This is a genomic window from Rapidithrix thailandica, assembly GCF_039710355.1.
GTDB lineage: Bacteria > Bacteroidota > Bacteroidia > Cytophagales > Flammeovirgaceae > Rapidithrix > Rapidithrix thailandica.
The window spans coordinates 115,344-173,014 of the sequence record NZ_JBDKWZ010000003.1 but is presented as its reverse complement, the minus strand read 5'-3'; the positions used below and the strand labels follow the sequence as shown (position 1 = coordinate 173,014).

Here is a 57,671-nt window from a genome sequence, read left to right as displayed (position 1 = left end):
TGCGTGGGATGCTCAAAAGAAAATACTATATATCTGTGGTAGACAAACCGAAACTCCCGATAAAATTACCCTTAAAAAGATTCAATATTAAATTTGATTTATATCCGAAACAAAAACTCCCGCTTGCCTTACTAGGTCCAGCGGGAGTTTTTGTTTGCCATACATATTGACTTTAGCCTTTTTTCTTCCCATTCATTTCATACAGGGCGGCCAGTTTGGTTTGTAGCTCTTCCTGGTTCAGTTCATGAAGTGGTGTGAGAGATTGCTTCTCGGGAAAATTTTCCACATGCAAGGTGCTGGTTGGGAAGGCAAAGCGCACTTCCAAGGTCTCGGCCAAATGGATAATCTGCAACATCACTTCATGTCTTGCATTGAGTTCTTTGCCCCAGTCGGGCACATTGAAGAAAATATAAAACAGGATGTTCAAAGAACTGTTTCCAAAGGAGTTCAGGTAAATATGAAAATTGTCTTTCAAGGTATCCGGGTGGTTTTTGACCAGTTGACGAAGCCCTTCAATAAAGATTTCTATTTTTTCAGGAGGGGTATCGTAGGTAATGGAAAGCTGTGTGCTAAACCTGCGGTAGCTCCGCAAACCCATATTGTCGATAGTCATGTCTGCCAAGTGGCCATTGGGTACCGAAACCACGGAGTTGTGAAAGGTACGGATACGGGTAGAGCGAAAACCTACCTCTTCTACCGACCCGTCAATATTAGAACCAATTACCCAATCGCCTACCTGGAATGGGCGGTCTATAAAAATCATTAAAGACCCAAAGAGGTTTTTGATCGTATCTTGAGCGGCCAAAGCAAAAGCCAAACCACCAATGGAAAGCCCGGCAATAAGCCCGGTAATGTTGAAGTTCAGGTTTTGCAAAATAAAAACCACACCGGCAATGATCACGAAAATCTTCAGCGATTTGCGAATGATGGGAACCAACTGGTCATCCAGGGTACTGTCTGTTTTTTGTGCGGCTTTTTCCAAATAAAAGGACAGCACATCGATAAGCCGGTAGACCACCATGACCACAAAGAAGGGTACCAACACATTGACCAAGGTAATGACATAACGGCCTGCTACAATGGGAATTTGGATGAGAGGAATGGTAAGTTTGAGTAATTGGGCAATGAGTAGTAAACTTAAGGGCCGGGCTACCGGGGTTAATACCTGGTCGGCTAATTTACTTTGTCCGAAGCGTATCAGTATCCGGTTGAGTACTCTGCTAAAGAAAAACGTAAAAACTTTATGCGCCAGAAAACTGGCAAAAACCAAAAGCATCAGCGCTATATGCTGCCAGAGTTTGAGTCCCAGGTACTCTTTAGCCCATACACTTTGGCCAAAAGAATTTTCTAATTCGAGGAACTTATGGGTGAAAAAAGGATAAACCTCTTGGTGGATCTGATTGATCTGAGCCACACTTTTTTGAGAATATTTCCATTGATTACCAACCTTCTGCAAGTACAACTGTGGGTAGCGGCTTACAACAACGTATTGTTGTTGTTGCGTGGTTGAATCGGTAAAGTTAGGGTTGTCGGGAATTGCATCCACATTGATGTATTGTCCGATGCCATCATAAATTTGCTTGATTTTCATGGCTAACTTTTCCGCCTCCCGTGGGCTCAAACCTTCTGTATCCAGCGCTTGTGCAGAAACAGAAGGATGGTAGGTCTCTTCCTGTAAATATTTTAGGTGAGTAATCACTGCCTGCTTGGGCGAACGCAAGTTGGCGATAGGCTTTTGCTCTTCTTGTCCGAATGCATTTGTGATAAACACAAGTACAAGAAAGAGGCATGTTATACTTTGGGTTACGAATCGGTTATTCATTACTCTTATATCATTTGGTGGGCGATGAACAGTAAACAAAGAATCAATAAACCGTGGAATGGTAGCTAACATCCAGGTCATTGATAAGAAGTAATAGGGGTTTTGGGGAGTATCTCCTCTTGGTTTTTTAGGGTCTTGCCTGGAAGAGGATAAAAAATAATAAAGCTCCGGCCAGGCAAGACGAGTGTTTGGCAGGGGGTTATTTACCCCAATCAGCAGGATTGGTCTGCCAGTTATTCAGCGATTGCAAAGTGTCTTTACGGATCCGGTTTTGCTCCACAGCCACATCCAACAAAGTAGGATAGTCAGACAGGGTATGGAATTCGATGCCGGCTTTTACAAAGTTCTCTGACGCTACATCAAAGCCGTAGGTAAAGATCGCCAGCAAGCCTAATACTTCATAACCTGCTTTTTGCAAAGCTTGCGCAGCTTTTATAGAACTCCCTCCGGTGGAAATCAAATCTTCGATCACCACTACTTTGGAACCTTCGGGAAGTTTTCCTTCTATCAGGTTTTCCATGCCGTGGCCTTTGGGCTTGGAACGAACATACACAAAAGGCAAATCCAATTGATCGGCAACGAGTGCTCCTTGCGGAATTCCGGCAGTAGCTACTCCGGCTATCCCGGCTGCTTCCGGATAGGTGCTTTTGATCAAATCCGACAGCTTTTCTTTTACATAGCTGCGTACCTCCGGGTGAGAGAGAGACAAACGGTTATCACAATAGATCGGTGACTTCCAGCCTGAGGCCCAGGTAAAAGGCTGATCGGGTTGGATTTTAATAGCCCCGATTTCCAACAACTTTGAGGCGATGGGTTTACTTACATTTTCCATACCCGCAAAAATACAAAAGATCAGGCTCTCCCGGATATAAATTCTATTACATTACTGGCATCCTGCCCGTAAAATTTGTATTTTAAGTTCTCTTAAAGAGATGTACGCCTTATTCAGGGTTTATGAAAATTCTTTCCTCCAAAGTGCATTTTTAGAAATTAAAAAACTTCCATTCTATTTCCTGATCCGTGACAGCTCTTTTCTCCTTGCTTAAACCGATATCCTTTCCGGTAATACAATTTTAGCTTTGAAAAAAAGTATTACTCCACTTCAATTTATTTTAAAATAAATGATTTAAAAACAGGAAATGCAAGTGCTTTGGCTTCTGGTGGGAGTGCTGTTTATGAGTACACCTGCCTTTTCGCAATGTGAGTACCCAGGGGATAATTTGGTGCTAAATGGAAGCTTTGAATTGGGCTATTATGGTTTTGCATCCGAGTATGTCTATTCCTCCAGCCGGACACGTCAGGGAAATTTTACGGTTCATTATAGTGCGGCTTTTGCCAATCCAATGAATTTTCATGCCGAAGGAGACGGAAATTTTATGATTGTAGACGGAGGCAAAGACTGGGTAGTATGGGAACAAGCCATTGCCGTCTTGCCTGACCGGAACTATGAATTCAGCTTGCAAGTTGCTACACTGGATATGCTTTTGGGACCTCCGGCTACCTTAACATTGATTTTGAATCAAAATATAGAAACCCTCAAAGCACCTATGGATATAGACCGTTGGCAAACCTATCGTTTTGCTTGGTTTTCAGGAAAACAAACGGAATTATTTGTACAAATAGAATGTGGTAAAGCTCAGTTTCAGGGACATGATTTTGCTTTGGATAATGTAACACTAACCGAATGCCTGCCTGGCGGCTTGCAAAAAGGAACGGCAGAGTTGGTTGAGCATCCTCCACACACTCCTCCCCGGATAAAAAAGAAAGCGTTGAAAGAAAGAGAACCGGAGCCATTCATAAAAAGAAACCCTCCTGGAACCATGGAAACATTTGAAAAGCTTGAGGTAGGCACAACCGTGATTTTGGAAAATATTTTCTTTGATCAGAGCCGGGCAGATTTGCGTGAAGCTTCTCTTACTGAACTGAATAAACTGGCGAATACCTTGAAAAAATACCCTGAGCTGAGAATTGCCATTATTGGCCATACGGATAATGTGGGACATGCTTTGCTCAACTGGCGCTTGTCAGTGAAACGGGCCCAAGCCGTAATGAATTTCTTGATCGGAGAGGGGATTTCAAGAACACGCCTGAAATACAAAGGAATGGGAGACCGCATGCCATTGGCCGACAATGACACGGAAACCGGCCGTAAACAAAACCGCCGGGTGGAATTTAAAGTGGAGGCGCGTAATTAAAGCTATGAAAGGTGAATGTGTAACCTAAAGCTTATTCTTCACTTTCCTTTTCTTCCTCTTCGATAAACTTACCACTGAGTACATATTGTTCCAGCCATTTCCGTTGGTTGGATTGGATTTCCCGTTTGATATATTTCTCAATCATCAGGCTGGCAATCGGAGCGGCCCATGTACCCCCAAACCCCGCATTTTCCACATATACGGCAATGGCTATTTTAGGATTGTACAAAGGCGCAAAGGCCATAAATACAGAGTGGTCTTCTCCATGAGGGTTTTGAGCGGTTCCTGTTTTTCCGCATACTACTATGTCTTCGATGAAAGCCCTGCGAGCGGTTCCCGCTTTGACTACGTCTGCCATAGCCCTTGCCACATAGTCAAAATACGGGGCGTCTACCCCTGTATCATTTTTGGCGGTGTACTCTTCGGGAAGGTATAAACTATCGCCAATTCCTTTGATCATATGGGGGGTAATATACCAACCACGGTTGGCGATGGTGGCAGCAAGGTTAGCCATTTGGAGAGGCACTACCCCTACTTCTCCCTGTCCAATGGAAATAGAATAAATATTCCCTAGCTTCCAGTTTTTGGTGTAATAGTTCTCATCATAATATTTGGTGGAAGGGACTCTTCCGGAATGCTCATAGGGAAGATCAAGGCCCAACCTTCTGCCAAGTCCGAATTTAAGCAACTTGTCATGCAGGCTGTCCAAGCCCACACGGGTATCCTCCCTGGGGTCACTTCTTCTTCCTTGGTTGACTACTTGCCGTAAGGCTTTTACATACCAGGGGTTACAAGAGTGTTGAATCGAGCCGTGCACATTGAGAGGAGACGGGTGCCCGTGGCAGCCCACGATACTTTTATCGCAACTGAAATAGGTATGTACCGTGTCCAAAGCCTTGTCTTGCAGGCCAACCAGCGCCATTACGGTTTTATAAGTGGAGCCAGGAGGGTAGGGCGATTGAATCGCGCGATTGTAAAGAGGTTTGTTGGGGTTATTTAGAAGCTTTACATAATTTTTGGATACTTGTTTTCCCTTTCCTGTCAGTAAGTTTGGGTCATAGGAGGGTGCTGAAATCATCGTGAGAATTTCACCTGTAGATGGTTCAATGGCTACGATTGCTCCTTTTTTATGTTGCATTAATTTCTCTCCGTACTGTTGCAAGTCCAAGTCAATGGAAGAAATCAAATCTTCTCCTACAACCGGCAAGGTATCCAGTTTCCCATTTTTATAAGAACCTTTCACCATTCCCCTTACATTGGTCATTACATATTTTACTCCTTGTTTCCCTCTGAGGTAATTTTCATAGTAGCGTTCAATACCGCTTTTTCCAATCAGGTCCCCTTGGCGGTAATAGTTCGTAGTATCCTTTTTTAAGTCCGATTTATCGACCTCTTTGACGTATCCCAGGATATTTGCCATACTGTTGCTGGGGTATTCCCGGACGGTGCGGGCTACAACCGTGATTCCTGGAATATCCGATAAACGGTCCTGGATTTTAGCAAAATCCTGCATCGACAGATGCTTGATAAAAGGATAGGACTTGTATTTTCTTTTGGCTTTTGCGAGTTGTTCGTGAAGGTAGGATTTTTCTATGGAGAAAAACTCACAGAATTCGGCTGTATCTTTAATGAAGAGTTGCTTGGGGATAAAATACAAATCAAAAGTAGGCTTGTTGTTTACGATGAGTTGCCCATGCCTGTCGTAGATCATCCCCCGCAAGGGGTACTCGACCACCCGGCTAAGCATATTTTTATCCGCTTTTCCTTTGTACTGTGAGTCAATGAGTTGGATATCCAACAGTTTCATCAAAAAGACGAATCCCACAAATAGTACCGCTATTTGAATATAAATCTTTCTCTCGATCAAAGGTAAAAAAAGTTAAAAAGTAACTAAATAAAGAACCGTTTCAGAAGAAAGCACTCGGTAAAAAAGAGTAGATAGTTAAAAAAACGAGGTGGCTTTTCCCAGTGAGAACCGCCTAAAGCTTCTCAAAATTAATGAATTAGAAGCAATTCTGTACATATAACAGAAATATTGTCAAGAGGTTTGAAGAAGAAAAAATCCTGTGGCTTTAAACATTGGCCACAGGATCCGTATTTTTTTTTTTACAAATGGCCTGAGTGATTAAAAACAGTCCATCGTCATTTCTTTATTTGGATTCGGTTTCTTCCACATTGGCATCGGGAAGGGCATTGGATGCTTGGAATTCTTCTTCGTAGAGTTGCTCCTCTCTGGCCAACTTCCGGATGACCATGCCGGAAATTTGAATACTTACTTCATACAACAAGAAGATAGGCAAGGCAACAAATATCTGGGTGACCGGATCGGGAGGGGTGATAATCGCACTGACAATCAAAATAATAACCAAGGCATGTTTGCGGTATTGGCGCATCAGAGGCGGATTGACCAAGCCGACCTTGGATAAGAAAAAGACCACGATGGGTAATTGAAACATCAACCCGCAAGCCAGTACAATCATGGCCAGTGTGGAAATATAGGAGGTAATGTCAATTTCATTTTTGATACTGGGGTCAATCTGGTAATTGGATAAGAAATTGACCGCCAATGGAGAAACAATAAAGTAACCAAAGCTCACCCCGGTTAAAAACAACAGAGACACAAAGAAGGTAGCGCCCCGAGATACTTTTTGTTCTGTATCATACAAACCGGGCTTCACAAAGCGCCATATTTCCCAAAAGGCATAGGGAAAGGCACAAACCAAACCTACCACTATCGAAGCCAGAATATGCATGGTAAACTGACCGGTCATGGTACGGTTTTGAAGTATAAAAGGTAGTTGTTCGATACATAAGACCTGGCTGCCTATCAGGCCGGATAATTTGCAAAGCATTTTGTACGTGACAAAGTCCACATTTGCAGGCCCGAATACAACCACTCCAAACACAAAGCTTTTGGCCAAAAAGGCAATGATGGTAAATACTAAGATCGACCCGATGGCCCGGATCAAATGCCATCTCAACTCTTCAAGATGGTCTAAAAATGACATTTCCTTCTCTTCACTCATACTTTGTTTCTGTTTGATGTCTTTGTATCAGAATGGATCGTAGCATGCTTTTAGATAGAGGAGACCTTTGCCAAAGCGAAGGGTATATCCAAATGCATTGTACCTTGGAGGTTTTTTACCTGCGGCGATTCCCACTTCGAATCAAAGATAGTGATCCGCCTCCACAAAAAACCTCCAAGGGGAAGGATTAAAGATTAAATATTCTCATTGAATAGAGGGAATTGCCCCATCCAATTGTTGATTTCTTCTTTAATCTCGGCAATTTTAGTAGCATCGTCTTTGTGCGTCAATACCGTGTCAATCAGGTCCACCACTTTCAACATATCATTTTCTTTCAGGCCTCGGGTGGTTATTGCTGCTGCTCCCAGTCGCATACCGGAGGTCACGAAAGGCGACTTGGTATCAAACGGCACCATGTTTTTATTGATGGTGATATCGGCTTTGATCAAGGATTCTTCAGCAATTTTACCGGTAAGTCCTTTAGCACTCAAGTCGATCAACATTAAGTGGTTGTCAGTTCCTCCTGAAATGACTTGGTAGCCTCTGTTGACAAACTCATTGGCCATGACATCGGCATTTTTCTCTACTTGCAAGATGTATTTCATATAGTCGTCAGACAAGGCTTCTCCAAATGCAACGGCTTTGGCCGCAATCACATGCTCTAACGGGCCTCCCTGGGTTCCGGGGAATACGCCCGAATCCAACAAAGACGACATTTTGCGAACAATTCCTTTAGGGGTTTTGATACCATAGGGATTCTCAAAATCTTCTCCCATCATGATGACTCCACCACGAGGACCTCTCAAGGTTTTGTGAGTCGTAGTGGTTACGGCATGGCAATATTTTAATGGATCGTTTAACAATCCCCTTGCGATCAATCCGGCAGGGTGAGAAATATCGGCTAATAAGAATGCTCCGATTTCATCAGCTACTTCACGCAGCGATTTGTAATCCCAATCTCTGGAATAAGCCGAAGCGCCACAGATGATCATTTTCGGCTTTTCTTTCCGGGCTTGCTCCACTACTTTCTGAAAGTCGATCAAACCGGTCTCTTGCTCCACGCCATAGAAAATAGGTTCGTAAAGCTTACCGGAATAGTTCACCGGTGAGCCGTGGGTCAAGTGGCCACCGTGAGAGAGGTCAAAACCTAAAATTTTATCCCCTGGATTTAATACCGCTAACATCACAGCCGCATTGGCTTGTGCTCCGGAGTGAGGTTGAACATTTGCCCATTTCGCACCAAACAATTCTTTCAACCGCTCAATTGCCAAGCTTTCTACCTCATCCACTACTTCGCAACCACCGTAATAGCGTTTTCCGGGGAGCCCTTCCGCATATTTGTTGGTCAGTTCACTGCCCATTGCTTCCATCACCTGTTGGGATACGAAGTTTTCCGAGGCAATCAGCTCGATACCGAACTGCTGTCTTGTTTTCTCTTTTTGGATTAAATCAAATACGGTGGTATCTCTTTTCATGAGTATTTACTTTATATTGATTTGCGAAATGATTGATAACCAAGTGATTTTTCAAGAATTCTTGTGCAATGCCTGTGGTAAGGCCGGGATTTCGTGTTCCTGGCCTGGCTTCTAACCTGTTCAGAATACGGCAGTGCTCCATTCACAGAGGAGCTTGTGTTATTCGTCTAATAAACAAACCCTTAAGAAATGGCAAATTTAAGGCTCTCCTCTGGAAAAATAAGCACCGGAGAGATAAATTTTATAGGTATATTTATACTATCAAGTTATGTTCACAGAACTAACCGGACAGAATAACACAGGTAAGTTTGTTTATCCTTCAGATTTACCACTAATGATTGCTATGTGACTATTGGTATAAATCCGGCTTCCCTTATTAGGGCTTTTTCGTATACTTGAAATGGAAAGCAGGAATAACTGCCAATGGATTCTGAACAACCGAGTTGTAAAAGATATGCTCACAAAATAATATGTGGCGACTAACAGTGCTAGATTGCTTAATCCCATTGTCTCCTCTAAAAGTTAAACCATACAAATATCCATTCATTAATTTTAGGTAACTGAGAAAGAAAGATGAATAAACGTAGACTCACCATTTTGGCTGTGGCGCTGGGAATTATTGTGGGTGCCTATTTTTTAATGGGTTTATTAGCTTCCATGAAAGAAGAGCCTCCTAAGAAGGTGCAAGTAGAACCGAAAAAATTTGTCAAAACCCAACCTGTTCAGTATTCGGATACTCAAACGGAAATTGTGGCCTTTGGCCGGGTAGAATCCGCCCAACAACTGGATCTTGTCAGCGAAGTGAGCGGAAGAATTATTTCATCTAAAGTGCCGATCAAAGTGGGGCAAAATTTCCGGAAAGGGGCATTGTTATTTACCATTGACGATCCGGAAGAACGTTTGAAATTAAAGTCTTCCAAAAGTAACTTTTTGAAGTTACTGGCTTCCATCTTGCCGGATTTTAAAATTGATTATCCGCAAAGTTATAATCAATGGTATGAGTATTTCAAATCCGTAGAACTGGATCAACCCTTGCCCGATTTGCCTCAAGTCAATTCGGATGCTGAAAAAACCTATTTGGCTACCCGGGATGTATTCAGTACGTATTATACCATCAAAAGTACGGAGGCCCGGCATCAAAAATTTAATCTCTACGCGCCTTACAATGGCTCTATTACGGAAGTATTTCAAGAGGTAGGATCTGTGGTGAGCAATGGAATGCGGATAGCCCGGATCATCAAAACCGATCATCTGGAACTGAAAGTGCCGGTAGAAGCCAACAATATCAAATGGGTCCGAACAGGTAGTAAGGCATTTATTAGCACGGAAGATGCTTCACAACAATGGGAAGGCCGGATTGTACGGATTGGCGATGTGGTGAATCAAAATACGCAGTCTATCGATGTGTTTATTGCCATTATTTCTGGAAAGTACCCGATTTTTGACGGATTGTATCTGAAAGCAACAGTTCCGGGAAGTACGGTGAAGGAATCCATGGTGATGCCCCGGAATGCCGTATTTAATGGCAACCAAGTATATGTTATTGAACAGGACAGTATCCTCAAAGTAAAAGAGGTTGATATTCATAAAATCAATCAGGAAACCATTGTGTTTTCGGGCTTGGAACCCGGAGCCGATTTGGTATGGGAGCCCTTGATCAATGCCTATAACAATATGAAGGCCTTTAAGTTGTTGGATGCGGAAAAGAATGAGAGCATGCAAACAGTAAACCTGAAGGAAGAAGAAAACGAACAGGCAATGAAGTAAAAGCCAAATCTCATAGTCTGGTTAACAGGGCAGTGGAAACTAGAAAAGTCCCCTGCCTTTTCCATTCATTTTTTGCAAGATAAGAAAAAAATTACAGGCCAAAATTTCATTGATAAAACCTCCTGCTTGGGGAAATGTTGGACCTTTATATAAACTCAATCCATTTCATGAAGCGATTTATCATTTTTTCCCTTCTGTTTGTCACTTGTATCAATCTATCTGCTTGGGCACAGGAACCTCTGTCCTTGTCAGATGCAGTGCAAAGAGGGCTGGTTAATAATTATGATATTTTAATTGAAGATGAAAATATTAAGATCAGCCAAAGAAATAATAATTGGGGAGAAGCCGGGCGGTACCCTACGATAACCTTTGATGTCCAAGGAAATTATTCTTTGAGGGATGTTGACGACCCTGCTGCCTTTGTTTCTGGTAAAACGATAGGCAATAGTATTACACCTTCTCTAAATCTTAATTGGGTGCTTTTTGATGGGTTCCGGGTACGAACCACCAAAAGTCGATTGGAAAAATTGGAACAAGAAACCCGGGGGAATGCGGAAGTTGTAGTGCAAAACACCTTGCAAGGAATCATCCTGGCGTATTATACGGCGGTGTTGGAAAAGGAAAGAGCCCAAGTATTACAAAGGTCCTTGGAAATTTCCAGAGAAAAATACCAGTATGTGCAGTTGAAAAAAGAATTGGGTTCTACAGTCACCACGGAAGTGTTATTGGAGGAAGGTGCCTACCTGACCGATTCAATCAATGTAATCAACCAAGAGTACGTTTATAATGAAGCCATTCGCAATTTGAATATTTTCTTGGCAGAAGAAAACGTTGATCGGGATTACCTGTTGACCGACTCGCTGAATTTTGATATCGAAGATTACAGGTACGAAGTGTTGGCTGAAAAAATGAATAGCAATAATATTAACCTGAAAACCCAATATATAACCCAATCCATTTTACAAGAAAATATTCATTTGGCCCAGGCAGACCGGTATCCAAAAGTTACATTGGACGGTATGGCTTCATATGATTTGAGTCGCCAGGATTTGTCTAAGGCTGATTTTACCTTTGAAGATCCCACCCGTCCTTCCATTACCAAACCTAAAACGTTAACCTTGTCAGGAAATTTAACCGTTTCTTTCACGCTTTTCCGTGGAGGACAAATCAAACGAGCCATCCGGAATGCCACGACAAATTTTGAAGTGGGTACATATCAGGTCGATAAATTAAAACAATCCCTCAATAGAGATTTGGCCCAAGCCCTGGATTTGTACAACAACCGCAAGCAGTTGAAAGGGATTGCTTCCCGGAGAAAAGATGCCGCCGAGTTAAACCTGACCTTAAGCGAAGAGCAGTATAGAACCGGTACGATTAACTCTTTTGATTACCGGCAAGTTCAGTTGAATTACTTAGAGGCAGCATTGCAAGATTTGGAAGCCATTTATAACCTGATGGAGTCCAATACCAATTTGATGCGTCTTACCGGGGGGCTTGTGGTAAAGGAAGAATAATATTTTTACAATTAACCTCTTTGTTAAGAGAAATATAAGAGCATGTTTAAATTTCAACCTTTGGGTCAAAACCCCCATTTCAGGAACCTCTGCGCAGCCTTTTGAGAATCCTTAACTGAAAATTTTTACCGCCAAAGGCGCGTGCCTGCAACGAATTTTAAACATGCTCTAAGGAAAATGCTTTGCAGCAAAGTAGAAAAAGCATTCCTTTTTAGGTAAAACATGATGTGTCATTTCTCAAAGAACCTTTCTTAACTACAACTTAAAAAAAGGAAGTTTTCAGGCTGAAATCCCTTGACCATTCATCCGTTTATATTACCATTTGAGATAAAATCCACTCCCATTGTGTATAAAGTACACTCCAAAAAGAGAAGTAATTTTTTTGAGAATTTCAGATAATTCCCTAATATTAGGCAAGATTAATCTGAAAGTATACTTTATTAGCCAACCAATATTTTACATCTAACTACCCCAATAGTATTACAAACTAACCCAATCAGTAGAACTTTCCTTAGGAAGGGCTGTTGCGTATTTTCAAATATGTAATAAGTCTGTCAATGGGTGATATATACTCCCCCATAGGTGGGATGTATTAGCCTGATTTTTTATAATGGTTTGTTCTAATATTCTTAATAGTAGTGTTACTTGAAGCCCACACATAACAACGACTTTGCACATTTAATTTTACGAGCTAAAAGCACCAGTAAACAAACACAATGCTAATACATAATAACATATGCCATTAACATACATGTTTAATTGCAAACTTTTCTATAAACAAATTTTACAATGATGTATGAATTAAAGGTGCTTTTTTCGAAACGGGGCCAAGCTTTGTTGAGGTGGATTCAACAGCTTTTGGTTTAAAGACTGTTGTTCATCGTATTTTTCTAATCGAAGTGAATTAAACTTTTTCTTTTTTTTGAAATGTTTCGAAAACGCCTCCTCTGTGTTACTTTTTTCAACAATAGCTTTGGCTATTCTTTTCAAAAAGTGCTTTGATGAGCCGGTTTTGATTCCATGTTCGGTCAAAAACTATAAGTTTAAACCACTTCATCTACAAAAAGGGATCCATCAGTCATAGGCCTGTGCTTTAACTCCGGTTGAAGTGCCCTGGGAGAGGTCTGTCTAATGCAATCCCGCTATTCCAAATTTTTAATTCAGTAAATATGAAAATGAAGCTTTTTTACTTTTTTCAAAAAGCTTTGCTAGGGATTTTTTTGCTCTTTAGCGGAGTCGCATACGCTCAGTCGTATGTTGTATCGGGTACGGTCAAAGATGTCATGGATCAGAGTCCATTGCCCGGAGTAAGTATATTGGTGAAGGGGACCACTGCCGGAACCACCACGGATTTTGAAGGGAAGTTTACCATTAGTGTGGACAGCAAAGAAAGTGTATTGATATTCTCCTTTGTGGGATACCGCTCTCAAGAAGTTGTGGTAGGAGATCAATCCAATATAGAGGTGACACTGACAGAAGATACAAAATCATTGGAAGAAGTAGTAGTAGTAGGGTATACTACTCAGCAAAAGAAGGATATCATCGGGTCGGTTTCCATTGTGGAAACCAAAGACTTGTTGGCGGTACCCGCCGGAAACGTCCAACAACAGCTACAAGGACGTACTTCAGGGGTGACGATTAGTGGTAGTGGTGCACCTGGTACAGGGGCGAAAGTGCGTATCCGGGGGTTCGGTTCTTTTGGAAGCAGTGACCCTTTGTATGTAATAGATGGAGTACCTACTACGGATGTCAATTACTTAAACCCTCAGGATATTCAATCCATGCAAATACTGAAAGATGCGACAGCCGCATCTATTTACGGTTCGAGAGCAGCTAACGGGGTAGTAATCATCACCACCAAGCAAGGAAAAGCCGGAAAATCTAAAATCTCCGTTGACTCGTATTATGGTTGGCAACAAGTAACCAAAACTTATGACTTGCTCAATACCGAAGAGTATGGGGATCTTTTGTGGAGAGGGTATCAAAACGCAGGGCAGACGCCTAATCACGGACAGTATGGAAGTGGGGCCTCTCCCGTTATTCCGGACTATATTTTGGCTGGTAGCAAATCAGGAGTATTTGAGGGAGACCCTGCATTGGATTTGTCTAAATATAATGTCGATCCCGATAACGGAGATTTGTACCAAATTACCCGGGCTAACAAGTCGGGTACGGATTGGTATGATGCGATCTTCCGGGTGGCACCTATTCAAAGTCATCAACTCACCGCTACCGGAGGATCGGAGAAGGGGATTTATGCATTGGGCTTAAACTATTTTAACCAAGAGGGTACCTTGGAGTATACCGGGTATAAACGATATTCGGTCAGAGCAAACAGCTCTTTTCATATCAAAGATGCCATACGGGTTGGTGAAAATTTACAATTGTCTTATGAAGACCGGCAAAACGGAGAAAACCTGGGGGAAGAAGGGGCGATTGCGATGGCTTACCGGATGCAGCCTATTATCCCCGTATACGATGTGATGGGAAATTTTGCCGGATCAAACGGAAGCAATTTGGGAAATGCCTATAACCCCTTGGCAGACCTTTACCGGGGAAAAGATAATAAAGATAAAACCTATCGTGCTTTTGGTAATATTTACGGAGAGGTGGATTTCCTAAAGGCCTTTACGTTTCGTAGTTCATTTGGTATTGACTATACCACACGCTACCGCGAAGGATTTACTTACCGTACCTATGAGCGCTCCGAAAATGTAGGAAGTAACACTTATGAAGAACGTAATGATTGGGGACTGAATTGGACGTTTACCAATACCTTGCAGTTTCATAAAAATATCAATAACCAGCATGATGTAAAAGTCTTGTTGGGTTCTGAAGCAATCAAATTTGAAGGAAGAGGAGTTGGCGGAAGTCGTAACAATTTTACCTTTATCGATCCGGACCGGTGGATTCTTGACCGGGGAGAGCCTCGTTTGGCAGAGTCTTTTAGTTATGGAAACCGCTCGGCTTTGTTCTCTTTGTTTGGGCGCTTAGAGTATATGTTCAAAGGAAAATACCTGTTGAATGCGACTTTCCGGAGAGATGGTTCTTCTAAGTTCGGAGAAAATAACCGCTATGCCAATTTCCCTGCAGTGGGTGTTGGTTGGCGAATTTCCGAAGAGCCTTTTATGGCCAGTGTCGGATGGGTTTCCGATTTGAAGTTGCGTGCCGGTTGGGGTAAAATGGGGAACCAGGCCGTTGTACCTAGTGTAAACCAATACTTACTCTACCGTTCTACACCTGGAAATTCCGGATATGACATTGACGGAACCAATACTTCCGTATACCCAGGGTATGATTTAGACCGGATGGGGAACGTAGAAACCAAGTGGGAGAGTTCTACGACTACCAACATTGGTGTGGATGCTTCATTGTTTCAAGGTGCATTGGATGTGAGTGTGGAGTGGTATAACCGCGAAACGGAAGGGCTGTTGGTAACCCGGCAAGCCCCATTGACAGCCCCGCATGCAGAACAACCCAAGATCAATGTAGGAACAATGCGTAACCGGGGGGTAGATTTGATGTTGACCTATCGAGGGGATGTGAATCCGGATTTGAGATATGAGGCTACGGTGAGTTTCTCTCATTACAAAAACGAAGCGCTAAAATTACAAGAATCGGATGATGCCTTTTTTACCGGAGGAGAAAGCCGTTTTGGAGATTTGACCCGCACGGTTAAAGGTCAACCCGTTTCTTCTTTTTACGGATATGTGATAGACGGATTTTTCAATAGTCAAGAAGAAATCAACAATTATCCGGATCAATTACCCATTCAGAAGAAAATCGGAGGTTGGAGAATTAAAGATCTCAATGGGGATAATGTCATTGACTCAAAAGACCAAACCTTTATCGGAAGCCCTCATCCTGATTTTCAAACAGGGTTAAATTTAAGTGTCAGTTATAAGAACTTTGACTTGTCCGCCTTCTTGTTTTGGAATTATGGTAACGAGATCTATCACTACAACCGTTGGTGGATGGACTTTAACTCTTTTCAAGGAAACCGGAGTGAGCGCATGTTGTACGATTCCTGGACTCCTGATAACCCCAATGCCAAGTTGCCTATCCTGGATGCAACCGATAACCAAAGTGGTAATATTTCCAGCACATATTATATCGAATCAGGCTCTTACTTAAGATTGAAAAACCTGCAAATTGGCTATAACCTTCCCGAAACCCTGTTGAACAAGTTGGGAATGGAGAAGATGCGTGTATATGTGCAAGGGGTGAATTTGTTTACCGCAACTCCTTATACAGGGTTGGATCCTGATATTTCCATTCAAAATACGGATAAAGAGGATGATGACGCTATCCAATCTGGCGATTTGAGTATGGGTGTGGATCGGGGGGTGTACCCGAACTCCCGTCAAATTCTGTTAGGGCTTTCTTTAACTTTTTAATTCATTCTTCAACCAAAAGATATATAATATATGAAAACGATATTTCGTGCTTCTATCCTGGTGTTGCTGATAGTGAGTGCTACTACCTATTCTTGTGACGATAGTTTTTTGGATCAGCCCCCTATTGGTGCTGTTGGCCCGGATTTGATCAAAGATAAAAGAGGTGTGGAAGGCCTATTAATCGGAGCTTATTCATTGCTAGACGGGGCTGGTGGTTCCGGAGGATGGGGAGCATCCGGCACCAATTGGGTATACGGTAGTATTTGTAGCGGGGAAGCTTATAAGGGAACCGATGCCGGTGACCAATCGGATATTAATCCTATTGAACGTTACGAATCCTTGCCTAACAACCCCTATTTTGAGCAAAAATGGCGTGCCTTGTACGATGGTGTAGGGCGTTCCAACGATGTATTAGTTTTTTTGGAACAAGTGGAAGATATTACTGAAGCAGACATTACCCGTATCACTGCCGAAACCCGGTTTTTAAGGGGGCATTACCACTTTGAAGCCAAAAAAATCTGGGGAAATATCCCATATATCGATGAAGCAATTGCCAAACAGGCTTTGGAACAGAATAGCCTGGATCCTTATAAAGTCCCGAATACCAGTAATGACGTTTGGCAAAAAATTGAAGCGGATTTTAAATATGCTTATGACAATTTGCCGGAAACTATGTCAGAAAAAGGACGGGCCAATAAATGGGCAGCCGGAGCTTACTTGGCAAAGGCGTATATGTTCCAGCAAAAGTATACAGAGGCTAAGCCCTTGTTGGAAGAAATTATTATGAATGGAACAACCGCTGCCGGAGTGCCATATGGCTTGAATGCATTGTATCATGATAACTTCCGGACCGCTACCAATAATAGTCAGGAAGGTGTTTTTGAAATTCAGTTTTCTGTAAATGATGGCGGGGGAGGTGATAATGGAGCTTCTTTGGATATCTTGAACTTCCCGTATAGCTCTGCAGCTCCGGGGGGATGTTGTGGCTTTTTCCAGCCTACGCAAAACTTGGTGAATTCCTTTAAAACGGATGGCGATGGTTTGCCTTTGTTGGAAACATATAATAATGAGGATGTGAAAAGTGACCAAGGGGTAGCCTCTGACGAACCGTTTGAGCCGTATGCCGACAACCTGGACCCTCGTTTAGACTGGACTGTAGGCCGTAGAGGTTTGCCGTATTTGGATTGGGGAGAGCATGACGGACAATCCTGGATTCGCGACCAGGCATATGCCGGACCTTACAGCCCTAAAAAGAACGTGTACTACAAAGAAGAAGAATTTAGCCTGACACAACCGGGAAATTGGACCAAAGGGTATGTCGCAAATAATTATCGTTTGATCCGTTTTGCGGATGTGCTTTTATGGGCAGCCGAATGTGAAGTGGAAATCGGGAGTTTGGATAAAGCAAGGGAATATGTGAACCAGATCCGGGCAAGAGCTGCCAATCCTGATGGTTGGGTGAAAGACGATGCAGGCGATCCTGCTGCCAACTATGTGATCAATACCTATCCTGGTGGAGGTGCTTATCCTTTTGATAACCAGGATAATGCCCGGAGTGCCATCTATTTTGAGCGGAAGTTGGAGTTTGCAATGGAAGGCCATCGCTTTTTTGACCTGGTACGATGGGGCATTGCCGAACAAGAAATAAACTCTTACTTAACTGCTGAGCAGAATAAGCGGCAATATTTAAACGGTGCTAGTTTTGATGCCACAGATGTTTACTTTCCTATTCCCGAAAAGGCTATTGTAAATAGTCAAGTCAACGGGGAGCCAACATTACAACAGAACGATGGTTATTAATTGACCCAAGTTGTGAGAAGGATATTCCTAGTAGGTGAATGAGTGGTTGAGTGAAATTATGAGTCGGTTAAATTGTTTCGATGTATTTTGTCACCCTAAACTCATTCATTATCCGCTCGTAATAATGTTTGACAACTTGAATTAATTAATCTACTATTTGCCATTGTTCGTCATTGAAAACTCAAGGACTACCATTGGTACCAAAAATACAAAAGCGGAAGTAATACACTTCCGCTTTTGTATTTGACCTCTTCCAAATGCAATTCCATAACTTTCAATCCGACAGTTCTTTAACTCTTCAGCTTTTAACAGCCTTGGCTTCCAATAGCATTCGTGTCATCTCTTTTTCCTTGCGTCTCATTTCTTCTTGCGTTGCTTCCAATTCTTCCAGGTTTTGCCGTAGTTCCTCCTCTTTACTTCTCATTTCTTCGGCTTGCATTTGGGAGAGTTCCAAAAGCTTTTTGGTTCTTTCATTGGTTTGTAAACTGATCATTGTAGAAGCAATGATTTCACAAGCTTTTTCTAAAAAGGCAATATCATGTTGGTCATATATCTTGAAAGAAGCTATTTCCAGAATCCCCTGAGTGACTTCGTTATAGTTCAGAGGTATCAATAGTAGTGTGCAAGGAGTTGCTTCTCCTAAACCCGAAGTAATAGTGGTATAGCCATTAGGAATTTCCTGTAAGTGTAGGGTTTCTTGTTCCAGAAAGGTTTGTCCCACTAGGCCTTCCCCTATTTCTATGTTTTTTTGAAGGTGCTTTTTGCGACCATAAGCATAGCAACCCCTTAATTCTAAAAATTTCTTTGCTTCGTCTTGCGTATTCAGTAAAAACAAACCTCCTTGGTTGGCTTCCATATAGTTCACCATAAAAGCGACAACCTGATCACCCAATTCTTCCAAGTTCGTTTGATGCTTGCGTAAAATTTCCGTGATTTTGTTCAATCCTTCATTTTCCCAATGGCGTTTTTGATCTTGTTCTTTCACCTTGATCATCTGTTCGCGCATTTTCACCAATGCCCCGGCCAGGTTATTTTCATTAAGAGCGGCATTTTCCTCATTAAGTCCTTCCCAATTTACTTCGTAGTTTCCACTGGTAATGTTTTGAATGAAATGTGCTGCTTTTTTTAAATTATGAATGATTTTTTGTACTACATCCTCCGCATTTCTTAAATCTTCTTCTGTGTTATTATTAAAAATAAGAGTATTATTTTGAGTGGAAAGTTCATTGAAGAGCCTTTCCCGGTGTTTAGTATTTTTGTTGAGTAAATAGATGATAAAAAGAAGTGTAGGAATCCCAATGACTGCCATTAAGATTTGATAAATAATAGTTGTTTGCAATAAAGAATCATAGCTATCCTGAGAGTTTTGCTGCATTGTAGTTAGGTAGGAGTCAAAGTCTTCTCCGAAATCTACATAGGTATACCATAGCTCTGTGCCTTTGTCAGCTTTGATGATGGCCAAGGCTTCTTCCCGTTTCCCTGTGCTATCCAAGTGAATGACTTGATGCATAAGATCATAGTATGCATTTACCTGTGACTTTAAAGGACGTAGTTTTGCTACATCATATTGGATGACAGGAAGCAGGGAGTCCAATGTATGAAACTCCCGGGTTTGAATGCCGGTAGTCCCTTCAATGGTGCCCAAGAAGGCTTCATTATGAACGAGCAAATACCCCCGGACACTCATATCCAGGTTGTTAAGATTCACCATGATCGCCTCTTTTTTGGCTTTTACCACATCGTAAAGCGCTTGATTGGAGGTGTTGGTTTTTAACGCGTTTTGTAATCCAAAGGTCAGGGCTAAGCCTGTAAGAATTAAAAAAAGTACAATGCTTAGTAATACATAGGGGTTGCTTATGGTGCTTCTACGAAGCAGCTTTTGTTTTGTGTCCATGATCAAGTATCATTTTCAAGGAATTAAAAAATTAGGAGTATGGGTCTGACCGCATGTGGTAGAACCTGTTATCTTAGTACCTGGGAGGCATTCATGTATGAATTACTAGTAAAACGAAAGAGAGGTCTTCAAATTATTGAAACCATTTGCTAAAATCACAAAGTACAGCCCTAGCCTCTCCCTGAAATGTTGCTATTGAAATCAGCTTTTATTATAATTTTGAAAGAAAGTACATTTAAAGAGCTTATGCAGTGTTAACGAGCAAAGGGTCTTTTTATGGATAGCTTGATCTGGGTACAAAAAAATAAACTTACTGGGCTTTATTGGATAGTATGCAACAATCTTTGTAAAAAAGCTTTGAAACTATCGAAAAAATTAATTTTTTGTTAAAGTTCGCTATAAATAAGTATCTTTATTGAGTGGTACCTTTGGCTTTATTTTTTTGAAAGGTATTTTTTTCTGGGCCCGGGGAAATATTGGATCAAAACATACATTAGTTTTATACCTACTATTTTTTATAAATATTTTCTTTAAAGTCACTAAACATTTTTACGTATGAATGAAAGTATAGGCATACTCGGATCGATCTTGTATCTAGCCATTATTGTTCTTGTGATTGCTTCCATGTGGAAGGTCTATGAAAAAGCAGGCAAACCCGGTTGGGCTGCTATTATTCCAATTTACAATATTATTGTATTACTGGAAATTGTAGGAAAACCGACTTGGTGGGTTGTATTACTTTTTATTCCTGTTGCCAATTTTGTCATTTTAATTTGGATTACGAATCTATTGTCCAAAAGTTTTGGGCAAAGTGAGGGCTTCACAGTAGGGCTGGTATTGTTAGGATTTGTGTTTTATCCTATGTTAGCCTTTGGAGATTACCAATACCAAGGGCCAGCAGGAGATTACGCACCTACTACCTACTAAAAAAACAAACCTGAGGATGACCTCTTCAGGTTTATTTTTTTGCATTCAATGCCATGGCTAATCGTTTCCCTTCTTTATAACCTATTTCATATAGCTCTTTTGCTTTGCTGAAATCCATCAAATCGTTGATCTTTTCAAAGGTAGGAGCGATAATTTCATCGCATTTTTTCAAATTGGGCTGCATGTTTTGTTTGATCACCAGGTTGAACACTTGAGCGAGAACTGTTCGTGTATGTAGATAAGTCATTTGCCCGGAATAGTTAACCGCATTCACTCCAATCAATACATTACAATCATTAAGCGGTTGGGCGGGCAGGTTATTTAGCAGGCCTCCGTCCACATGATAATCTGTATGAATTTTGACCGGTTTAAAGAGTACCGGTATGGAGGCCGAGGCGATTACCGGTTTGCATATTTCTCCTTCGGAAAATACCTCATAGCATTCTTTTGAAAGGTTGGTTGTACAGATATATAGTTTTTTTGCTAACTGTGAAAAGGTGTTATGCGGAATTTTTTCTTTGAGTAGCTTTTCTAAAAAACGATGTTGTAATATTCCACCACCTTTCCAATGAAAATTAAAAAAATTGATAAAGCTTTTGGTACTGGCAATTTCCAGCATTTCTTCCGGCGAAATCCCCGCTGCGTATAGAGCTCCTACAATGGCTCCCATGCTGGAACCGGAGATATGTGTGGGCGATATATCATATACTTCCAAAGCTTTCAGTACTCCGATATGCAACAGTCCTCTGGCGGCTCCTCCGCTCAACACAATACCAATTGAAGGTTTGTCTCCCATGTTTTTGAAAATTTAGTAGCGGTTTTGAAATGATCATTCCGCAAAGCCTTGAAACGCTATGCTCCCCCATGATATCAACGGGAAATTCTATAGAAAATAAAAGGACGTATTCAAATATAGAGATCATGAGCCGTATTTGTTAAAAACTATGGAATGAAGTGCCCAAATCCTCTTATCTTGTCCAATATTGTATGGAAGTTTAATGGAGTCGCTTTCCGATTGAAAAAGAATTTGTCCGTTTTCTTGATGTTTCACTCAATCCCTTCCGAAATTTACCTTTGGGTTCAATAAGGAATCCATAATTTTTTTAGGTTGCGTAATTTATGAATGCATATAGATCCACACGTTCGACTCGTATACACCGGGCTTGGGAGGTATTGAAGTATATTTTGCTTTGGGGGCTAGGTTTGGCCTTGCTTTATTTGGCTTTTGCTAATCAGGATTTTAGTGATATTCAAGCCATTTTGTGGAATGCCGATTACTCCTGGATGTCCATAATCTTGGTTATTACCGTAGCCAATCATATCATTCGGGCTTATCGTTGGAAAATGTTGCTCAAGCCTCTGGGTCATCATCTCAGTCTGTTCAATGCATTTGTAGCCTTGATGTTTGGTTATCTGGTACATTATGCCGTTCCCCGGCTTGGGGAAATATCCCGTTGTGCAGCACTCAATAAATCTGAAGACATTCCTTTCCAACAGTCATTTGGTACCGTCTTGACCGAGCGGGTGATTGATGTAATCTGTTTGTTATTATTGATCTGTCTGGCTTTCGTGTTGGAATACCAGGTAATCTCCGAGTTTTTTATAGAGAATATGCTTTTGCCTATTTTTTCGGGTTTGCAAAAGGTACTTCATACAAGTAAGTTGGTAATAGGCTTGGCGGCTTTTCTCTTTTTGGGAGGACTAGGAGTTTTGGTGTATTATGGTAAGCGAATTACGGCTACCGATCGTATGGATAGTCTTATTGAGTTTCTCAGAAAGATGTGGCAAGGAATGATCAGCATATGGTATATCAAATCCAAGGGCCTGTTTATCCTCTATACCATTATCATTTGGGTATTTTATGTACTAATGACTTACCTCTGGTTTTTTTCTTTTACACAAACCCTCCATTTGAGTATACGGGCCGGGATTGTCATGAGTGTGATTGGGAGCTTGGGCAGGTTAGTTCCGGTACAGGGAGGGGGCATGGGAGCTTACCATTTTTTATTTGCTCATGGTTTGTTGCTATATGGGGTTTCGCAAGAGTACGGAGGCGCCATGGCTATTTTAGTACACGGCTTCCAAACGGTCTATTACCTGGCGATAGGTGGGATGGCCACGCTGGTGGTAATGTTTCAAAAAAAGCAAGGCACCAGTGCAAAAAGCTGGAAAAACCTCTGGCATATGAAGTAAAAAACTATTTGGATACACTCTTAGACATTGGAGCTAACTTTCCCTTTGCCACTGATTTTTAAATTACATTTTTCGCCATTCCGTGGTGTTAATCATATGCATCATATCTTCTTTCACCCAATTGATTACCGGGGCCAAAGAATCATTCTTTGTAGAAGTAGGAAAATATAAAGCTGCTCTTAAAAAGTTTTCAGTAGAGTCAGTTAAAAAGTATTGAAACTGGCTGGGTACTTCACCTTCCAACTCAAACAATACAGCGGTATAGCCTTTTTTACTTTTCATCACATATTCATCAATGGCCGTTGCCCGGATATTGTGCTTATTGGTCAACCGGTGCGAATCATTGAAAAATCCTGCTAAGGAATCCGCATTGTTGTTAACCTTTTTATAGGAGATGCTGATAGAAGCTGTTAACTCCGGATATTTCACTTCAATCCAATAAGGCTCAGCTCGATGAGACGTATCCGGAAGAATGATAGCATGTTTGGACATTTCAAAAGAATAAGGATATTCCTCTGGTAAAGCTTCATAGGCGTGCTTAGGTAAGTCAATCCGGTGAAAGCCTTTAGGCTTAGGAAGGTAAGCCGGTGAGTTGTCCGAACAAGCAACTGAAAAAAATATACTTATTGCACAAATAATCACACTCAGGTGCTTCATAATAGAGGATATGTTTGATTTTTGAACTGTTTTGAAGAAAACAGCTTATTTTAATTTTTTATTTTCACTTCGGAAATGGACTTTATGGCATTGGTTTTTGCGGCTTTAATCCGGTCGGTCAACAATACCCGTACACTTTTGATGCGTTTTTTATCTGCAGAGACGACTGTGAAAAAAAAGTTTTTATACTCAATTTGTTCTCCTGAGATAGGTAATTTGCCAAAGAGTTCTAACAACAAACCACCAAGAGACTCGCTGTCTCCTTTGGCATCGTGAAATTCCTCTTGTTCCACTTTAATGATTTTACAAAAGTCGTTCAATGAGGTTTTTCCTTCAAAAGTAAAGGTAGCGTCATCTATCCTGCGGTAGATAAGGTCATCGTTGTCGAATTCATCATTGATTTCACCCACAATTTCTTCAATGATATCTTCCATGGTTATCAGCCCGGAGGTCCCACCGTATTCATCCACTACAATGGCCATATGTACCCGTTTTTGTTGGAAATCTCTGAGTAATTCGTCAATCTTTTTGTTTTCCGGAACGAAGAATGTTTCTCTTCGGATCAGTTTTGTCCATTCAAATGCCTCTGTTTCATCCAGGTAAGGAAGGAGGTCTTTGCAGTATAGGATGCCATCAATTTTATCAATGGTTTCCACATATACGGGAATTCTGGAAAATCCACAAGCATTAATAATATCAATGACCTCTTTGTAATTGGATTCTATATCAATAGCCGTGATATCAATCCGGGATTTCATTACTTGTTTGGCCGATTTGGTACCAAACTTTACAATACTTTTTAAGATCTCTTTTTCTTCTACCGTACCTTCATGTACCGTAGCCATTTCTACGGCTTGGTCCAATTCATTTACCGATACTTGATAGCCTTTTACTTTTAACCTTTTTTCCAACAATTCACCCATACTCATTAGCAAGCTGGAGAAGGGTTTCAGAAGGTTACTGGAAAGTGTAAGCATACCACTGGTAAGTTTGGCAAAGGCGATGTTCATTTGGTTGGCAAAAACCTTTGGCACTATTTCACCAAAAAACACAATGGCCATCGTCACTACCAGGGACAAGATAAACAGGGCCGATTCGTCATCCCGGCCAAAGAGTTGCCAGGTGGCGTAAGTGGAAAGGGTGACGATTCCTACATTGATCAGGTTGTTAAGAATCAGGATAGTGGATAATAATTGCTTAGGCTTGGACAGTAGATGCAAGATCTGCTTGTCAGATTTGCGGCCATTGCTTTTACAAATATCCAATTGGGCCGGACTCAAAGAAAAAAATGCTACTTCAGAGCCAGAAATTAATGCTGACAATAGTAGCAGTATTATAATGATAAAAAAGATCGGGTAAACCGAGGTCATTTCGTTAGAAAACAATTGAGCCCACAAATTACCCGAATCAGGATCGATACTTTCTATCAAAACTTTAACAATTTAGTGAAAGATTAGAAGGGCAAATCGTCAATCTCTTGCCCTGAAGAAGCATTGCCTAATGGATCTTCATTGACTTGAGAAGAGGATTGATTGCCTGATTGCATACCACCACCTTGATTTCCTTGGTGGCCACCACCAGTATTTCCACCTTTGGGCAACATGGTCATTTGTAAGGCGCGGATACGGATGGTCTTCCGGTTATTGCCTTGATCATCTTGCCAAGTATCTGACTTTATTTTACCTTCTACATAGATAGAATCTCCTTTTTTCAAATATTGTTCGGCTACTCTGGCTAAGCCATCCCACATCTCAACGTCATGCCATTCTGTGACATCTACCCGTTGGCCGGTTTTATCTTTATAGGATTCGGTAGTGGCTAAGCGAATACGGGCTACAGCCGAACCACTTTCCAAATGTCTTATTTCAGGGTCTGCTCCTAAATTTCCTAGTAAGATGACTTTATTAACTCCTGCCATGTTTAATAGTGTTTGAGGGTTAAAGTTACGATTAAATTAATGAATTAACAGCTTCTTTCAAATACTTATCAATCAAAACTGGCTTAGGAAGTTGCTGTACTTCTTCCTTGCCATACCACCGGGCTTTCAGTTCCTTGGCGACCTGCTTGGCTGTGGGATTCTGATTAACTTTTACACGGACAAACCGCGCATGAATTCTTTGGTGGCTCAAGACATGCTTGTAGTGTTTGGCCTCCAAATCACATAAAAAATCCGTGTTTTTGATTTTACCAATAGTTAAGCCAGTTTGTAGGATTTTCTCTAAATCGGAAAAATTGTCGCTTTCTACCAATGGAAAGTCATACAATCCCTGCCACACATCTCCGGACTGTCGCTCCTTCATTAACAATTGCTCCTGATGCTCCACAATGAAATAGGTAAAATAACGGTCTTTTACTTTTACCTTTTTGAGTTTTACGGGCAGTTTGGCCTGTAACCCTTTTTGTTGAGCCTCACACTCTACCGCAAACGTACAAAACATACAATCGGGATTGGCCGGTTTACAATGAATGGCCCCAAATTCCATGATGGCTTGATTGTAAAGGTCCGGGCGCTTTGAAGAAACCAAAGAACCGGCCAGTTTGGCAAAGTACCGTTGTCCCTCAGATGAAGCAATATCTTTTTCCACACCGAAAATCCTTGCCAAAACCCGGTAAACATTGCCATCTACTACTGCCACGGTTTCATTGAATGAAAAGGAGGCGATGGCAGCGGCTGTGTATTTACCCACTCCTTTCAATGCGAGAAGGTCTTTATAATTATCCGGAAATTGTTCCTCTAACTCCTCGGTAATGTATTTGGCTGCAGCGTGCATGTTACGGGCTCTGCTATAGTAACCTAAGCCTTGCCACAAACGCAATACCTCTTGCTCACTGGCTTCGGCCAAAGTCTTAACAGTAGGATAAGTTGCTACAAATTTCAAATAATAGGGCATTCCCTGTTTTACCCGGGTTTGTTGCAATATGACTTCCGAAAGCCAGATTTTGTACGGGTCACGGGTATGCCGCCAGGGAAGGTCACGCTTGTTTTCCGTGTACCACTGGATTAGCCGTTCTGCAAAATTGGAAAGGGACATGAATGTTTGGTCTCAAGTTATCCTGCAAAATAAAGGATTCTCAAGGGATTTTTTTACTGTTTGGCCTACTCAGTAATTTACAGATGGCTTTTGAAAGAGGAAAAGCATGTTATCGCTCGATTCTTTTGATAATTTTTAATGAATTATACTACTTGTTAGATATTTATTTAAAAAATGAGAAAAAAATTGCCAAATTTGTATGTGAATAAAGACTGATCTATGAAAATTTTAAAATTCGGAGGAACTTCGGTAGGGTCATGTGCAGCCATCAAACAAGTAGGCTGTATTTTGAAAGACTATGTGGAAAAAGAACCCGCTATGGCTGTAGTCGTATCAGCGATGCGGGGGGTGACCAATATGCTGATTCAAGTAGGTACATTGGCCGCTTCGAACGATGAAGGCTACAAAGAATTGTTGAGGGATTTGGAAGAAACCCACTTCCAAACGGTGCGTGATCTGATCAGAGTACAGGAACAAAGCAGGGTGATTGCCAAGGTAAAAATGTTGTTAAACGAAGTTGAAGAACTTTTACATGGGGTATTTCTCTTGAAAGAATTGAGCCCTCGTTCTTTGGACTTGTTACAAAGCTTTGGCGAACGGCTTTCGGCTTTAATTATCACCCAATATTTACAACAAGAGGGGATTGATGTGAAAATGTTGGATGCACGGGAAGTAATCCGGACCGATGCCTCCTTTGGTTCGGCAAAAATAGATTTTGAGTATACGAATCAAGCCATTACAGAGGCTTTTAACGCTTACAAGGGCTTGTATATCATCACCGGGTTTATTGCGTCTACAGCCAAGTGTGAAACCACTACCCTAGGCCGGGGAGGCTCTGACTATACGGCTTCGGTAATAGGAGCTGCCTTGAATGCGGAGGTAATTGAAATATGGACAGATGTGGACGGTGTAATGACGGCCGACCCTAAAGAGGTGAAAACGGCATTTTCCCTGGATATCATTACCTATGAAGAAGCCATGGAGCTGTCGCATTTTGGGGCAAAAGTAATCTACCCGCCTACTTTACAACCGGCTTTAAAACGGGACATTCCTTTAAGAATTAAAAATACCTTTCACCCGGAGTTTAACGGGACATTGGTGAGCAGTAAGTCTCAAGAGAGCCAATATCCGGTAAAGGGAATTTCTTCTATCAAAGATATTGCATTTGTAAGCGTGTCGGGTAGTGGAATGATTGGCGTTCCCGGGGTTTCTTCCCGCTTATTCGGCGCCTTGGCCCGGAAACAAATCAATGTGATTCTGATTACACAGGCCTCTTCGGAGCACTCTATTTGTTTTGCCGTGATGCCTGAACAGGCTGCTTTGGCAAAAGAGGCAATTGAAGAAGAATTTGCCTATGAAATTGCCTCTGAAAAAATCAACCGGGTGCATATAGATGAACACTTGGCTATAGTGGCAATTATCGGAGAAAATATGAAAAGTACTCCGGGCATTTCAGGAACTTTATTTACCGCCTTGGGAGTGAATGGGATCAATGTGGTGGCTATTGCCCAAGGATCATCGGAGTTAAATGTGTCGGTAGTAGTAGCCCAAAAAGATTTGGGCAAAGCCTTAAATGCCTTACATGAAGGGTTTTTCTTATCGGATAAGGTAACCGTAAACCTGTATATGCTAGGAGTAGGCTTAATTGGGGGAACTTTGTTAGACCAGATGCGCAAGCAACTCAGCTATTTGGAGCAAGAACATGCCCTGAAATTGAATGTGGTAGCCATGGCCAACACCAAAAAAATGGTGTTTGATGCAAATGGATTAGATATTTCTCAGACTAAAGTAGATTTGTTGGAAGATGGAGCCCTTTCGGACCTGAACCACTTTGTGGAGAGAATGAAAGAAATGAACCTGCCCAACAGTGTATTGGTCGATTGTACTTCCAGTGAGGAGGCTATTGTACATTATGAAGAGGTTTTACAATCAAGTATCTCCATTGTAACACCTAATAAACTGGCCAATTCGGGAAGTTATGCCGATTATCAAAAATTACAAAAAACAGCCCGTGAACATGGGGTGCACTTTTTGTATGAAACCAATGTAGGCGCTGGCTTGCCGGTAATCAGTCCTTTGCAGGATTTGAAGAAAAGCGGTGACCGGATTTTGAAAATCGAAGGTATTTTGTCCGGTACTTTATCATATATCTTTAATACTTTCCGTCCGGGAGTAAAATTTAGTGAAGTTGTGCGGGAAGCTAAAGCGAAAGGGTATACCGAACCGGACCCACGGGATGATTTAAATGGAATGGATGTAGCCCGTAAGATTTTGATATTGTCCAGGGAAGCGGGGTTTGAATTGGAGCCTGCGGATGTTCAAGTGGAAAATATTTTGCCCGAAGCCTGTATCAATGCGGCTACAGTAGAAGAATTCTTGGTAGAATTGGACAAAGCCAATGATCAATTTGAACAAATGATTATTGAAGCTCATGAACAGCGTCAGGCTTTGCGGTTTATTGCCAGCCTGGAAGGAAACAAAGCAACAGTAGGTTTACGGGTGGTGGATACATCGCATCCGTTTTACTTCCTTTCGGGAAGTGATAACATTATTGCGTTTACTACCGACCGTTATAAAGAGTGTCCTTTAGTGATCAAAGGGCCAGGGGCAGGGGCTGAAGTAACGGCTGCCGGAGTATTTGCAGAAATCATCAGTATTGGAAAATATATGACGAGTAGGTGGAGGTAGGTACCGGCTATCTCGACATAAAGAGTAGCTCATGAATATTGAAATGCGTTGGAAGCCGGATGAACCGGTGGAAAACGCATTTCTTTTTTCTATTTGTTGAGTCCGAAAATCAACATTTCTCCATTGTTGACCGTGCAAAAAATCCTTTTCCCTTTTGTGGTATTGACGATTTGCATGTCCTTTACATCCGCAGGAGCATAAAAGCCCGATGTATAGGGGGAAATGCTTTTCCATTGTCCCTTCCCGTCTCCCAGTAAAAGTAAACCTACACTGGCATCGTTTCTGGGTGTTTCAACTTCTGACACGAACAAGTTGCCCGCCAGTAAGACATCCAAGTGCCCGTCATGGTTAAAATCCTCAATCAGAAAAGAATTAATGCTGGATAATTGTGCAGGGGAGGGAAGAGGCTTACGTTGAAATTTTCCGTTGCCTTTATTTTCCAGGTAGGAATTGGCAAAGGTATACACTTGATAATGTAGAGCCGCATCCAGGTTGCTCGCCCCATAGATAGCTTCCAGATCTGCGGAAGCAAATAGTTCGTAAGATTTAAATTTTTTGCGAATACTGGGAATTTGTTGAGAGGAACAAGATTTACCTCTCACCGGAAATTGATTGCCAAAGTTGTAATAGCTCAATACGATATCTTTACTGCCATTTTGATCGAAATCCCGGTAATACACCTCAAAGGGTTCTTGTACACTGGCTTTGTACTTGTAATTTTCCCCAAGGTTTCCGGCAAAATAATCCAAGTCCCCGTCTCCATCCATATCTGCCTGAGCCAGCGAATACCACCAACCATTTGTGTGTTGTAAGTTAGTTGTTTCGGATATGTCTTTAAATTTTCCTTTATCATTTTCTAAAAAAAGAAGAGGCATCCATTCTCCTGTAATCAATAAGTCAAGGTCCTGGTCATTGTCAAAGTCAGTCCAAAGTGCTGCGGTGACCATACCCAATGATTGAAGTCCGGGAGCAATTTCTTTCGTCACATCTGTAAATGTTCCTCCTTCGTTTCTTAGGATAAAACCGGACTCCGGTTCGGGATAGTGGTGGGGGCGGTGCCTTCCTCCTACGAATAGATCTAAATCCCCGTCCAGATCATAATCGGCAGCCTTCACCACTGAGCCACTGACAAAGAAAGCCGGTAAACTTCCTTCCTTTTTGTGAAAAAGGCCTTGGCCGTCATTAAAATATAAGCGGTCTTGGTATAGCGGATGGCCGGGAGCATGGGCGTTGCCTCCCGATACTGCATAAAGATCTTGATCCCCGTCTTGGTCCGCATCAAACAGTAATAAACCCAAGTCTTCAAAGTCTTTGTCCTCTTGCCAGCAAGCTTGTAGAGGGCCTGCTTCAAAAGTGCCGTTTTCTTGTTGTAGAAACAATGCTAATTCACTGCCGGCAGCACCGCCTACGAGGATATCCTGCCGTTGGTCGCCATTCACATCTGCTACAGCAATGGAAGGACCGAACTGCGACATTTTATGAGGAAGCAATACTTGTTTTTCGAAATCATCAAAATCGTTTTCATGGTGTTGATAAGGGATGTTAATAACTTTTGTGAGTTCTTCAAACAATGGTCCGGAATCGGTGTTTTTGCTTTTATGAGGTTTTTTAGCGGTATTTCTTTCGATGGTGATCAGTTGATTTCCGGATATATTATGTTGATAAGTTTTTTTGCCGTCGGGCCAGGTAACTTCTATTTCGTTTATATGTGGATTCGTACCTAACCCGAAATGCACAATGAACTCGGAAGAAGAAAACATTCCCCGCACCCTGTTTATTTGTCCGAATTGCAGCGTGCCGTTGTGTTCAATCTGGATTTTGCTGCCTATGAGTGATCTGTTCTTCTTATCCGTAAGCAAAATTCTTAAATAATGATTGTTGTACAGGGTATTGGCATTGTTTCGAAAAATATGCGCTTTTTCGTTGAGGTTATTGATTATTAAATCCAAATCTCCGTCATTGTCCAAATCGGCATAAGCCGATCCGTTAGAAAAGGTTTTCTGATCCAGTCCCCATTCTTTGGCTTTTTTACTGAAGGTGAGATCTCCATGATTTTGATAGGCATAATTGTGTAGTTTTTCAGAGGGGAAAAGTTGTAAAATTTGTTCGGCTCTCACCATATCAAACACTGATTCGGACACAATGCCAGGGTATTTTTTCAAAGAATCCAACATGGCGGTTTTCACTAAGTTGGATAAGGACAAAAAAGCATCGGTATTGCGAATTTCCCGCAAAATGCCATTGGTGACGTGAAGGTCTTTCCATCCGTCATTGTCCAAATCGGCCAATAAGACCGACCAACTCCAATCGGTATTGGAGGTACCGCTGAGTTGGGCAATATCACTGAATTGTAAATTGCCTTGATTGAGTTGAAATGTGTTGAACATATACTGAAAATGCCCGCCTTCCTTTACCACCTGCCAGAAGGCCTGGGGGTTCATACCACTCATATTGGCTTTCATCCGGAAGTTATCTTCGGCGGCCATGTCCAATACAAAAATATCCGGCCAGCCATCGTGGTTGATATCGTCAACATCCATCCCCATACTAAAATTAGAAATATGCCGGGTGGCTGTGGAGAGCTTGTCGGTAAAGGTGCCGTTTCCATTGTTGATATATAAAAAATCGGGAGCTCTAAAATCATTGGCGACATATACATCCAGCCATCCGTCATTGTTAAAATCACCCACACTGGCACTGTTGGGAACTCCGGTTTTTAATACCCCGGCCGATTGTGTAACATCTGTAAAGTGTTGATGGTGATTTTGATAAAGTCTTGGGCTAAAACCAGGATCGTTGAGAAGGTCCCAGGAAAGGTTGGAGAGTTTTCCGGGAACAGGAGGGGCATTCATCAGAAAAAGATCCGGATCACCGTCTTTGTCGTAATCGAAGAAAAGCGCTTGTCTTGAGCGTCCGGAGTCTGCCAGGCCATATTCCTTCGCCTTTTCAGTAAAGGTGAGATCCCCATTATTAATATAAAGTTGATTGGTTCGCAGGTTGGGAGCATTGTCATACATTTCTTTACAGATATAAATATCGTCCCATCCGTCTTGATTGAGGTCTACAATGCTTACTCCGGATGACCAACTCCCGTTGTCCAAAATTCCGGCTGCGAGCGTAATGTCTTTGAATTGAAAATTGCCTTGATTGATATACAATTTGTCACCTGTTTGATTACCCGTAAAGTAGAGGTCAGCCAGTCCGTCCCGGTTGAAGTCTCCGATACCGACACCACCTCCACTATAAAAGTTTTCATATAGAAGAATATTGGCCGTATCATTTTCCTCTAATGTATTTTCAAAATCCACATATGTATGCTCTGGAGAGAGTAAAGTGAATAATTTGGATGAAGTTTGTGCAAAAAGCACTGTAGGAGCAATCAGCAAAATGAAAAGGATGAGGATATTGAAAAGTGAGGCGAAGGCTCTTTGGTGGATAAGGGTTTTCATGGTATGGTTATCGGTGTTTCGGTAAAAAAGATAGCGCTTGAATAAAAACTCCGGCGGCAATATGAATTGCCTGCCGGAGTGTTATAAGCGTTATTCTACATCCCACCATACTCTGGCGGACTGATTGAAGTCGTTTTGACCATTGTAATTGGACAAAGCCCGGGTAACTTCTGTGGTATTGACATCTAGCTCACGCCTTGGGTACGGAAGCTTCCGCGGAATGCGCCCGGGAGAGTCACTAGCTCCGGTTAAAGTGTTGGGGTTAGGTGTCAAATCAGGGTAACCGGTTCTGCGCCAATTGGACCAGACTTCATCTGCATCGAATAGAAATCCGGCCACCCAGAATTCGGTGGCGATGGCTTCTACCATTTCATCCAATGATCCCGTTGGGAGCGGGTTGTTTGCCAAATAGCTATCAATTTCTGCCTCGGGGATTGTGGGGTTGGTGGTAAAGGTAGAGAGCGATTGCATATGTGCCCGGATGCCCTTGGCAAAGTGGTCAGCTGCATCGGAGGCGATAATACCCCGTGCAGCTGCCTCTGCCAAAAGGAGTTCTACTTGAGTATAATGAAAATGAAAAAAGGGATTCGTGGCCGGGCGGAAAATAGGAAAACTTACTTGTACGGTCGCCGCCGGGTCAGTTCCGTCAAAACTGTACCCTTCATAAGTGGATGTGTCGGTAGAAATAATTTGCTGATCCATATGGATGGCTCCGTAAATGCGCAACCGGGGATCTCCGGTGGTTTTCATATGATCTACCAGAGTTTTATGCAGTTGGAACTGTTGATCACCCAGGTTAAAATTATATCCGGAAGGACGGTCTTCGTTGTGTAACAGAATCGGACTCTCACCCATGTTTCTCATTACTCCACCGTTAAATGCTTCTTGTATCAAGGAGTTTGCTTGAGTAGCATCTACCTTTAGTAAACGCAAGCCTATTCGCAGTAACAGGGAGTTGGCCAACCGGGTCCATTTGTCTACATCCCCTCCATAAAATTGGTCTCCTTCCACGGCTCTGGCTCCGGTATCAAAAGCGGCTTTGGCTTCCCTGAGCTCGTTGATCAAATCGGTGTATATTGCCTGTTGAGAGTCGAAAACAGGGGTGAATTCCCGGGTCAAAAAAGTTTTGCCCGCTTCACTATAAGGAATATCACCGTATACATCGGTGAGTTTTTGGTACAGAAAAACCCGCCAGATCCGGGCGGCAGAAAGCGTGTTGACTAATTCGGGCTCGCCTTCTAACTGATTGATGGCGAATTCGATGGTTTTGACGGGGTTTTGATAAAAGTTGTTCCAATAGCGCTGGACAATTCCATCGGAAATATTGTAATTGGTTCCGGACCAAAAACCGGAAAATCCATATTGCATAAATGCGTGGAAATAATTGGTTCGGGGCTCCATGTCCATAGCCGATGTACTTACCATGGCATCGGAAAATAACAATTTGGAATCCACTTGAGTGACGGCATCGGGGTTCAGGTTAAAATCTCCGAAGTCTTTATCGCAAGAGAAGAGGAATGCCAACAAGATGAATCCCAACAGCCTTTGATTTATCCTTATATTCATAATGTAAATCCGTTTAAATGAGACGATACTTAAAGTTGGATGTTGATGTTAAATCCATAAGTCCTGCTGGAGGGTAAGGAGTTGGTTTCCACTCCATATCCGTTACCAATGCTGTCACTGGAATTCGGATCAAACAATGGGGCATCTTTCCGTAAATAGGCCAGGTTGCGACCGACTAGTGAAACCGTAACAGAGCGGAAAGGAGTTTTACTCAGCCAGGTTTGCGGAAATTGATACCCTAAGGTGACTTGGCGGAGACTGACAAAGGTATTGTCGAAGGTGTATAGCTCTTCCGGGAAGCTCAGGCTACCATCCAGATAGGTATCTTCCGGGCTAAAGGGCAAAGTATTGGTTTCGAATTGAGGAGCTTCTTCGGTGCCTGTATTAATGACTCCCTGAGGAATAAATTGCCGGTCTCTTCCAACAGCAGTAACGGCCGTCATACCCAAAGCAGAGGCTAGGCGGTAACTGAAGGAAGTCACCTCGGAGCCGTATTGAGCATCCAACAGAACGCTTAACGTGATTCCTTTATAGGATACCGTGTTGGTAAGGCCTGCGGTCCAATCGGGATTGCCATTGCCTAAGAATACATTGTCATTGACAATAGTCGCTCCGTTTTCATCCTTGATAGGTTGGCCGTTAGCATCGTACTTGACTTGTCCGTCCACATATGTAACGGCATCAGAGGTTCCGTCTCCATCCGTATCGATGGGCTGATATACGATTCTACCCTGAGGATCTCTACGCAAAGGGGTGCCGAATAATGAGGCAAATGGGTAGCCGATTTGGGCTTGTACCGGACCAGCCAGTGCAATTCCGGTTTCCCGTAATTCTTCACTCAATTCGTCTACCTCATTGATGTTGCGCGACCAGTTGAGAGAAACGTCCCAACTAAATCCCGATACATTTTGTAGAGGAGTACCTCTTAGTAATACTTCAAAGCCCCGGTTGATCATAGAACCGGCATTGAGAAATACTTGTGAAAATCCTGTGGTAACCGATACGTTGGAGGGAAGTAGGAAGTCTTCGGTTTTTTTCCGGTACCAAGCAAAGTCAATTCCAGCACGATCGTTGAAAAACCGTAAGTCCGCACCGATTTCTACTTCCGTAGTGGTTTCCGGTTTGATATTGGCCGGAGGAAGCACCGATCCGGAAATAGAAGCCCCAGGGAGGCTGTTGACCGATGGGGTGATATTAAAGGTCAAATCTGTCCGGTGGGGGAGGACATCACTACCCACTTGCCCCCAAGAAGCTCTCAGTTTTCCAAAAGAAAGAATATCGGGAAAAAGGTCGAATAGTTCTGTGACTATAAAGCTAAAATTCACCGATGGGTAAAACAGGCTGTTGTCAAAAGCACCTTCCCGGATAGAGCTTAAAGAAGAGGACCAATCATTGCGACCGGTTAATTCTAAAAATAAATAGTCGCGAAAGCCAATTTGAGCAGAACCGAAAACAGAGTTGGTTTCACTTTGTTCATTCGGAGCAAATGTACTGCGAACGGTGACGTTGGAAGGATCCAATAAATCCTCCGTGACAAATTGATCTCCCGAAAAGCCTAAACGCGCCCGTTTATATTGTCTGTGTTGGACACCACCGGTAATGGATAAGTCAAACTCACTGCCGATGTCCTTGTTAAAAGAAAGCAAACCGATAAGGTTGTCCTCTTCAATTTCGTCCCGGGTATTGGAGATCTGCCCTGTGGTATTGATAACATTGTTCGGGAAGACCACAAACAAATCGTCTATGTAGGATTTATCGATCCCGCCTGTTAATTGTACATACAACCAGTCAGTGAAATCGTATTTAAGACTCAAGGATCCGATAATCCGGTCACGGGTATCATCGGCTTTTACTTTTTCAATGGCGACATAGGGATTGTTCAAACCAAAAGAACCTATGAACAAAAAGTCTCCATTTTCATCTTTTTCCTTGAGCAACTCGATGTTGGTGGTATTGGCCATACGAAAGAATACCTGGCCAAATGCACCCCGGGCATCCCCGTTGAGTAATTGTTTGCCTTTGCGGATGGTTCTGGAAGCATCGACTTTGAAATCTACAAAGAGCTTTTTGCCAAATTCGGAGGTTCCTCTCACTAGAATGTTATAGCGTTCCAACCGGGAGCGTCCGGGAAATGGCGTGTCATTGTTGGTATTGGTGAGCGATACCCGGTAAGTACTGGTTTCGTTTCCACCGGAAATAGCCAGCGAGTTGGTCGTACTTATTCCCGTTTCAAAAAAACGATCGAAATTATCTTCTACGCTTTGCAATACATAGGGCTTTTCTACCCCATCGATTGGGTCTGTGAAACTATCCAGGGTATCGATTCTCGCTCCCCATGCCCAACCGCTGTTAGCACCGAATATTCCATCATCGGGAGGCAAAGCCTGGTTGCCAAAACCTCCTCCGTAGATGGTTTGTAAGTCATCCTGGTCATAGGAACGGATATCTTCAAGCACGGTATTGCTGTTAAATGTAATACCAATACCTTGACCGGCCCTTCCTTTTTTGGTGGTAATGAGGATGACACCGTTTTGCGCCCTATTGCCATAAAGAGCTGCTGCGGAAATACCCTTTAATACACTGATTGACTCGATATCGTCCGGGTTGATGGCCAACAAGCCGTCACCACCATCAGTACCGCCAAAAGCCCCGGCTTCCCCACGTTGGGTATTGTCAATAGGAATCCCATCCACCACATAGAGAGGTTGGTTGTTGCCAAAAGAGGCATTTCCCCGGATGATGACCCGTGTAGAGCTTCCTACTCCGTTGCTGGGCGATTGGATGACCACCCCGGATACTTTCCCTGCCAACGCATTGATAAAAGAGGGTTCCCGGGCCAAGGCCACTTCTTTTCCTTCCACTTCCGTAATGGCATATCCAACCCGCTTTTGCTCTTTTTCAATTCCCAAGGCCGTGACTACTACTTCGGTGAGCTCAGTCAGTGAAGGTTGTAAAGCCACATTTATCATACTACGGTTTCCTACGGTAGTTTCTTGGGGTTTGTACCCGATATAACTAAATACTAAAATGGCATCACTGTTGGGTACCTGTAAGGTATATTGTCCGTCTTGATTGGTCGCTGTACCCCGGGTACTGCCTTTTACAATGATACTTACTCCAGGCAGTGGGGTTCCCTCATCACTGGAAGTGACCTTGCCTGACACTACAATGTCCTGGTAGACCGTACTGGAAGAATGCTTGAAATGGGACACTCTTTCCACTGTAGAGGAAGACAAGGTTTCATGATTGTTACTGATAGGGGGTGGGTCTGACACTAGTAATTGCTGTCCGTACATTAATGGAGAGAGTAGCAGACAGCCTATCCACAGAGATAAAAACTTTCTCATAAGCGATTAGTTTAGTTGAAGATACAAATTCAATAAGTAGCTCTGTGTACGGTCCTTTAGGGGAAAGCCAAGTACAGATGCTAATAATTCAAGTTTTATATCTTCCCTTTGGGAAGGCCAGAAAGGTACTTGTATAGAGGAGTTTGGTTTAGAGAAGATGTTTTACATTTTGCAAATGCAATGAGATAGTTCGGGTCATGAGTATGATTGGAAGGTAGTTGTTCACTCCATGGAAAAACACTAGAGCAAGCAGTTGCTCGCTTTTAAAAAACACGTTTTCACAGAGGATTCAAGTTGTTATAAAATGGCCTTACTGATTTGTTATGAGGAATGTGTTTTTTTGAGTGGCCCCAAGGGTATAGGCCGATATTCAATACTTGGTTTGGAATGGATACAAGTAAACAAAATTACCTGTAAAATTCAAGTAGATTAACATTATTCCCTTCTCTCGGGTAGGGAGTGGAAAGTAAATTGGTGAGGGGGGTGGTCATCGTTATGTGAAGAAAAAGCGCTTCTCTTGCTGTGATTTATCGATGGAGGTATAGTAAGAAAAATAAAATAAGTATAAAAAATAAACCAAGCAATGATCCTGGCACTAGACAGGAATTACTTGGTTTAATCAATTCAAAATGAGTGAGATTAGAATCAACTAGATTCTAAAATATTATCCATTATTACGTTTACCCAATGTTAGGTAAATTACATTTAAAAACAAAATTATTTTTTTATAAACTATGCCTACAAAAAGGTACTTTTATATAACATTGTGTATTGCGTGTGATAAGCCTGATTAGGCGAATTCGATAAACTGATATATACTTGCAAAAAAATACTGTGGACATGAGAGAGAGGTCTTTTTACCATCACTTGCCATGGGATTCGGACTTTTTTGGTATACAGGTAGCGCGACTTGAAGTGCCTGCCCCCGGTTTGGCAAAGGCCTTAAGCCTATTAAAAACGGAAGGTACGGACTTGGTTTACTGGTCTACTCCGGAAGCCCATACCGGAATTGAACAAGTGTTGGAGACCTATGGCGGACAGATGGTAGTGGAAAGACTGACCATGATTAACCGGAGTCTGCCGAAAACCTATGCTTCTCCAAATGTAACAATGTATCCGGAGAAAGAAGCCTGCCATACATTGTTGGCATTGGGCGAAAAATGCGGACAGTGTTCGCGCTATTACCATGATCCGTTTATCAAACGGCAACAAGTGGATGCACTGTACAGGCTTTGGGTGGTAAATTCCTTGAGAGGTCCGTTAGCAAATGGGATTTTGGTATATAAAGACCATCATCGTATTGTAGGGATGCTGTCGGTAAAGGTTGAAGGAGATATCGGGTATATGGGAATCATGGCGGTAGAGGATGAATACAGAGGGCGAGGAGTTGGCAAAGCTTTGTTACAAACCGCAATACATTGGTTTGCGGAACAAGGTATCCAACAAGCTTATATGGTGACCCAGCAAGGGAATATACCGACAAAAAGCTTGTTTGAAAAGTTTGGTTTTGAAGAACAACGTAAAGAGCTGTTTTATCATTTTTGGCTGCAGAAATAGTAAATTTATCTGACTTTTTAGCCATGAAGAGGTTTAAACGTATAGTTTTTGACCGAAGATGAAATCAAAATCGGCTCATCAAGGCACTTTTTGAAAAGAATAGCCAACACTATTGTTGAAAAAAGTAATACAGAGGAGGCGTTTTTGAAACATTTCAAAAATTAATTCACTTCCATAGTTAAATTCCCCGAAGACTAACAGAGTTTTCAAATTTATTGTTTTTATTTTTTTGTCGTAAACATGAAAAAGCTAGTAGTAACGTTTTTGGGTGTTTTGTTAATGAGCTCTTTCGCCATGGCACAAAGTCCGTTAGGCAGCCGGGGAAAACAAATCAATTTTGGAATCGGTCTTTCTGATTGGGGAGTGCCTATTTACGGAGGAATGGACTTTGGAGTTCATAAAGACATTAGCGTTGGGTTTGAGTTGAGCTATCGTTCACACAACTGGCACCATAGAGGCCATAGTCACTCGCATAGTCATTATGGAATCATCGGGCGAGGAGATTACCACTTTAATACAGCCTTTAATATTCCTCAGAATTGGGATTTGTATGCAGGATTGAACCTTGGTGTACATGGACATGGAGACGATGATCACGATGGACATGATGAATTTTCCGGAGTGGGACTTGGACTTCAGGTAGGTGGTCGTTATTACTTTTCGAGCAAGTGGGGAATTAATTTGGAATTCAGTGGAGGAAGTTCTGTGGCCCAGGCGAAATTTGGTCTGAGTGTAAAAATTTAAAAAAAAATAGTTTAGCAAAAAGAAGAGCCGGTGTAGTTTGCAACACCAGCTCTTCTTTTTATATTGTATACTCTTACCTTTCTCTGTTGTAGTGATAATCTCTGATCTCATCACCTTGATAATCGAGATCAACAGCCAGTGCAGTGTTCATTTTAACATTACGTAGAGTCGTGGGAATTTTAGCCGATACTTCCCAGTCCCCTTTTCTTATTGAGATATATACATGTTTTTTTCGGTCGTAATATACCCGGTGCTTTTTGTAATACACATAGCGTACTTCCGTACAACAATGATGACCGTGGCGATGTTTATGGTGTCCAAGCCCAGGTCCGTGATGACCATGCCCCTGCTCATAATGTTCATGCTTGTGATGTTTTTTGTGACCATGCTTATGATGGCCTCTGCCTTGGGCCTGGCTGGGTTGAGAGGTGACTAATAAAGTAAAACAAAATGTAACGCTGGCAACGATGAATGGAAAAATGTTTGGCTTTTTCATAAATGAACTTGTTCGTTGAGTTGTTTCAATACGGGAAAAAATTTCACAGGGTTTTTAAATTTTTTGTTTTCAAATTTCTCCGCCTGACTTTTCTTCCCTGTAAATTTCTCTTAACTTTCAAAACCAAATACGATATTTATAAACAACATATGAAAATGAAATTTCAAGCATTTAGAGTATTCAAACAAGATAATGGTAGTGTTGAACGGAAAATAGTTACCATGAATACGTCAGAGTTGTCAGAGGGAGAGGTGTTGGTAAAAGTGGTATTTTCGGGGTTGAATTACAAGGATGCATTGTGTGCTAAAGGGCATCCGGGAGTTGCCGGAAAATTTCCTTTGACACCGGGTATTGATGCTGCGGGAGAGGTTGTTCAAAGCACAAACCAACAATTCAAAGAAGGGGATAAAGTGCTGTTAACAGGGTATCGTTTAGGAATGGCTATGGATGGTGGTTTCGGAGAGTACATCCGTGTTCCGGCTGCCTGGATTGTTCCCTTACCCAAGGAATTGAGCCTCCGGGAAAGTATGGTATACGGGACTGCCGGTTTTACTGCGGCATTATCAGTATATCGGTTGACTAAGGCTGGACAAACACCTGAAATGGGCCCGGTGTTGGTGACCGGAGCTGCCGGAGGAGTGGGGAGCTTTGCTGTACTTTTATTAAAAAAACTGGGTTTTGAAGTCATTGCCGGTACTTCTCGTCTGGATGATGCGCATGATACAGTGGTACAATTGAATGCTGACAAACATGTAGACAAAAATGAGATAGACGATACCTCCGGAAGGCCTTTGTTAAAAGCCCGCTGGGCCGGAGCTGTGGATGTGGTAGGAGGAAATGTATTAGCGACCGCTTTAAAAGCTTGTAAACCTTGGGGCAATGTGACTGCTTGTGGCAATATTGCCTCTCATGAATTACATACGACCGTCTACCCGTTTATCCTCAACGGCGTGAGTTTGTTAGGGATTGATTCACAAAACTGTCCGATGCCTATCCGTTTGGAACTCTGGCAACATCTGGCTGAAGCATGGAAAGTGCAAACTCCTGGATTGGTGAAAGAAATACCCTTAGAAGGATTGGAAGAGGCCATCCAAAGGTTTTTATCCAAAAAAAATAGAGGCCAGGTACTCTTGAAGCATGCTTGATTTTTTCGTACCTTAAAAGTATTGTTTATCCACATGGTAGAATACGATGGCTGAGGTCCGGTTTACTTCAAGTTTGAAACGGTTTTATACTGATTTGGTACCCGTAAAGGTAGATGCGACCACCGTTGCTCAGGCATTGGCACTGATAGATACAACCTATCCCGGACTCAAAGATTATATTGTAGATGAACAGGGGCGCTTGCGTAAGCATGTCAATATCTTTATCGGTAATACCTTGATCAAGGACCGCACTACTTTACAAGATGCTCTTTCACCTTCGGATACAGTATTTATCATGCAAGCTTTGTCAGGAGGGTAAAATCAAACCACATTAGCTCGACATAGCTTTGAGAAGTGAATGAGTGGCAGGTATGAGATTGCGAGAGAATTATACATCCATTTGATCCTGTTTTAATTTTTTCAAGCACACCTTCTATGAACGAACATTCTATCTCTTATCGGATTAATACGAAGAAACGATGGCTAACAAAAACAAGCTTTTATTGGGTACAAGGAAAGGGTTGATTGTATACCGACAAAACCCTTCCGGCAATTGGCAGTTCGATCAAGTGCATTTTTTGGGAATACCGATTTCATTGGCCGTAAGTGATGAACGGAACGGTACCTGGTGGGCTATGGCAGACCATGGGCATTGGGGCTGTAAGTTACATCGATCTACGGATCGGGGAAAGACATGGGAAGAATTGGAAGCCCCCAAATATCCGGAAACGGAGGAGGTGAAAGACGGGGTTCCTGCGGCTCTGCGCTATTTATGGGCTTTTGCTCCCAGCAGCCAACAACAAGCTCAAAAATTGTATATAGGCACTGAACCCGGCGGGTTATTTGAAAGTGATAACAACGGACAATCATTTACCCTTAACAGAGGCTTGTGGGATCACCCTTCCAGAAAGGAACAATGGTTTGGAGGGGGAAGAGATTATCCGGGTATTCATTCAATCGTAGTAGACCCTCGTGATCATCGGCGTATTTATATAGGCATTAGTTGTGCCGGGGTATTTTTGTCGGAAGATGGGGGCAATACCTGGTTGCCCAAAAATAAAGGGTTGCTTGCAGAGTTTCTTCCCGATCCACAGATGGATGTCGGGCACGACCCCCATCTGTTGGTCATGTCTAAAAACCACCCGGATGTCTTGTGGCAACAAAACCACTGTGGTATTTTCCGGACGGTGGATGGAGGGGAACAGTGGACCGAGATCAGTGAAAACAATGGTGTCGCTAAGTTTGGTTTTGCTATAGAAGCCGAAGACAATGACCCAAATGTAGCTTGGGTAGTACCGGCTGTGAGTGATGAGTTACGGGTAGCTGTCGATCAGGCCTTATGTGTATGCCGTACGGATGACGGTGGAAAAACCTGGCAAGCCTATCGCAAAGGGCTTCCTCAGGAGCATTGTTTTGATATCGTATACAGGCATGCCTTGAGCAAGTCAAAAGATACGTTGGTATTTGGAACTACTACCGGGAATGCTTATTTGTCGAAAGACCGTGGGGAGACTTGGGAAACCTTAAACAATCACTTGCCTATGGTGCATTCGGTAAGTTTTGTATCCTGAATGTAATTTCTGTTAGGGAGTATTATTTTCTTGTTTAAATATCCGCACTGAAATATATAAAAGGTTTGAACCCATCAAAGGAGTTGTAGGAATATTCAAGCCTGAATATGGAATTGTAAAACGTAATGATGTCCAAACCTAGTCCGGCCCCCCATAAGGACTTATTGGTCAGTCGTGCATTTTGCTCAGTGACATTGGCGTTTTTGATATATCCGGCATCAAAATATATTTTGGGGTAGATAGAAAGAGGAATTGTATTAAACTGATCTACCGGCATCAATCGCTCCATGTTAAAACGCTTTTCAAAAGCCTTGAATCGCAGGGTGTTTTTCCAAATCCCAATGTGTTGTCCTCCCACTACATAATTGTCGAAGCCGCGAATGATGTTTTGTTTATAACCTAATGCCTTAAAGTTATCATAAGGTTGTTCGTCAGGAAAGGAGACCTTGCCTATTACGCCGGAAGCAAAAAAGAACTTTTTACTTAGGGGGAGGTAGCGCGAGTAGGTAAAGTCAATGGAAGACATATTAAGGTCATTGAATACAAACAGGCCCGTCTTATTAAAGGTGATTTCCAAATACGAACCTTTGAGAGGGTAAGCCGAAAAGTCCTTAAAATTACGCTCAAAGGTATAGCTGAGTTGGAGGTACTTTTGAGTATTGCGGCCATCCAAAAAGAAATCCGGATTCAAAATCGACACGGAATCAGCCACCCAATTATGATTGAATTGTAAGTTTAAATGATGCGTATAGTAAAATGCTTGGCGCAGATGAAAAGTGGTTCCCAAATTGAAGGCTCTGTATACTACCTGTTTTTCATCGGTATCTACAAGCGGAAATTCCTGAAAAATATTATTGCTGTCATTATAAGCAATTTGGTTACTTTCACTGTAGCCCGTTTCTATAGTAAGGCCGGTAGTTTGCCTCTTGTTGAGGAAGGGCACAATGTATTTTAAGGAGAATCTCTTGTTAAATCCGAATTGCAAACGAAGCTTCAGCGATTCGTTTCTGCCTCGGAAATTTTTCTGAGTAAAATATACCCCATAGTTTAGGCGGCTGAGGTCCGCACCCCGGTTATTGATCCATTCGTTAAAATTCCGGTCGGCAATTTCCAGTAAAGGAATCGGAAAGATGTACCAGCGTTCTTTGAGGATCAGCCGGATGTTCACCGTATCTTTGGACAGTACATCGTAAAGGATATCAGCCGTAATAAACAAATTGGTGTTAAATACCTTATTCCTTTCTACTTCTAAGTAGCTGTCAATTGTATTTTTGGGGATTTTATCTCCTGTTCGAAAGTCCAGTTCGCGTAGAATCACCTGTTCTTTGGTAATTCTATTACCGAGTATAAACAGGTTTTTCACATAGAAACTGTCAATTTTTGCTTCGGTAGCTGGAATGGCCAAGGCTTGGTCGTTTTGCGAAAGCTGCGCTTTACAGAATCCGGAAAGGTAAATACAACTGAAGAATAACAGTCCTGAGCGAAGTAGTCCCCTCAAATCCTTCGCTGGTGTGATGATTCGATATAAAAGCGTTCCCTGCAAGTAGCCTAATTTAAGAAAAGGTGATACAAAACAATCTTGATTGAGTAAAACTTGACATTTCAATTATATTACCAATAAACTGACGTATATGAATTACATTTGAAAAACCAAGGGAAAAGAGTTCTGTTGAAAGCGAAAGATTGTCACTTGGTTAACATCCAAACTTTTGAACTACCGGTTAGGTTTTGCCAAAATGAATTTTTCTATTTACACTATAGACACACGTTTTTTTCTACAAGATAGAACCAATTATAATAAATTGTAACATTACTTTTTAATTTTACCAAGACTTAAACTAGAAGAAACATTTTGCATGCATTGTGAACTACGTACATTGCCCGGCAAATGGTGGGTCAATTTTTATAAATTAAACTAAACCCTGAAGAATATCGAACCGATTCGAACCAACCCCTTTCAATCTGGTATGATCAAGCGTTATGCAACGGCTTCTGCTATTGTAAGTTGGCTGTTGTTGGTATTTCTGGGCATGGTGAAGCAATATCACAGTACTCAACCTCTGCTAGCGCCTTCTTTGCCCGATTTCTTAAATGGCTTGTTTTTAAATGCATTCTTATTGAGTGTGTATTTGTTTGCTTTCAGGAAGTTGGCAGAGATGGAAGATGACTTTTCCGTTTTACTCTGGCGCGTCTTTGTATTGGCAATGGTAAGTACGATTGTATCCGGACTTCTATCCCTTTATTTGTACTTTGCCGGCAAAGACGACCAGCCTTGGGAGTTATACCTTCGAACACTTTTTTACCATATAGAATTCGGTTTGTTAGCCGTTTTCCTCATTTACATATTTACCACTTTTAAAAAGCTGATCTTATTTGAGGCCAATACTTGGGTGCATCATTTATGGTTGGTGTTTGAAGTCGCTTTGTTTTTAATATTGGTTGGACATTTTTTTTCCGATGCCTATTACGAAAAATATTTCAGACTGCCTTTGGGTGTGTTGGCGATTGTGATCTTGATTCTGAGTGTGAATGTTCGGTGGATTCCTTATCTTCAGTTTAACCAAAAGCTACAAAGTGTTTTCCAGTTGGCCGTAGTACTGTTTTGCCTTGTATACTTTACCGCCAATACCTATTCGTTTCTTGCCCAAGGAGAATTTGCCAAATACCGCTTATTCGATAGCTATTATATCTATATTTTATTGGTGTTTTCCTTTATTTATGCGGTTGTTTCCATTCTTTTTCTTTTGTTTAATCTGCCCACTTCTTCAGAGTTTGAACGGAAATTCAGAGAGGTGGATTTATTCCAACGCCTGAGCGATTCTATTCTGGAAAGCAGAAGTGAACACGAGGTATATAGTATATTATTGGAAAGTTCTTTTGTTTTGGTGAAAGGGGATGCGGCTTGGCTGGAAGCCAATGACGGAGAAATTTTGATCTGTAAAAATATTGAAGAAAACCAGGTGAATGAATTGCGGGAGGCCTTATACAAAGAAGGGTACGACAATCAGGAAACCAAGAAAGTTACTTTTAAAAAATTTTTGAAAAGCCGCAAAAAAGGTGAGTTTCGCTCGGTATTGGCGGCCCCGATGATTACAGACCGGAAGTTAATCGGGCATTTGATCCTGTTAAAAAACCAGCAATCGGGTTTTAGCCACAAAGCCATGTCTACGATTAATACCTTTATGGCGCAGGCAAGTATTACCATTCACAATTTCAAATTACTCAACCAATTAGTCGATAATCAGCGTCTGCAAAACGAATTGCAAATTGCCAAAGGGGTGCAAAATCGCCTTTTGCCGGAAGGTACTTTGAGCAATGGGCATTTTGAAATTTTTGCAAAGTCGCAGCCGGCCACGGAAGTAGGAGGCGATTACTACGATTTTTTCAAAATCTCTGAGAAAAAATATGCCGTAATCATCGCTGATGTAGCCGGTAAAGGCATTTCCGCGGCCTTTAATATGGCCCAGATGAAAGGCATATTTCAGACCTTGGTGCGAATGAACCTGAATCCCGATCAGTTTCTGGTTTATGCCAATGCTGCTTTGAGCAATTGCCTGGAACGGACTGCATTCATCACCGCTAGCTATTATTATATTGATGCCGAATATCATAAGGTCTATTTCTCAAGAGCAGGGCATTGCCCCACTTTGTATTACAGCAAAGCAACGGATACGGTGAAGTTTTTTGAAAATAAAGGATTGGGCCTGGGGATCATTCGAAATGATTCTTATGCAAATTATGTAGAGTACGATATTTTTGAATACCGGGAAGGGGATATTATGCTCCTTTATACCGATGGATTGATTGAAAGTAAAAACAAAGTCACGGGGGAGCAGTTTGGTTTCGATCGCTTAAAGGTATTTCTGGAAGCACACCATCATTTACCCTTGGAAGAGATTTATCAGACCTTATTGGCACAAGCTTATCAGTTTTCCGGGGAGACTTATATTGACGATGATTACACTTTACTTCTGATTAAGTTTTAAATTTGCACAACTTATTCAACCCGCGACTCAATAAACTCGTAAAAAGTAATGGAAGTAAAAACCTTTGATGAAAACGGATACCATATTATAGCTGTTTATGGAGATGTAGATGCCAGCTCATCTCTTCAACTGGATAATGTACTGCAAGAAGCCGTAGACAACCAAAAACAAAAAATACTGGTGGATTGCACGCACTTAGAATATATTTCTTCCCCAGGAATTGGCGTGTTTACTTCCAGGCTGGAAGATTGTGAAAAAGGCCTTATCCGGATCGCATTATATGGGATGAATGAGAATACATTGAAAGTGTTTAAAATATTGGGCTTAGATCAGTTAGAGCTTATGCCCATTGTGGACACGAAAGAAGAGGCAAAATCACGTATCAATGATTTACAAGAAGACCGTTAGTTGTAACAAAGTCAATTTAAAAGCCCTTCGGGAATTTGTTTTGGACATTTTGCGACAGCATCGCTTATCAGATTCGGAAGCGAATCTGATAGTGGTGGCGGTGGATGAAGTCTGTTCCAACCTAATGATTCACTCTCATGCTTGTAATCCGAAGCAGGAAATTGAAGTCCATGTGATCCGGAAAAAAAACGGGTTTGAATTTGTGATTTATGATAATGGGGAAATCTTCAATATTGCGGAATATACAGTGCCCAATATGGAAGAATTGATCAAATTCAAACGTACCGGAGGCATAGGGCTTATCTTAGTGAAAAAAATTATGGATAGCATTCGGGTAGAAAAGAAAGGCGGCAGGAATATTTGCCGTTTGTTTAAGAACATTGCTTTTCAGAATGCATAGTACAATTATCGCCATCACAATTGCCTCCTCCTTTCGTCACTCTCTGTTCCCCTTATGTTTTATTTCGAATAATTCCCGAGCCTCCTGATACACGTTGACTAATTGTTGGGTTTCGATGTGGTAAGCACAGTGGAAATGTCCTTTCGGGCAACTTCTATGTCCGTGCAGGCCACAAGGACGACAATTGAGCTCTCTCTCTACTTCTACCACTCTACTGAAATCGGATAAAGGACCAAAACCAAAAGAAGGTACCGTAGAACAGTACACGGCACATACAGGCGCATTCATAGCAGAAGCCAGGTGCATAGGAGCTGAGTCATTGACATAATTAATAACGGCATTTTGCATCAGTGCTGCGGACTGCAACAGGTTCAACTGACCGGCTAGGTTGAGGATATTTTTTTCTGGTAAAGCATTGGCAATTCCTTCACATGCATTTTTGTCAGAAGGGGCGCCTAATAGATAAATCCTGACATCTTGTGCAATTTGTTGAATGAATTTAATCCACTGTTCGGCCGGATATTGTTTGGTAAACCAGACAGACGTTGGGGCTATACATATATAGGGTGCTTCCTGATAGGTACGGATGCTGGCAAAGTCGTGATCAGAAGGGTAAAGCCGGGGCTTTACAAGTTGACTGTCTGTGAGGGAATGGACCAAAGAAAGATTGCGCTCCACTTCATGCTTATCAAAGGTATGAGGTACCTTTTTATCAAAGGTAAAGGAGAGTGGATTTTTGTCAAAACCAATAGTAAAGGCCGCTTTAGAGAAAGTAGTAAATAACCCGGAAGAAAGAAAACGTTGTAAGTTAATCACTAAATCATAATGCTTAGCACGGATATTCCGGATAACTTGCAGTTGGTTTTTAACCTTCCCTTGCTTTTTATCCCAAATTAATAGCTCCCTTAACTTGGGGTGTTCTTTGAGTAGGCTTTCATTTCCTTTTCGCAATAAGAAGTCAATCTGACTTTCAGGAAAATATGTCTTCAGTTTTTCAATAATCGGAGTTGCCAGAATCACATCTCCGATAAAAGCAGTTTGGATGATTAGTATATTCTTATATTTGGCCAAAATAGATCGAGGTAGCTTTTAGCCCACAAAGATAAAAGCTATCTATTAAAAATCGCGCTTTCCTTTTGGCTTGCGCTATGGAGATAGCAAAACAACAGTTTGTTGAGCCAATAGTCAAAACCATACAGTACCCTGATCAGGTGTATATGTCTGATAAGGTAAGGTAGTATTGCTCCTCCGCCATAAGTATATTCCGGATGGAAGCTTTACGTATTTTTATCTGGTATTTTTTTAACCTTCGGTACAATACCTCGGTGAGCCTTTCGGTAGAGATCAGGCATTTTTCAGTATAACTCAGCTTTTCGTAGTATTCCTTCTTCTGCAACAATATGAATTGTGTAAGTGGTAAGGAAAGTACTTGCCTTGACTGAGCCGGTAAATTTCTAAAAGTACTGATTACGGTTTGCTCGGGGATATTTGAATTTACATTCATGATACTTGAGTTTTAGTTTAGTATCAAAGTAAATTCCCGAGTCCGTAAAGGATTTACGAGGTATAGATGCGGTTTTTGTTTTTTTTAAAGCGCTCTTTTCCGTTTAAAATACAAAAGAAATTGAAGGATGATAAAAGCACTTAAGGTGAAGAGTGAACTGGCTAATGCTCTGGATAAACTGTGGATAATCAGCTCAAAATTGCTGGCTTCCAGAATAAAAAAGCATAAATGGTGGATAAAGATCAACAGAAAACTATAGGTGACGAACCACTGGAAGCCCAATTCTTGAATAGTAGGATGGGCATTCATATCGTACCCCCCGCTGGGTTGTAATAAATTAATGATATAAGTCCTGAGATAAGCAATGAGTACACATGCCGCTGCATGGATGCCTAACGAATCGTAAAAAACATCAATGGTCAAACCCACAAAAAAACTTGTCACTAATAGAGTAAACCGGTTGATGTCAATGGGGAGTAAGAGAATAAAAGAGATATAGACAAAGCAAAAGGCTATATCAAATAGAGCTACATTCTTTAAAAAGACAACTTGTAAGATAATGTAAGCAATGAAACTAAAAGCCGTAGACAAGAGGTTTGTTTGAGCCATGCAATTATTCAATTAAAAAAATTAGTCATTGGTTGATGCGCTTTCCAAAGAATCTTTTTCAGCCCTGGAAAAATTATTAATGACATATACGTAACTTAAGTTGCTAAAATCAGTGGCAAGTTTGAGCTGAATATTTTGAAAGCTTTCGGATTCGTTGTTATCCACTTTATTTACCACCCCAATTAAGATGTTTTCCGGAAATACGGCATTGGAGCCGGAAGAGACCACCGTATCCCCCTGGGATATTTCAACATGCCTGGAAATATACAAAAGCGAGGCTTCCGTATAGTCGGTGCCTTCCCATTTAGTAGTACATAATGTTTTACTTTTTTTGAGTTGGGATGAAACCATAATATTGGAGTGAAGTAGGGAATACACCGTTGAGAAATTTTCAGAACAAGCTTTGATTTTTCCTACCACACCTAAAGTACTGATGACCCCCATTCCAGGCTTTAAACCATGTTTTCGTCCTTTGTTGATGGTTAAATAATTATTGGATTGTAAAAAGGAATTATTGACCACTTTTGCAGGAATGAATTCATACTCCAAAGAGTCCGTTCGTAAACTATCAGTATTGACGTTGGGACTGAGACTCCAAAGGAGGTTTCGTAAACGGGCATTTTCCTTTACTAAAGTTTGGTTTTCGGCAGTCAGGTGGAAATAGCCGGAGATATTGTCAGATACGGAAAATACATTGCCTGCTAAGGCATTGGAAGAAGATAAGAACGCGTAGCGTTGATAAGTATTTTGTGTAAAGATCAACCACATACAAATCAGTTCCAATGCAAGGAATACTATAAAAAAACGAAATTTAAATATAAAGGCCAGCAGTTGATTCATGAATCAAAAAAGTAAAAAAGTAATAGACTGAATTGCATGAGACCCGTATGCATACGCTTGCGGAATAAAAAAATCTCAGAGAACGGAATTCAGGTTGGAAGTTTAAAGTTTTGTTTTGGTGTCGAGGGAAAACCCGAATTTCCAGCCATTAAAATTAGCATGTTTACGATAAATGTTCAAAAATAAAATATGCAGAATAAATTAGTATTATTCTGCATATTTTATTGTCAATACATAGAAGTGGTTTAAACTTATGGTTTTTGACCGAACATGGACTCAAAACCGGCTCATCAAGGCACTTTTTGAAGAGAATAGCCAAAGCTATTGTTGAAAAAAAGTAAGAAAGAGGAGGCGTTTTTGAAACATTTTTCAGGAAAAAGAAAAAGGTTAATTCACTTCATTTGTATAATTCTTAATGGAGATTAGGTTAACAGCACCGACTTAAAAGTATCGAGATTTTTTAAGGCTTCTCCGGTGCCTCGTACTACGGCTCTAAGCGGATCTTCTGCCACATGCACCGGGAGTTTGGTTTTGATCGCAATACGCTTATCCAATCCTCTTAACAAGGCTCCACCACCTGTAAGGTGAATACCGTTGTCATAAATATCAGCGGAAAGCTCCGGAGGAGAAATTTCCAAGGCTCTTAGTACGGCTTCTTCGATTTTTGAAATCGATTTATCAATGGCGAAAGCGATTTCGGTATAACTCACCTTGATGATTTTCGGAATTCCTGTCATCAAATCCCTTCCACGAATTTCATAGTCGTCCGGAGGACTTTCCAAGTCGGTAATAGCAGCCCCTACCTCAATTTTAATTTTTTCGGCAGAACGTTCACCAATCAACAAGTTATGTTGTCTTCGCATATAATCCAGGATATCCCGGTTAAAGACATCCCCGGCAGTTCTGACAGATTGATCACAGACTATGCCCGAAAGAGCGATAACCGCAATTTCGGTTGTCCCCCCTCCAATATCCACGATCATCGAGCCTACGGGTTGTTCAATGTCAATGCCAATCCCTATGGCCGCTGCGATGGGTTCAGGGATCATGTAGACCTCCTTAGCCCCGGCATGTTCGGCCGAGTCACGTACCGCCCTTTTCTCAACTTCTGTAATTCCGGAAGGGATACAAATCACCATACGGTGAGAAGGGGAGAAGAAACGGTTACGACCGCTGTCAATCATTTTGATCATGCCCCGGATCATTTGTTCTGCAGCATGGAAATCAGCAATTACGCCATCTTTTAAAGGCCGGATGGTTTTGATATTTTCATGCGTTTTTTCATGCATTTGCATAGCCTTTTTACCGATGGCTATCACTTTTCCTGTAGCACGATCTAACGCGATGATGGAAGGTTCGTCCACTACAATCTTTGATTTGCTAAGAATAAGTGTATTGGCCGTTCCCAGGTCTATTGCTAAGTCACTAGTAAAAAAATCAAAGAAGCCCATTTATGTAAGTAGCATTAGAGTTGTTTAGCGGGATAATATTATGAAAAAAAGTGATTTTAAAAAATTGAATTTTGTAAATCAGCGAGCAAAGAATCTTGCCCTTTTAAATAACGAAAGCATATACGAACTTGTATATGCTCACAGTTTCGAATTTACTGCAAAAAAATCAATATCAAACAAATATAGCGCCTAATTTTTTTTCTTTAAGTCTCCCCGTTTGACAGATTTGATAAATTCGGCCCAGGCAAACGGGTTGAGGATAGAGAAGGAAGGAGCGAAAAAGCGATTGGCACCCCGGTCTATTTGATTGTACATGAAGTAACGGTGGTTCAGACTTCCATCCATCGGTAAGCTTCTGGCCATTTCGTTGAGGGTTTGTTGGTTGAGGTTTTTCTCCATGTTTTCGTATCGCTCGTCCCTTATGTCCAGTGCTAAAAAGGCCTCTTTAAAAATTTCCGGTGAGGCGTAGGGGAAAACTTCCACAACGGGCAAATAGGTAGTATCGGTTTGTAAATCTATTAATACTGTAAAACCGGCATCTTTCCGTTCCGGAATGATGATGTTTTGTTTTTTATAGCCTACTGCACTGATGGTTACAGTGTCCCCTGAGAGGGTTGGTAATGAAAAAAAGCCAACTCCATTGGTGACAGTTCCTAAACCTGCTCGCTTAATGTACACGTGAACTCCGGGTACACCATAAGAATTATCCCCGTCTACTACAATTCCGGAGAATTGGATGGTGGATTTTTCTCCTTGAGCAATAGATTGGGTAATTGCACAGAAAAACAATGCTGAAGCAACAAGAAATACTTTGGGATTGAGATGTTGTAATAGGTTCATTGTGTTTGGGCTTTCTGATTCAAATGAAAGTCATAGCGCATATTGACTTATTTGTAATATCCAAATATACTTAAATAGAGATTATTACAATACTTTAAACATGAGAGATCTATAGAAGGTATTGATTTCATTAAGTAATACAACTAACACAAAGGTAAAGCATACAGCATGATTTGAAACATTTTATGTGTAGCTTGGAAAAGCCATCAATCAACTAAAGAGAGGTTGTTATGTTGATGGATTCTCAAAATACAAAGCTCCGGCAAAGTAATCAAATTAACTCATCCGACTTAACCAAGCTTAGACTTAAAGAAAATATATGGTTTCCTCAATAAAAAAAGTGAATAAAACATTGTTTATTCACTTTTAGAAATGCAAGATATCTTCAAAAGGTTTATTCTCCTGAAAACAATTGTGCTTTTAATTTTTCAAATTCTTTCTTTTTTAACAATTGAAGTTGTTGGCTTTTTTCTTCTACCCACCGGGCCTGGCTATAGTCTCCTTTGGGGTGTGCTTCTTGGTATGTCTTATATTCAACCCCCAAGTCTACGAACTCTTCCTCATAGGCATCTTCAATTAAAATGAAGTTGGCATTGATATTTGCTTTGAGTTCAATCAGGTTGACGGGTTCTTCCAACATGATTTTTTCCAATTGTTTGATATAGTTGGCTTTTTCAAGCTCTTCTCTCACTCGAGCCTCTTTTTCTTCATCTCGTTGATTATTTGAGTTATTGATCCCCCAAAACTCATTACTTTCATAGTTGGAGCCGTCTTCACCTACACTCAATTCAACTGAATTTAACTCTTCCATCCATGAAAATACCAGGTTTTTTTCTTTGGAATTCATAGCAATCCAAGGCTTTCCGACATAACCTGCCCATGTAAGGGAATCTTGTGGGTTTGTCTTTAACTTTTCCCATAGCCCTGGTTTTTGTAAAGGATCGTTTACATTACTTTGGGCCATACCAACAAATGAAAATAGTCCGTTAGTGCCCAAAAATGCAAAAAATAATATGAATTGACATCGTAAGCTCATAGTCAAAAGGATGATTACGCGCGTAAAATTTCTAGAGGTTCTTCAAAACTGTAAGTTTACAGGTTAAGGTAAACTTGTCAAAAATAATTTCAAAAAATGTTTTAAATCATTGTTCCCCATATGCATTTCCTCATAGATTAGATATGCCTAATACGCAGAACATTAGTTTATTAAAATAACCACTATTAAAAATCAATAGTATGACGGAACGGGAAATTTTATTAGTTCAGCAGTCTTGGTCTAGGGTGGAAAACCATTTAAATGAGTTGGGAGAGCGTTTTTATGAGAGCCTATTTGAGATGGAACCTCAATTTCAAAACCTCTTTAAAAATGACTCTAAAAAGCAATCTGTCAAGTTTATACACTTTATGACCATTCTTGTCAGTAAGTTACATGAAGAAGCTAAATCAGACCAAGATTTACAAGCTTTGGCCAAGCGGCATCATGCTTACCGGGTAGAGGAGGCTTATTTTGCAAAATTCGGAGTTGTGTTAATGAAAACGTTAGAAGAATTCTTTCAAACGGAATGGACTGAAGAGTTACGGTTAGCCTGGCAAAATGCCTTTGTGCAAATTTCAGGACGAATGGTTCAGTACATGTAAGATGAGGATAAAATCAATGTTTTTTGCTGTTTTTTTCTTGGGAAAACACCGGTTAGATAGCTAATATACTCGAAAGAGTAGAGATGAAATTTATTTCCCTGTGTATTCATTGAGCATGTTTGGGCTTTATCGGGCTTAGTTTCTTGCTAAGGTATTTGATAATACTCGAAGATGCTCTTAACTTTTTACTCAATTCAAGATAAATACTGTTTATTTTTGCTCAAATCAATGAAAAATAGATCTAGCAATTAACTAAAATAAAGTGGAAAGAAAAACGGAAGAATGGTTTGATACTTGGTTTGACTCACCTTACTATCATATCTTATATAAACATAGGGATGAAGAAGAAGCCAGAATGCTATTGGATAACTTGGTCAATCATTTGCACATGGCGCCAAAGCACAAAATTCTTGACTTGGCTTGTGGCAAAGGCCGTCATTCCATCTATTTAAACCAATTAGGGCTGGATGTGGAAGGAGTAGACCTCTCTGAACAAAATATCACTTATGCACAACGGTTTGGCAATGACCGCTTGCATTTTGCCAAGCACGATATGCGGGAAGTTTATAAACGGGAGGCATTTGATTTTGTGGTCAATATTTTTACCAGTTTTGGTTATTTTGCTTCTGACAAAGAACATCAAAAAGCAATACAGGCAATTGGTAAAAGCTTAAAACCTGGAGGGACGTTGATAATTGATTTTTTAAATGTATATAAGATCAGGCATCAACTAGAACCGGAAACCATCATTTATTCAGAAAATATAGAATTTCACATTCGGAGAAAAATAGAAAATGAAGTAATTGTGAAGGAAATTTCTTTTTGGGAGAAGGAACGTACTTACCGCTTTGAAGAACGGGTAAAAGCCCTTACCAGAAAACAATTCCAACAATTTTTTGAACATGCAGGGATGAAGTGCAGAGAAATATTGGGAGATTATGAAATGAATCCTTTTGTAAAAGAACAATCTGACCGGATGATTTTTATAGTGGATAAAATCTAATGTTGCTGGCCTGATTAGTACCCATTTGTTTAAAAGGCAAGGGAGGCTTGCGTCACTTTTACCTTGGCTTCTTTTGTAGCTACGGCATCTTGCTTGTCATGACATGACTTCATTACAAAACTGAATGTAGTAAGTAAAGAAGTTGATAGTATCATACAAAGTATTCTTTTGAGTTTCATAGCGTCAATATTTTGGGTGGCTTCGGAGAATCATTTATCGTAAAACGCCTTATTTTCTTAATTGTTGGTTCCTAGTTTAACCTTACTTATTTTCTATGGTTAGAACTAACTAGCTGTAAATCACTATATTTGATTGTTTGTTGCTCGCCATTTCTTCTTTTGATGTAAGGTTTGCGTAATGTGTTTTGCGAGATTGCATGTTTTGATGCAAATTTCTGCCTGTTTTTTCAGGGTTAAAGCTAGCAATGAACTCGTTTTTTTCTTGTATTGGGTTGTGCTAAAACCTTACAAAGGTGAGAAAGCCCTTAAATGGGTAGCCTTTATGTATAAAATGTAACAAAGCGCCTTGATTTTGTTGGAATTGGGCTTTTGGGATTTTTCTTTCCTAATCTATTCTTCTCTTTTCATTGCCCAATTCTGTAAATCTTCTTGAAATCTTACTGCAAGCCTGAGCCTTCAACGTAATGGCATAGTTTTTTAATATGTGTAACTACTCGCGATGATTGCCTATGCCCTTATAGTGAGAAATCCGGGGTGTAGTTGGGTGAAAGCATATTTTCACCTCTTAGTAGCTAAAAAGTTATCTCTCCGAATTTATTTACCGTATTGAGATTGAAAACATGAAAAAACTATTGCTAGTCCCCTCCTTCATTTTGTTTTCTGTGTTGATTGTTTGTGGGCAAACACAACAAAATAAATTTGAAACATACTTTCAAACAGCCATTCAACATGCAAAACTGACAGAGTATGAAAAAGCCATTGGTTATTTTGAAAAAGCTTTGGCGCTACAACCTGATCATTACAATTCCCGTGAGAATTTAATGATCTGTGCGACTCGTCTTGAAAATTCCGACTTGATTCTCAAACATGGTTATTATCTAATGAAAAACGCTTATGATGAGGCTTGGCTTTATTATGTGTTGCAACGGGAAGAAGTGAAGCAAAATCGCTTACAACATGCGTTGAAAATATTGAAGAAAGGGCGGAAACGACATCCGGAGAACCTTGACTTGATCTCCCACTCGGTCAAACTTTATATACAAATGGAGAACTATCCGGAAGCAGTGGAACTCTTAGAACAAAAGCTACAACTTAGTCCAAGGGATAAATATGCATATTGTGAGTTGGGAAATCTTTACGAAAAGTTGGATAAGTGGAAGAAAGCAGAAAGTAATTATCAAGCCGCTTTAAAATTAGATCCGGTCTTTTATGAGGGCTTGTCTGCCATGGCAAGTTTGTATTACAAAATGGGTTTGCAGGAAGTGAGCCAAAAGCAGGTATATTTTGCAAAAGCAAAGCCCTATTTTAACAAAGCGAATGCTGTTAAGAATAACAAAGTCTGGATGGTAGGAACATTGGAAAACTTTCATGAATAAATAATAAAAAGATATCGATTTTACCCCAATAGAGCAATCCGGAGTTGGTTTTCCGGGTTGCTCTATTGGTTTTCGGAAGGGAATGCATCAATGTATTTGATCAGATCGTCTTCCAATTGTGCAAATTGTTTCCAGTATTGTCTGCTGTAATACCGTTTATACGACCAATTTTTGT

45 protein-coding genes (2 of these 45 cut by a window edge) are annotated in these 57,671 nt (G+C 41.2%); 20 read left to right on the top strand and 25 right to left on the bottom strand.

Translation table 11 applies throughout. The features are described 5' to 3' along the window. On the top strand, positions 1–91 hold the 3' end of the coding sequence (locus AAG747_RS06380) for a hypothetical protein (RefSeq protein ID WP_346820313.1). 1,340 nt of this gene lie to the left of the window's left edge; 91 of the gene's 1,431 nt are visible here — the last part of the coding sequence; its start codon lies beyond the left edge, outside the window; its stop codon occupies positions 89–91. An 81-nt stretch (positions 92–172) separates the two neighbouring features. Here AAG747_RS06380 and AAG747_RS06375 read toward each other — a convergent pair whose 3' ends face one another. Together AAG747_RS06375 and pyrE are read right to left on the bottom strand one after the other, a co-directional pair. After that, complete coding sequence (locus tag AAG747_RS06375) at positions 173–1,822, bottom strand: mechanosensitive ion channel family protein (RefSeq protein ID WP_346820312.1); 1,650 nt, start codon at positions 1,820–1,822, stop codon at positions 173–175. 199 nt (positions 1,823–2,021) lie between these two features. Next, on the bottom strand, positions 2,022–2,654 hold the full coding sequence (gene pyrE, locus AAG747_RS06370; RefSeq protein WP_346820311.1) for an orotate phosphoribosyltransferase: 633 nt from the start codon (positions 2,652–2,654) through the stop codon (positions 2,022–2,024). 307 nt (positions 2,655–2,961) lie between these two features. On the opposite strand from pyrE, the gene AAG747_RS06365 reads away from it, so the two are divergent. Then, the gene (locus tag AAG747_RS06365) at positions 2,962–4,017 is read left to right on the top strand and encodes an OmpA family protein (RefSeq protein ID WP_346820310.1); all 1,056 of its coding nucleotides are present in this window, start codon (positions 2,962–2,964) and stop codon (positions 4,015–4,017) included. A 31-nt stretch (positions 4,018–4,048) separates the two neighbouring features. Here the strand turns inward: AAG747_RS06365 and mrdA are convergent, their stop codons facing one another. From mrdA to AAG747_RS06350, 3 genes are all read right to left on the bottom strand, one after another. Continuing rightward, positions 4,049–5,884, bottom strand: a complete 1,836-nt coding sequence (gene mrdA, locus AAG747_RS06360) for a penicillin-binding protein 2 (RefSeq protein ID WP_346820309.1) — start codon at positions 5,882–5,884, stop codon at positions 4,049–4,051. 283 nt (positions 5,885–6,167) lie between these two features. Next, entirely contained in the window at positions 6,168–7,043 is an 876-nt protein-coding gene (gene tatC, locus AAG747_RS06355; protein ID WP_346820308.1) for a twin-arginine translocase subunit TatC, read from the bottom strand. A 194-nt stretch (positions 7,044–7,237) separates the two neighbouring features. After that, a complete protein-coding gene (locus AAG747_RS06350) occupies positions 7,238–8,518 on the bottom strand; it encodes a serine hydroxymethyltransferase (protein WP_346820307.1) in 1,281 nt (426 codons plus the stop codon). Between the two features lie 573 nt (positions 8,519–9,091). Here AAG747_RS06350 and AAG747_RS06345 point away from each other — a divergent pair. The 4 genes from AAG747_RS06345 (at position 9,092) to AAG747_RS06330 (ending at position 17,996) form a co-directional block, all read left to right on the top strand. Further along, positions 9,092–10,285 carry an efflux RND transporter periplasmic adaptor subunit gene (locus AAG747_RS06345; protein ID WP_346820306.1) on the top strand — a complete coding sequence of 398 codons (1,194 nt, stop codon included), beginning with the start codon at positions 9,092–9,094 and terminating at the stop codon, positions 10,283–10,285. A gap of 167 nt (positions 10,286–10,452) precedes the next feature. Then, positions 10,453–11,799, top strand: coding sequence for a TolC family protein (locus AAG747_RS06340; RefSeq protein ID WP_346820305.1), 1,347 nt, complete (start codon positions 10,453–10,455; stop codon positions 11,797–11,799). Positions 11,800–12,968: 1,169 nt separating this feature from the next. Continuing rightward, on the top strand, positions 12,969–16,196 hold the full coding sequence (locus AAG747_RS06335; RefSeq protein WP_346820304.1) for a SusC/RagA family TonB-linked outer membrane protein: 3,228 nt from the start codon (positions 12,969–12,971) through the stop codon (positions 16,194–16,196). Positions 16,197–16,226: 30 nt separating this feature from the next. After that, positions 16,227–17,996, top strand: a complete 1,770-nt coding sequence (locus AAG747_RS06330; protein ID WP_346820303.1) for a RagB/SusD family nutrient uptake outer membrane protein — start codon at positions 16,227–16,229, stop codon at positions 17,994–17,996. A gap of 298 nt (positions 17,997–18,294) precedes the next feature. Here the strand turns inward: AAG747_RS06330 and AAG747_RS06325 are convergent, their stop codons facing one another. Then, on the bottom strand, positions 18,295–19,890 hold the full coding sequence (locus tag AAG747_RS06325) for a GAF domain-containing protein (protein ID WP_346820302.1): 1,596 nt from the start codon (positions 19,888–19,890) through the stop codon (positions 18,295–18,297). A 555-nt stretch (positions 19,891–20,445) separates the two neighbouring features. Between AAG747_RS06325 and AAG747_RS06320 the strand changes: the two genes are divergently transcribed. Continuing rightward, complete coding sequence (locus AAG747_RS06320; RefSeq protein ID WP_346820301.1) at positions 20,446–20,817, top strand: DUF5684 domain-containing protein; 372 nt, start codon at positions 20,446–20,448, stop codon at positions 20,815–20,817. 31 nt (positions 20,818–20,848) lie between these two features. On the opposite strand, the gene AAG747_RS06315 is transcribed toward AAG747_RS06320, so the two are convergent. Then, positions 20,849–21,613 (bottom strand): patatin-like phospholipase family protein, encoded by a 765-nt coding sequence (locus AAG747_RS06315; RefSeq protein ID WP_346820300.1) that lies wholly within the window; start codon positions 21,611–21,613, stop codon positions 20,849–20,851. Between the two features lie 323 nt (positions 21,614–21,936). Here AAG747_RS06315 and AAG747_RS06310 point away from each other — a divergent pair, with 323 nt between their 5' ends. Continuing rightward, on the top strand, positions 21,937–23,010 hold the full coding sequence (locus AAG747_RS06310; RefSeq protein ID WP_346820299.1) for a lysylphosphatidylglycerol synthase transmembrane domain-containing protein: 1,074 nt from the start codon (positions 21,937–21,939) through the stop codon (positions 23,008–23,010). A gap of 63 nt (positions 23,011–23,073) precedes the next feature. On the opposite strand, the gene gldD is transcribed toward AAG747_RS06310, so the two are convergent. From gldD to mutY, 4 genes are read right to left on the bottom strand one after another with little or no spacing between them, the layout of a single operon-like run. Continuing rightward, positions 23,074–23,667 (bottom strand): gliding motility lipoprotein GldD, encoded by a 594-nt coding sequence (gene gldD, locus AAG747_RS06305; protein WP_346820298.1) that lies wholly within the window; start codon positions 23,665–23,667, stop codon positions 23,074–23,076. Between the two features lie 50 nt (positions 23,668–23,717). Beyond that, positions 23,718–25,097 (bottom strand): gliding motility-associated protein GldE, encoded by a 1,380-nt coding sequence (gene gldE, locus AAG747_RS06300; protein WP_346820297.1) that lies wholly within the window; start codon positions 25,095–25,097, stop codon positions 23,718–23,720. Positions 25,098–25,120: 23 nt separating this feature from the next. After that, on the bottom strand, positions 25,121–25,585 hold the full coding sequence (locus tag AAG747_RS06295) for a single-stranded DNA-binding protein (RefSeq protein ID WP_346820296.1): 465 nt from the start codon (positions 25,583–25,585) through the stop codon (positions 25,121–25,123). 31 nt (positions 25,586–25,616) lie between these two features. Further along, positions 25,617–26,699 carry an A/G-specific adenine glycosylase gene (mutY, locus tag AAG747_RS06290; protein WP_346820295.1) on the bottom strand — a complete coding sequence of 361 codons (1,083 nt, stop codon included), beginning with the start codon at positions 26,697–26,699 and terminating at the stop codon, positions 25,617–25,619. A 219-nt stretch (positions 26,700–26,918) separates the two neighbouring features. On the opposite strand from mutY, the gene thrA reads away from it, so the two are divergent. Beyond that, positions 26,919–29,387, top strand: coding sequence for a bifunctional aspartate kinase/homoserine dehydrogenase I (gene thrA / locus AAG747_RS06285; protein ID WP_346820294.1), 2,469 nt, complete (start codon positions 26,919–26,921; stop codon positions 29,385–29,387). Positions 29,388–29,476: 89 nt separating this feature from the next. On the opposite strand, the gene AAG747_RS06280 is transcribed toward thrA, so the two are convergent. The 3 genes from AAG747_RS06280 to AAG747_RS06270 all read right to left on the bottom strand — a co-directional run bounded on the left by AAG747_RS06280 (position 29,477) and on the right by AAG747_RS06270 (position 37,749). Beyond that, the gene (locus tag AAG747_RS06280) at positions 29,477–32,836 is read right to left on the bottom strand and encodes a VCBS repeat-containing protein (protein ID WP_346820293.1); all 3,360 of its coding nucleotides are present in this window, start codon (positions 32,834–32,836) and stop codon (positions 29,477–29,479) included. Between the two features lie 90 nt (positions 32,837–32,926). Then, positions 32,927–34,402 (bottom strand): SusD/RagB family nutrient-binding outer membrane lipoprotein, encoded by a 1,476-nt coding sequence (locus AAG747_RS06275; RefSeq protein WP_346820292.1) that lies wholly within the window; start codon positions 34,400–34,402, stop codon positions 32,927–32,929. Positions 34,403–34,431: 29 nt separating this feature from the next. Continuing rightward, complete coding sequence (locus AAG747_RS06270) at positions 34,432–37,749, bottom strand: SusC/RagA family TonB-linked outer membrane protein (protein ID WP_346820291.1); 3,318 nt, start codon at positions 37,747–37,749, stop codon at positions 34,432–34,434. 840 nt (positions 37,750–38,589) lie between these two features. On the opposite strand from AAG747_RS06270, the gene AAG747_RS06265 reads away from it, so the two are divergent. Further along, complete coding sequence (locus tag AAG747_RS06265) at positions 38,590–39,306, top strand: GNAT family N-acetyltransferase (RefSeq protein ID WP_346820290.1); 717 nt, start codon at positions 38,590–38,592, stop codon at positions 39,304–39,306. A 240-nt stretch (positions 39,307–39,546) separates the two neighbouring features. Further along, complete coding sequence (locus AAG747_RS06260) at positions 39,547–40,050, top strand: outer membrane beta-barrel protein (protein ID WP_346820289.1); 504 nt, start codon at positions 39,547–39,549, stop codon at positions 40,048–40,050. 73 nt (positions 40,051–40,123) lie between these two features. Here AAG747_RS06260 and AAG747_RS06255 read toward each other — a convergent pair whose 3' ends face one another. Continuing rightward, positions 40,124–40,546 carry a hypothetical protein gene (locus tag AAG747_RS06255; protein ID WP_346820288.1) on the bottom strand — a complete coding sequence of 141 codons (423 nt, stop codon included), beginning with the start codon at positions 40,544–40,546 and terminating at the stop codon, positions 40,124–40,126. A 155-nt stretch (positions 40,547–40,701) separates the two neighbouring features. On the opposite strand from AAG747_RS06255, the gene AAG747_RS06250 reads away from it, so the two are divergent. From AAG747_RS06250 to AAG747_RS06240, 3 genes are all read left to right on the top strand, one after another. Then, a complete protein-coding gene (locus AAG747_RS06250) occupies positions 40,702–41,691 on the top strand; it encodes a YhdH/YhfP family quinone oxidoreductase (protein ID WP_346820287.1) in 990 nt (329 codons plus the stop codon). A gap of 73 nt (positions 41,692–41,764) precedes the next feature. After that, on the top strand, positions 41,765–42,010 hold the full coding sequence (locus tag AAG747_RS06245; protein ID WP_346820286.1) for a MoaD/ThiS family protein: 246 nt from the start codon (positions 41,765–41,767) through the stop codon (positions 42,008–42,010). 160 nt (positions 42,011–42,170) lie between these two features. Next, positions 42,171–43,262, top strand: a complete 1,092-nt coding sequence (locus AAG747_RS06240; protein ID WP_346820285.1) for a WD40/YVTN/BNR-like repeat-containing protein — start codon at positions 42,171–42,173, stop codon at positions 43,260–43,262. Positions 43,263–43,296: 34 nt separating this feature from the next. Here the strand turns inward: AAG747_RS06240 and AAG747_RS06235 are convergent, their stop codons facing one another. Next, positions 43,297–44,760 (bottom strand): BamA/TamA family outer membrane protein, encoded by a 1,464-nt coding sequence (locus AAG747_RS06235; RefSeq protein ID WP_346820284.1) that lies wholly within the window; start codon positions 44,758–44,760, stop codon positions 43,297–43,299. 469 nt (positions 44,761–45,229) lie between these two features. Between AAG747_RS06235 and AAG747_RS06230 the strand changes: the two genes are divergently transcribed. Genes AAG747_RS06230 through AAG747_RS06220 form a run of 3 tightly spaced genes read left to right on the top strand, consistent with a single transcriptional unit; the run spans position 45,230 to position 48,056 of the window. Continuing rightward, positions 45,230–47,248, top strand: coding sequence for a PP2C family protein-serine/threonine phosphatase (locus AAG747_RS06230; protein WP_346820283.1), 2,019 nt, complete (start codon positions 45,230–45,232; stop codon positions 47,246–47,248). Positions 47,249–47,296: 48 nt separating this feature from the next. Beyond that, entirely contained in the window at positions 47,297–47,656 is a 360-nt protein-coding gene (locus AAG747_RS06225) for an STAS domain-containing protein (protein WP_346820282.1), read from the top strand. After that, positions 47,634–48,056, top strand: coding sequence for an ATP-binding protein (locus AAG747_RS06220; RefSeq protein WP_346820281.1), 423 nt, complete (start codon positions 47,634–47,636; stop codon positions 48,054–48,056). The genes AAG747_RS06225 and AAG747_RS06220 overlap by 23 nt, the downstream gene beginning before the upstream one ends. A 36-nt stretch (positions 48,057–48,092) precedes the next feature. Here the strand turns inward: AAG747_RS06220 and AAG747_RS06215 are convergent, their stop codons facing one another. The 7 genes from AAG747_RS06215 to AAG747_RS06185 all read right to left on the bottom strand — a co-directional run bounded on the left by AAG747_RS06215 (position 48,093) and on the right by AAG747_RS06185 (position 54,147). Then, positions 48,093–49,127, bottom strand: a complete 1,035-nt coding sequence (locus AAG747_RS06215; RefSeq protein WP_346820280.1) for a glycosyltransferase family 9 protein — start codon at positions 49,125–49,127, stop codon at positions 48,093–48,095. 136 nt (positions 49,128–49,263) lie between these two features. Then, the gene (locus AAG747_RS06210; RefSeq protein WP_346820279.1) at positions 49,264–49,560 is read right to left on the bottom strand and encodes a hypothetical protein; all 297 of its coding nucleotides are present in this window, start codon (positions 49,558–49,560) and stop codon (positions 49,264–49,266) included. An 84-nt stretch (positions 49,561–49,644) separates the two neighbouring features. Continuing rightward, positions 49,645–50,169: a Rod shape-determining protein MreD gene (locus AAG747_RS06205; RefSeq protein ID WP_346820278.1), complete on the bottom strand. Its 525-nt coding sequence runs from the start codon at positions 50,167–50,169 to the stop codon at positions 49,645–49,647. Positions 50,170–50,190: 21 nt separating this feature from the next. Next, entirely contained in the window at positions 50,191–51,009 is an 819-nt protein-coding gene (mreC, locus tag AAG747_RS06200) for a rod shape-determining protein MreC (protein WP_346820277.1), read from the bottom strand. A gap of 422 nt (positions 51,010–51,431) precedes the next feature. After that, on the bottom strand, positions 51,432–52,460 hold the full coding sequence (locus tag AAG747_RS06195) for a rod shape-determining protein (protein WP_346820276.1): 1,029 nt from the start codon (positions 52,458–52,460) through the stop codon (positions 51,432–51,434). Positions 52,461–52,649: 189 nt separating this feature from the next. Then, entirely contained in the window at positions 52,650–53,300 is a 651-nt protein-coding gene (locus tag AAG747_RS06190) for a carboxypeptidase-like regulatory domain-containing protein (protein WP_346820275.1), read from the bottom strand. A 394-nt stretch (positions 53,301–53,694) separates the two neighbouring features. After that, positions 53,695–54,147 (bottom strand): hypothetical protein, encoded by a 453-nt coding sequence (locus AAG747_RS06185; protein WP_346820274.1) that lies wholly within the window; start codon positions 54,145–54,147, stop codon positions 53,695–53,697. Positions 54,148–54,536: 389 nt separating this feature from the next. Between AAG747_RS06185 and AAG747_RS06180 the strand changes: the two genes are divergently transcribed. Together AAG747_RS06180 and AAG747_RS06175 are read left to right on the top strand one after the other, a co-directional pair. Beyond that, positions 54,537–54,938 carry a globin domain-containing protein gene (locus AAG747_RS06180; RefSeq protein WP_346820273.1) on the top strand — a complete coding sequence of 134 codons (402 nt, stop codon included), beginning with the start codon at positions 54,537–54,539 and terminating at the stop codon, positions 54,936–54,938. Positions 54,939–55,200: 262 nt separating this feature from the next. Further along, on the top strand, positions 55,201–55,941 hold the full coding sequence (locus AAG747_RS06175) for an SAM-dependent methyltransferase (RefSeq protein ID WP_346820272.1): 741 nt from the start codon (positions 55,201–55,203) through the stop codon (positions 55,939–55,941). Positions 55,942–55,970: 29 nt separating this feature from the next. On the opposite strand, the gene AAG747_RS06170 is transcribed toward AAG747_RS06175, so the two are convergent. Next, positions 55,971–56,096 (bottom strand): hypothetical protein, encoded by a 126-nt coding sequence (locus tag AAG747_RS06170; RefSeq protein ID WP_346820271.1) that lies wholly within the window; start codon positions 56,094–56,096, stop codon positions 55,971–55,973. Positions 56,097–56,740: 644 nt separating this feature from the next. Between AAG747_RS06170 and AAG747_RS06165 the strand changes: the two genes are divergently transcribed. Further along, on the top strand, positions 56,741–57,496 hold the full coding sequence (locus AAG747_RS06165) for a tetratricopeptide repeat protein (protein WP_346820270.1): 756 nt from the start codon (positions 56,741–56,743) through the stop codon (positions 57,494–57,496). A gap of 62 nt (positions 57,497–57,558) precedes the next feature. Here AAG747_RS06165 and AAG747_RS06160 read toward each other — a convergent pair whose 3' ends face one another. Then, positions 57,559–57,671, bottom strand: partial view of an AAA domain-containing protein gene (locus tag AAG747_RS06160; RefSeq protein ID WP_346820269.1) — the final stretch only. The gene runs 4,036 nt beyond the window's last position; the window shows 113 of its 4,149 coding nt (coding positions 4,037–4,149); the start codon falls outside the window, past its right edge; its stop codon occupies positions 57,559–57,561.

Bases quoted from the DNA above. Each gene is read 5' to 3' on its own strand.
- AAG747_RS06315 (WP_346820300.1), bottom strand. From the start codon at position 21,613: ATGGGAGACAAACCTTCAATTGGTATTGTGTTGAGCGGAGGAGCCGCC.
- AAG747_RS06180 (WP_346820273.1), top strand. From the start codon at position 54,537: ATGACGGAACGGGAAATTTTATTAGTTCAGCAGTCTTGGTCTAGGGTG.
- AAG747_RS06330 (WP_346820303.1), top strand. From the start codon at position 16,227: ATGAAAACGATATTTCGTGCTTCTATCCTGGTGTTGCTGATAGTGAGT.
- AAG747_RS06170 (WP_346820271.1), bottom strand. From the start codon at position 56,096: ATGATACTATCAACTTCTTTACTTACTACATTCAGTTTTGTAATGAAG.
- AAG747_RS06240 (WP_346820285.1), top strand. From the start codon at position 42,171: ATGGCTAACAAAAACAAGCTTTTATTGGGTACAAGGAAAGGGTTGATT.
- AAG747_RS06345 (WP_346820306.1), top strand. From the start codon at position 9,092: ATGAATAAACGTAGACTCACCATTTTGGCTGTGGCGCTGGGAATTATT.
- AAG747_RS06205 (WP_346820278.1), bottom strand. From the start codon at position 50,169: ATGGCTCAAACAAACCTCTTGTCTACGGCTTTTAGTTTCATTGCTTAC.
- AAG747_RS06275 (WP_346820292.1), bottom strand. From the start codon at position 34,402: ATGAATATAAGGATAAATCAAAGGCTGTTGGGATTCATCTTGTTGGCA.
- AAG747_RS06340 (WP_346820305.1), top strand. From the start codon at position 10,453: ATGAAGCGATTTATCATTTTTTCCCTTCTGTTTGTCACTTGTATCAAT.
- AAG747_RS06375 (WP_346820312.1), bottom strand. From the start codon at position 1,822: ATGAATAACCGATTCGTAACCCAAAGTATAACATGCCTCTTTCTTGTA.
- AAG747_RS06320 (WP_346820301.1), top strand. From the start codon at position 20,446: ATGAATGAAAGTATAGGCATACTCGGATCGATCTTGTATCTAGCCATT.
- thrA (WP_346820294.1), top strand. From the start codon at position 26,919: ATGAAAATTTTAAAATTCGGAGGAACTTCGGTAGGGTCATGTGCAGCC.
- AAG747_RS06335 (WP_346820304.1), top strand. From the start codon at position 12,969: ATGAAAATGAAGCTTTTTTACTTTTTTCAAAAAGCTTTGCTAGGGATT.
- mutY (WP_346820295.1), bottom strand. From the start codon at position 26,699: ATGTCCCTTTCCAATTTTGCAGAACGGCTAATCCAGTGGTACACGGAA.
- AAG747_RS06365 (WP_346820310.1), top strand. From the start codon at position 2,962: ATGCAAGTGCTTTGGCTTCTGGTGGGAGTGCTGTTTATGAGTACACCT.
- AAG747_RS06260 (WP_346820289.1), top strand. From the start codon at position 39,547: ATGAAAAAGCTAGTAGTAACGTTTTTGGGTGTTTTGTTAATGAGCTCT.
- AAG747_RS06220 (WP_346820281.1), top strand. From the start codon at position 47,634: ATGATTTACAAGAAGACCGTTAGTTGTAACAAAGTCAATTTAAAAGCC.
- AAG747_RS06325 (WP_346820302.1), bottom strand. From the start codon at position 19,890: ATGGACACAAAACAAAAGCTGCTTCGTAGAAGCACCATAAGCAACCCC.
- AAG747_RS06250 (WP_346820287.1), top strand. From the start codon at position 40,702: ATGAAATTTCAAGCATTTAGAGTATTCAAACAAGATAATGGTAGTGTT.
- AAG747_RS06195 (WP_346820276.1), bottom strand. From the start codon at position 52,460: ATGGGCTTCTTTGATTTTTTTACTAGTGACTTAGCAATAGACCTGGGA.
- tatC (WP_346820308.1), bottom strand. From the start codon at position 7,043: ATGAGTGAAGAGAAGGAAATGTCATTTTTAGACCATCTTGAAGAGTTG.
- AAG747_RS06165 (WP_346820270.1), top strand. From the start codon at position 56,741: ATGAAAAAACTATTGCTAGTCCCCTCCTTCATTTTGTTTTCTGTGTTG.
- AAG747_RS06350 (WP_346820307.1), bottom strand. From the start codon at position 8,518: ATGAAAAGAGATACCACCGTATTTGATTTAATCCAAAAAGAGAAAACA.
- AAG747_RS06185 (WP_346820274.1), bottom strand. From the start codon at position 54,147: ATGAATTCCAAAGAAAAAAACCTGGTATTTTCATGGATGGAAGAGTTA.
- AAG747_RS06210 (WP_346820279.1), bottom strand. From the start codon at position 49,560: ATGAATGTAAATTCAAATATCCCCGAGCAAACCGTAATCAGTACTTTT.
- AAG747_RS06295 (WP_346820296.1), bottom strand. From the start codon at position 25,585: ATGGCAGGAGTTAATAAAGTCATCTTACTAGGAAATTTAGGAGCAGAC.
- AAG747_RS06190 (WP_346820275.1), bottom strand. From the start codon at position 53,300: ATGAACCTATTACAACATCTCAATCCCAAAGTATTTCTTGTTGCTTCA.
- pyrE (WP_346820311.1), bottom strand. From the start codon at position 2,654: ATGGAAAATGTAAGTAAACCCATCGCCTCAAAGTTGTTGGAAATCGGG.
- AAG747_RS06310 (WP_346820299.1), top strand. From the start codon at position 21,937: ATGAATGCATATAGATCCACACGTTCGACTCGTATACACCGGGCTTGG.
- AAG747_RS06230 (WP_346820283.1), top strand. From the start codon at position 45,230: ATGATCAAGCGTTATGCAACGGCTTCTGCTATTGTAAGTTGGCTGTTG.
- AAG747_RS06280 (WP_346820293.1), bottom strand. From the start codon at position 32,836: ATGAAAACCCTTATCCACCAAAGAGCCTTCGCCTCACTTTTCAATATC.
- AAG747_RS06255 (WP_346820288.1), bottom strand. From the start codon at position 40,546: ATGAAAAAGCCAAACATTTTTCCATTCATCGTTGCCAGCGTTACATTT.
- AAG747_RS06270 (WP_346820291.1), bottom strand. From the start codon at position 37,749: ATGAGAAAGTTTTTATCTCTGTGGATAGGCTGTCTGCTACTCTCTCCA.
- mreC (WP_346820277.1), bottom strand. From the start codon at position 51,009: ATGAATCAACTGCTGGCCTTTATATTTAAATTTCGTTTTTTTATAGTA.
- AAG747_RS06265 (WP_346820290.1), top strand. From the start codon at position 38,590: ATGAGAGAGAGGTCTTTTTACCATCACTTGCCATGGGATTCGGACTTT.
- gldD (WP_346820298.1), bottom strand. From the start codon at position 23,667: ATGAAGCACCTGAGTGTGATTATTTGTGCAATAAGTATATTTTTTTCA.
- AAG747_RS06225 (WP_346820282.1), top strand. From the start codon at position 47,297: ATGGAAGTAAAAACCTTTGATGAAAACGGATACCATATTATAGCTGTT.